Source organism: Streptomyces spiralis (assembly GCF_014654675.1).
GTDB classification, from domain to species: Bacteria; Actinomycetota; Actinomycetes; order Streptomycetales; family Streptomycetaceae; genus Streptomyces; species Streptomyces spiralis.
The window spans coordinates 1-57,537 of sequence record NZ_BNBC01000006.1; the positions used below are offsets into that span (position 1 = coordinate 1).

Annotated in this window: 46 protein-coding genes (1 of these 46 only partly in view); 20 read left to right on the forward strand and 26 right to left on the reverse strand. The window is 72.5% G+C overall.

Going from position 1 to position 57,537, the window contains the following annotated elements; translation table 11 throughout:
* On the reverse strand, window positions 1-7,977 hold a 7,977-nt coding region (locus IE318_RS08525), incomplete at its 3' end, for a type I polyketide synthase (RefSeq protein ID WP_189898244.1).
* 339 nt (window positions 7,978-8,316) lie between these two features.
* Here IE318_RS08525 and IE318_RS08530 point away from each other — a divergent pair.
* The 3 genes from IE318_RS08530 to IE318_RS08540 all read left to right on the forward strand — a co-directional run bounded on the left by IE318_RS08530 (window position 8,317) and on the right by IE318_RS08540 (window position 10,927).
* Window positions 8,317-9,876 carry an acyl-CoA carboxylase subunit beta gene (locus IE318_RS08530; protein ID WP_189898246.1) on the forward strand — a complete coding sequence of 520 codons (1,560 nt, stop codon included), beginning with the start codon at window positions 8,317-8,319 and terminating at the stop codon, window positions 9,874-9,876.
* Between the two features lie 30 nt (window positions 9,877-9,906).
* The gene (locus tag IE318_RS08535; RefSeq protein WP_189898249.1) at window positions 9,907-10,104 is read left to right on the forward strand and encodes an acyl-CoA carboxylase epsilon subunit; all 198 of its coding nucleotides are present in this window, start codon (window positions 9,907-9,909) and stop codon (window positions 10,102-10,104) included.
* A gap of 64 nt (window positions 10,105-10,168) precedes the next feature.
* The gene (locus IE318_RS08540) at window positions 10,169-10,927 is read left to right on the forward strand and encodes a thioesterase II family protein (RefSeq protein ID WP_189898251.1); all 759 of its coding nucleotides are present in this window, start codon (window positions 10,169-10,171) and stop codon (window positions 10,925-10,927) included.
* A 37-nt stretch (window positions 10,928-10,964) separates the two neighbouring features.
* Here IE318_RS08540 and IE318_RS08545 read toward each other — a convergent pair whose 3' ends face one another.
* The gene (locus IE318_RS08545) at window positions 10,965-11,543 is read right to left on the reverse strand and encodes a TetR/AcrR family transcriptional regulator (protein WP_189898253.1); all 579 of its coding nucleotides are present in this window, start codon (window positions 11,541-11,543) and stop codon (window positions 10,965-10,967) included.
* Window positions 11,544-11,635: 92 nt separating this feature from the next.
* Here IE318_RS08545 and IE318_RS08550 point away from each other — a divergent pair, with 92 nt between their 5' ends.
* Window positions 11,636-12,082, forward strand: coding sequence for an anthrone oxygenase family protein (locus IE318_RS08550; RefSeq protein WP_189898255.1), 447 nt, complete (start codon window positions 11,636-11,638; stop codon window positions 12,080-12,082).
* A 38-nt stretch (window positions 12,083-12,120) separates the two neighbouring features.
* Window positions 12,121-12,546: a DUF4267 domain-containing protein gene (locus IE318_RS08555; protein WP_189898257.1), complete on the forward strand. Its 426-nt coding sequence runs from the start codon at window positions 12,121-12,123 to the stop codon at window positions 12,544-12,546.
* 14 nt (window positions 12,547-12,560) lie between these two features.
* Here the strand turns inward: IE318_RS08555 and IE318_RS08560 are convergent, their stop codons facing one another.
* Window positions 12,561-13,010 carry an ATP-binding protein gene (locus tag IE318_RS08560; RefSeq protein WP_189898259.1) on the reverse strand — a complete coding sequence of 150 codons (450 nt, stop codon included), beginning with the start codon at window positions 13,008-13,010 and terminating at the stop codon, window positions 12,561-12,563.
* 188 nt (window positions 13,011-13,198) lie between these two features.
* On the opposite strand from IE318_RS08560, the gene IE318_RS08565 reads away from it, so the two are divergent.
* Entirely contained in the window at window positions 13,199-14,116 is a 918-nt protein-coding gene (locus tag IE318_RS08565; protein ID WP_189898625.1) for a helix-turn-helix domain-containing protein, read from the forward strand.
* Entirely contained in the window at window positions 14,076-14,210 is a 135-nt protein-coding gene (locus tag IE318_RS44785) for a DUF397 domain-containing protein (protein ID WP_229903415.1), read from the forward strand. The genes IE318_RS08565 and IE318_RS44785 overlap by 41 nt, the downstream gene beginning before the upstream one ends.
* 495 nt (window positions 14,211-14,705) lie before the next feature.
* Here IE318_RS44785 and IE318_RS08570 read toward each other — a convergent pair whose 3' ends face one another.
* The gene (locus IE318_RS08570) at window positions 14,706-15,257 is read right to left on the reverse strand and encodes a MarR family winged helix-turn-helix transcriptional regulator (protein ID WP_189898627.1); all 552 of its coding nucleotides are present in this window, start codon (window positions 15,255-15,257) and stop codon (window positions 14,706-14,708) included.
* A 13-nt stretch (window positions 15,258-15,270) separates the two neighbouring features.
* Here IE318_RS08570 and IE318_RS08575 point away from each other — a divergent pair, with 13 nt between their 5' ends.
* On the forward strand, window positions 15,271-15,780 hold the full coding sequence (locus IE318_RS08575; RefSeq protein ID WP_189898262.1) for a carboxymuconolactone decarboxylase family protein: 510 nt from the start codon (window positions 15,271-15,273) through the stop codon (window positions 15,778-15,780).
* 52 nt (window positions 15,781-15,832) lie between these two features.
* Here IE318_RS08575 and IE318_RS08580 read toward each other — a convergent pair whose 3' ends face one another.
* Window positions 15,833-16,390: a DoxX family membrane protein gene (locus tag IE318_RS08580; protein ID WP_189898265.1), complete on the reverse strand. Its 558-nt coding sequence runs from the start codon at window positions 16,388-16,390 to the stop codon at window positions 15,833-15,835.
* Between the two features lie 147 nt (window positions 16,391-16,537).
* Window positions 16,538-16,768 (reverse strand): hypothetical protein, encoded by a 231-nt coding sequence (locus tag IE318_RS08585; protein WP_030180165.1) that lies wholly within the window; start codon window positions 16,766-16,768, stop codon window positions 16,538-16,540.
* An 842-nt stretch (window positions 16,769-17,610) separates the two neighbouring features.
* Here IE318_RS08585 and IE318_RS08590 point away from each other — a divergent pair.
* On the forward strand, window positions 17,611-19,485 hold the full coding sequence (locus IE318_RS08590; protein ID WP_229903405.1) for an ABC transporter ATP-binding protein: 1,875 nt from the start codon (window positions 17,611-17,613) through the stop codon (window positions 19,483-19,485).
* Window positions 19,482-20,375 carry a serine/threonine-protein kinase gene (locus IE318_RS08595; protein ID WP_229903406.1) on the forward strand — a complete coding sequence of 298 codons (894 nt, stop codon included), beginning with the start codon at window positions 19,482-19,484 and terminating at the stop codon, window positions 20,373-20,375. Before IE318_RS08590 ends, IE318_RS08595 begins: the two co-directional genes overlap by 4 nt.
* 27 nt (window positions 20,376-20,402) lie before the next feature.
* On the opposite strand, the gene IE318_RS08600 is transcribed toward IE318_RS08595, so the two are convergent.
* The 3 genes from IE318_RS08600 to IE318_RS08610 all read right to left on the reverse strand — a co-directional run bounded on the left by IE318_RS08600 (window position 20,403) and on the right by IE318_RS08610 (window position 22,756).
* Window positions 20,403-21,185 carry a hypothetical protein gene (locus IE318_RS08600; RefSeq protein WP_189898270.1) on the reverse strand — a complete coding sequence of 261 codons (783 nt, stop codon included), beginning with the start codon at window positions 21,183-21,185 and terminating at the stop codon, window positions 20,403-20,405.
* Window positions 21,175-21,765 (reverse strand): RNA polymerase sigma factor, encoded by a 591-nt coding sequence (locus tag IE318_RS08605; protein ID WP_030180178.1) that lies wholly within the window; start codon window positions 21,763-21,765, stop codon window positions 21,175-21,177. Before IE318_RS08605 ends, IE318_RS08600 begins: the two co-directional genes overlap by 11 nt.
* A 145-nt stretch (window positions 21,766-21,910) precedes the next feature.
* Entirely contained in the window at window positions 21,911-22,756 is an 846-nt protein-coding gene (locus tag IE318_RS08610; protein ID WP_189898272.1) for an LLM class flavin-dependent oxidoreductase, read from the reverse strand.
* Between the two features lie 368 nt (window positions 22,757-23,124).
* Here IE318_RS08610 and IE318_RS08615 point away from each other — a divergent pair, with 368 nt between their 5' ends.
* Window positions 23,125-25,185: an NAD-binding protein gene (locus tag IE318_RS08615; RefSeq protein ID WP_189898631.1), complete on the forward strand. Its 2,061-nt coding sequence runs from the start codon at window positions 23,125-23,127 to the stop codon at window positions 25,183-25,185.
* A 274-nt stretch (window positions 25,186-25,459) separates the two neighbouring features.
* Here IE318_RS08615 and IE318_RS08620 read toward each other — a convergent pair whose 3' ends face one another.
* Window positions 25,460-27,319 carry a S9 family peptidase gene (locus IE318_RS08620; RefSeq protein WP_189898274.1) on the reverse strand — a complete coding sequence of 620 codons (1,860 nt, stop codon included), beginning with the start codon at window positions 27,317-27,319 and terminating at the stop codon, window positions 25,460-25,462.
* A gap of 154 nt (window positions 27,320-27,473) precedes the next feature.
* Here IE318_RS08620 and IE318_RS08625 point away from each other — a divergent pair, with 154 nt between their 5' ends.
* Window positions 27,474-28,271 (forward strand): SURF1 family protein, encoded by a 798-nt coding sequence (locus IE318_RS08625; protein ID WP_189898276.1) that lies wholly within the window; start codon window positions 27,474-27,476, stop codon window positions 28,269-28,271.
* A gap of 36 nt (window positions 28,272-28,307) precedes the next feature.
* Here IE318_RS08625 and IE318_RS08630 read toward each other — a convergent pair whose 3' ends face one another.
* The 7 genes from IE318_RS08630 to IE318_RS08660 all read right to left on the reverse strand — a co-directional run bounded on the left by IE318_RS08630 (window position 28,308) and on the right by IE318_RS08660 (window position 34,986).
* On the reverse strand, window positions 28,308-29,489 hold the full coding sequence (locus IE318_RS08630) for a hypothetical protein (protein WP_189898278.1): 1,182 nt from the start codon (window positions 29,487-29,489) through the stop codon (window positions 28,308-28,310).
* The gene (locus IE318_RS08635; protein ID WP_189898633.1) at window positions 29,486-30,061 is read right to left on the reverse strand and encodes a SigE family RNA polymerase sigma factor; all 576 of its coding nucleotides are present in this window, start codon (window positions 30,059-30,061) and stop codon (window positions 29,486-29,488) included. Before IE318_RS08635 ends, IE318_RS08630 begins: the two co-directional genes overlap by 4 nt.
* A 593-nt stretch (window positions 30,062-30,654) precedes the next feature.
* The gene (locus IE318_RS08640; RefSeq protein ID WP_030180202.1) at window positions 30,655-31,707 is read right to left on the reverse strand and encodes an aspartate-semialdehyde dehydrogenase; all 1,053 of its coding nucleotides are present in this window, start codon (window positions 31,705-31,707) and stop codon (window positions 30,655-30,657) included.
* Window positions 31,708-31,759: 52 nt separating this feature from the next.
* Complete coding sequence (locus IE318_RS08645) at window positions 31,760-33,037, reverse strand: aspartate kinase (protein WP_030180206.1); 1,278 nt, start codon at window positions 33,035-33,037, stop codon at window positions 31,760-31,762.
* Window positions 33,038-33,307: 270 nt separating this feature from the next.
* The gene (locus tag IE318_RS08650; RefSeq protein WP_030180210.1) at window positions 33,308-33,967 is read right to left on the reverse strand and encodes a DUF5063 domain-containing protein; all 660 of its coding nucleotides are present in this window, start codon (window positions 33,965-33,967) and stop codon (window positions 33,308-33,310) included.
* Window positions 33,960-34,559, reverse strand: a complete 600-nt coding sequence (recR, locus tag IE318_RS08655; RefSeq protein ID WP_030180213.1) for a recombination mediator RecR — start codon at window positions 34,557-34,559, stop codon at window positions 33,960-33,962. Before recR ends, IE318_RS08650 begins: the two co-directional genes overlap by 8 nt.
* A gap of 82 nt (window positions 34,560-34,641) precedes the next feature.
* A complete protein-coding gene (locus IE318_RS08660; RefSeq protein ID WP_037869563.1) occupies window positions 34,642-34,986 on the reverse strand; it encodes a YbaB/EbfC family nucleoid-associated protein in 345 nt (114 codons plus the stop codon).
* A gap of 253 nt (window positions 34,987-35,239) precedes the next feature.
* Here IE318_RS08660 and IE318_RS08665 point away from each other — a divergent pair, with 253 nt between their 5' ends.
* Window positions 35,240-35,989 (forward strand): SLATT domain-containing protein, encoded by a 750-nt coding sequence (locus IE318_RS08665; RefSeq protein ID WP_030180219.1) that lies wholly within the window; start codon window positions 35,240-35,242, stop codon window positions 35,987-35,989.
* Between the two features lie 22 nt (window positions 35,990-36,011).
* Here IE318_RS08665 and IE318_RS08670 read toward each other — a convergent pair whose 3' ends face one another.
* On the reverse strand, window positions 36,012-38,456 hold the full coding sequence (locus IE318_RS08670) for a serine/threonine-protein kinase (protein WP_189898281.1): 2,445 nt from the start codon (window positions 38,454-38,456) through the stop codon (window positions 36,012-36,014).
* Window positions 38,457-38,744: 288 nt separating this feature from the next.
* Between IE318_RS08670 and IE318_RS08675 the strand changes: the two genes are divergently transcribed.
* The 4 genes from IE318_RS08675 (at window position 38,745) to IE318_RS08690 (ending at window position 44,198) form a co-directional block, all read left to right on the forward strand.
* Window positions 38,745-40,100 carry an aspartate aminotransferase family protein gene (locus IE318_RS08675; protein ID WP_189898635.1) on the forward strand — a complete coding sequence of 452 codons (1,356 nt, stop codon included), beginning with the start codon at window positions 38,745-38,747 and terminating at the stop codon, window positions 40,098-40,100.
* Window positions 40,101-40,264: 164 nt separating this feature from the next.
* Window positions 40,265-40,966 carry a GntR family transcriptional regulator gene (locus tag IE318_RS08680; RefSeq protein ID WP_189898283.1) on the forward strand — a complete coding sequence of 234 codons (702 nt, stop codon included), beginning with the start codon at window positions 40,265-40,267 and terminating at the stop codon, window positions 40,964-40,966.
* Window positions 40,963-43,467 (forward strand): dolichyl-phosphate beta-glucosyltransferase, encoded by a 2,505-nt coding sequence (locus tag IE318_RS08685; RefSeq protein WP_189898285.1) that lies wholly within the window; start codon window positions 40,963-40,965, stop codon window positions 43,465-43,467. Before IE318_RS08680 ends, IE318_RS08685 begins: the two co-directional genes overlap by 4 nt.
* Window positions 43,468-43,547: 80 nt before the next feature.
* Window positions 43,548-44,198, forward strand: a complete 651-nt coding sequence (locus IE318_RS08690; protein WP_189898287.1) for a putative DNA-mimic protein — start codon at window positions 43,548-43,550, stop codon at window positions 44,196-44,198.
* A 45-nt stretch (window positions 44,199-44,243) separates the two neighbouring features.
* On the opposite strand, the gene IE318_RS08695 is transcribed toward IE318_RS08690, so the two are convergent.
* The 3 genes from IE318_RS08695 to IE318_RS08705 form a co-directional block, all read right to left on the reverse strand.
* Complete coding sequence (locus tag IE318_RS08695; RefSeq protein WP_189898290.1) at window positions 44,244-46,079, reverse strand: bifunctional metallophosphatase/5'-nucleotidase; 1,836 nt, start codon at window positions 46,077-46,079, stop codon at window positions 44,244-44,246.
* A gap of 155 nt (window positions 46,080-46,234) precedes the next feature.
* Entirely contained in the window at window positions 46,235-47,341 is a 1,107-nt protein-coding gene (locus IE318_RS08700) for a hypothetical protein (RefSeq protein WP_189898292.1), read from the reverse strand.
* Between the two features lie 219 nt (window positions 47,342-47,560).
* Entirely contained in the window at window positions 47,561-48,844 is a 1,284-nt protein-coding gene (locus IE318_RS08705; protein ID WP_030182566.1) for an adenylosuccinate synthase, read from the reverse strand.
* Window positions 48,845-49,040: 196 nt separating this feature from the next.
* Here IE318_RS08705 and IE318_RS08710 point away from each other — a divergent pair, with 196 nt between their 5' ends.
* Window positions 49,041-49,913, forward strand: a complete 873-nt coding sequence (locus tag IE318_RS08710) for a diacylglycerol kinase family protein (RefSeq protein WP_189898294.1) — start codon at window positions 49,041-49,043, stop codon at window positions 49,911-49,913.
* A gap of 432 nt (window positions 49,914-50,345) precedes the next feature.
* Here the strand turns inward: IE318_RS08710 and IE318_RS08715 are convergent, their stop codons facing one another.
* Window positions 50,346-50,843: a GbsR/MarR family transcriptional regulator gene (locus IE318_RS08715; RefSeq protein ID WP_030182561.1), complete on the reverse strand. Its 498-nt coding sequence runs from the start codon at window positions 50,841-50,843 to the stop codon at window positions 50,346-50,348.
* A gap of 92 nt (window positions 50,844-50,935) precedes the next feature.
* Here IE318_RS08715 and IE318_RS08720 point away from each other — a divergent pair, with 92 nt between their 5' ends.
* Window positions 50,936-51,838, forward strand: a complete 903-nt coding sequence (locus IE318_RS08720; RefSeq protein WP_189898296.1) for an ABC transporter ATP-binding protein — start codon at window positions 50,936-50,938, stop codon at window positions 51,836-51,838.
* On the forward strand, window positions 51,835-53,436 hold the full coding sequence (locus tag IE318_RS08725; protein ID WP_189898298.1) for an ABC transporter permease: 1,602 nt from the start codon (window positions 51,835-51,837) through the stop codon (window positions 53,434-53,436). Before IE318_RS08720 ends, IE318_RS08725 begins: the two co-directional genes overlap by 4 nt.
* Before the next feature lie 22 nt (window positions 53,437-53,458).
* On the opposite strand, the gene IE318_RS08730 is transcribed toward IE318_RS08725, so the two are convergent.
* The 4 genes from IE318_RS08730 to IE318_RS08745 all read right to left on the reverse strand — a co-directional run.
* A complete protein-coding gene (locus IE318_RS08730; RefSeq protein ID WP_189898300.1) occupies window positions 53,459-54,697 on the reverse strand; it encodes a cytochrome P450 in 1,239 nt (412 codons plus the stop codon).
* 104 nt (window positions 54,698-54,801) lie between these two features.
* The gene (locus IE318_RS08735) at window positions 54,802-55,467 is read right to left on the reverse strand and encodes a response regulator (RefSeq protein ID WP_030182556.1); all 666 of its coding nucleotides are present in this window, start codon (window positions 55,465-55,467) and stop codon (window positions 54,802-54,804) included.
* Window positions 55,464-56,810: a sensor histidine kinase gene (locus tag IE318_RS08740; RefSeq protein WP_189898302.1), complete on the reverse strand. Its 1,347-nt coding sequence runs from the start codon at window positions 56,808-56,810 to the stop codon at window positions 55,464-55,466. The genes IE318_RS08735 and IE318_RS08740 overlap by 4 nt, the downstream gene beginning before the upstream one ends.
* A 141-nt stretch (window positions 56,811-56,951) precedes the next feature.
* Window positions 56,952-57,537, reverse strand: the 3' portion of a protein-coding gene (locus IE318_RS08745; protein WP_189898304.1) for a response regulator. 89 nt of this gene lie beyond the right edge of the window; the window shows 586 of its 675 coding nt (coding positions 90-675); its start codon lies off the right edge, out of view — the gene reads right to left on this strand; it ends in the stop codon at window positions 56,952-56,954.

The window sequence follows — 57,537 nt, forward strand, 5'->3', positions numbered from 1 at the left end:
GAAGTCGTCCAGCATCGGCTCCATCAACAGGCTGTGGAAAGCGTGCGACACCGACAGACGGCTCGTCTTACGACCCATCGCCGTGAAGTGCTCGCCGATCGCCAGCACCTCGCCCTCAACGCCCGAAACCACCACGGACGTCGGTCCGTTGATCGCGGCGATAGAGACCGTCTCGGTGAGCAGCGGCAGGACCTCGTCCTCCGACGCCTGCACCGCGACCATCGCGCCACCCCCAGGCAACGCCTGCATCAACCGCCCACGCGCCACCACCAACCGAGCCGCGTCCGCCAAGGACAGCACCCCGGCCACGTGAGCCGCAGCCAGCTCGCCGATGGAGTGACCGACCAGCACATCCGGCCGTATCCCCCACGCCTCGACGAGCCGGAACAGGGCCACCTCGACCGCGAACAACGCAGGCTGCGCATAACCCGTGGCGTTCAACGCACCCGGATCCTCACCCCACATCACCTCACGCAACGGCCGACCCAGATACCGGTCCAGCTCAGAGGCCACCTCATCGAGAGCGGTGGCGAACACGGGAAAGGTGTCGTACAACCCACGCCCCATCCCCAACCGCTGCGCCCCCTGCCCCGTGAACAGGAAGCCGAGCTTGCCCTCCCGCACGCTGTCGGTGCCGCCGAGTGTCTCCAGAGCACGGGCCAGTTCCGCGCGGTCCGCGCCGACGGCGACCGCGCGGTGTTCGAGGGCCGCACGGGTGGTGGCGAGGGCGCGTGCCGTGGCGGCGAGGCGGTCGTCGGGCAGGGTGTCGAGGAAGGCGAGGAGCTTGTCCGCCTGGCCGCGCAGGGCCTCCGGGGTGTGACCGGACACCACGAGCGGCAGCACCGCCGGAGCGCCGGAGCCACCCTCGGTGCCGGCCGTCCCCGGCTCCTCGGGCGCCACCGTCTCCTGGGGCGCCTCCTCCACGATGACGTGCGCGTTCGTACCGCTGATGCCGAAGGACGACACGCCCGCCCGGCGCGGGCGCCCGACGGCCCGCGGCCATTCGCGCGCCTGCGTCAGCAGCTCCACCCGGCCGGCTTCCCAGTCGACCTGGTCGGAGGCGGTCTCCGCGTGCAGGGTGCGCGGCAGCAGGCCGTGCCGCATCGCCAGGACCATCTTGATGATGCCCGCGACACCGGCGGCGGCCTGCGTGTGGCCCATGTTCGACTTGATCGAGCCCAGCCACAGCGGCTCACCGGTCTCCGGACGCTCCTGTCCGTACGTCTCGAGCAGCGCCTGGGCCTCGATCGGGTCGCCCAGCCGGGTCCCCGTGCCGTGGCCCTCGACCGCGTCCACGTCGGCCGCCGACAGCCCGGCATCCGCCAGCGCGGCCCGGATCACCCGCTGCTGCGAGGGGCCGTTGGGTGCCGTGAGGCCGTTGCTGGCACCGTCCTGGTTGACGGCCGAACCGCGCACCACCGCCAGCACCTGGTGCCCGTTGGCCCGCGCGTCCGAGAGCCGCTCCAGCAGGAGCAGGCCGGCGCCCTCGCCCCAGCCGGTGCCGTCGGCGCCGACGCCGAAGGACTTGCAGCGGCCGTCGGAGGCCAGGCCGCGCTGGCGGGCCATGTCGGTGAAGGTGTCCGGGGTGGACATCACGGTGACACCGCCGGCCAGCGCCAGGGTGCACTCGCCCCGGCGCAGCGCCTGGGCGGCCCAGTGCAGGGCGACCAGGGAGGAGGAGCAGGCGGTGTCGACGCTGACGGCGGGGCCCTCCAGTCCCAGGGTGTAGGCGACACGGCCGGAGACGACGCTGGCGAGGCTGCCGTTGCCGTGGTAGGCGGCGACGTCCTCGGGGAGCGGTCCGAGCCGGAGGCCCCAGTCGTGGTACATCACCCCGGCGAACACGCCGGTGCGGCTGCCCTTGGCCGAGTGCGGGTCGATGCCGGCGCGTTCGAAGGTCTCCCAGGCGACTTCGAGGAGGAGCCGCTGCTGGGGGTCCATGGCGTGGGCCTCGCGCGGGCTGATCCCGAAGAAGGCGGGGTCGAACCGGGGGGCGTCGTAGAGGAACGCGCCGTCGGTGGAGTAGGTCTTGCCGGGCTTGCCGATCTCCGGGTCGTACAGGTCGGTGGGCCAGCCCCGGTCGGTGGGGAAGGGGCCGACGGCGTCGGTGCCGTCGGCGACGAGCCGCCACAGGTCCTCGGGGAGCGTGACACCGCCGGGGTAGCGGCAGGCCATGCCGATGATGACGATCGGGTCGTCGTCATCGTCCGCTGCGGCGTGCCGTGCGGGGATCGCGGAGGTCGCGGGGGTCGCGGAGGTCGCGGCCGAGGTGGTCTGCGCGGCCTGGCCGAGGAGCCGGGTGAGGAGGTTCTCGGCGAGGGCGGTGGCGTTGGGGTGGTCGAAGGTCAGGGTGGGGCTGAGGCGCAGGCCGGTGGCGGTGGAGAGCCGGTTGCGCAGCTCCACGGCCGCCAGTGAGTCGAAGCCGGCTTCGGCGAAGGCGCGGGTGGCGGTGAAGTCGTCGGCGCTGTCGTAGCCGAGGGCGGCGGCGGCCTCGGTGCGGACGATGCGCAGGACGGTCTCCAGGCGGGCCCGCTCGTCGAGTGCGCGCAGGGTGTCGGCGAGGGTCGCACCCGCGACGGCGGCCGGTTCGGAGGCGGTCGCGGCGGCCCGGCGGACGGGCCGGCGCACCAGGGCGCGCAGCAGGGTGGGGATGTCGTCGGTGCGCTCGCGTACGGCGCGGTGGTTGACGCGGACCGGCACGACGGCCGGGGTGTCGTGGGTGAGGGCGAGGTCGAGGCGTTCGAAGTTCTCGGCGAAGCTCAGGGAGTCCAGGCCGAGGCGTTCGATGCGGGCCAGGGCCGCGTCGTCGAGGGTGGCGCCCATGCCGCCGCCGCCCGCCCACAGGCCCCAGGCGAGGGAGGTGACGACCTGCCCGGCGGCGGCGCGCCGGGCGGCCAGGGTGTCGAGGAAGAGGTTGGCGGCGGCGTAGTTGGCCTGGCCGGCGCCGTCGAGGACGGTGGAGGCGGAGGAGAACAGCACGAAGGCGCGCAGGTTCATGTCCCGCGTCAGCTCGTGCAGATGCCAGGCACCGTCGACCTTGGGCCGCATGACGGCGTCGAGTCGTTCGGGGGTGAGGGCGGCGGCGAGTCCGTCGTCGATGATGCCGGCGGCGTGCACGACGGCGGTCAGCGGATGGCCGTCGGGTATCTCCGCCAGGATGCGGGCCAGTGCGTCCCGGTCGGCGACGTCGACGGCGGCGACACGGACCTCGGCACCCGACTCCGCGAGATCCGCGCACAGTCGGGCGGCGCCCGGGGCGTCCACGCCGCGCCGGCTGGTCAGCACCAGGTGCCGTACGCCGTGCACGCCGACCAGGTGGCGGGCGAGGTCGGCGCCGACGCCGCCGGTGCCGCCGGTGATCAGGACGGTGCCGCTGGCGTCCCAGGGCTGTTCGCGGGGTGTCTCGGGCTCGGGCACGGCGGCCAGGCGCGGGATGTACGCCTGCCCGTCGCGCAGGGCGAGTTCGGGTTCGCCGGTGGCCAGTGCGGCGGTCAGGACGGCCTCGGACGCCTCGGTGCCGTCGGTGTCGACGAGGACGAAACGGCCGGGGTTCTCCACCTCGGCGGAGCGGACCAGACCCCACACGGGTGCCTGGCCGAGGTCCACGTCGGTGCCGGGCACGGCGGCGCCGCACCGGGTGACGACGACGAGCCGGCTCTGGGCGTACGGCTCCTCGGTGATCCAGGTGCGGACGACCTCCAGCACCTGGCCGGCGACGGCGCGGACGGCGGCCGGGACGCCACCGTCGAGCAGGGCGGGGGTGGCGGGGACGCGGTAGAGGACGCTGCCGGTGACGGCGGGGGCGGTGGCGCCGACGAGTCCGGCCATCGTGGTGAGGTCGATCGCGTCGGCGAGGTCGACCGGTTCGGCGTCCCGGTCCGGTGTGCCGCTGCCCGGTGCGGTGCCGGGCAGCGGCAGCGTCAGTGGCAGCGGCTGCCACTGCACGCTCAGCAGCGGGTCGCGGCGGGCGTTCTTCAGCTGGTCGCCGGAGACGGCGCGCAGCAGCAGCGAGTCGATCGCGGCCACCGGCCGGCCGGCGGGGTCCGTGAGGGCGACGGCGAGTTCGTCGCGGCCCCGGGCGGTGATGTGGACGCGGACGGTGGCGGCGCCGGTGGCGTGCAAGGTGACGCCGCCGAAGCAGAACGGGATCCAGGTGCCCTGGAGGTCCTCGCCGGCGAGGGCGTGGTCGGCGGGGTGCAGGGCCGCGTCGAGCAGCGCCGGGTGCAGTCCGAAGGCGGCGGCGTCGGCGCGCGCCGAATCCGGCAGGGCGACCTCGGCGAACACCTCGCCGGCACGCCGCCATACGGCGCGTACGCCGTGGAAGGCGGGCCCGTAGCCGTAGCCCTGTTCGGCCATGTCGGGGTAGAGGGTGCTGACATCGACGGCCTCGGCGCCGGCCGGGGGCCACTGGCCGGCGAGGGAGCCAGGGGCGTCCGCCCCCGAGGGGGCGAGCGTGCCTGCGGCGTGCCGTACCCAGGCGGTGTCGTCGGCGCTGTCCTCGGGACGCGCGTAGCAGTCGACGGTACGCCGCCCGGCCGCGTCGGCCGCTCCGGCGACGACCTGCACCGCGACCCCGCCGGCCTGCGGCAGCACGAGCGGCGCGTGCAGGGTGAGCTCCTCCAGCACCGGGCAGCCGGTCTCGGTGCCGGCGCGCAGGGCGAGTTCGACGAAGGCGGTGCCGGGCAGCACGGTGACGCCGGAGATCGTGTGGTCGGCGAGCCACGGGTGGGTACGCAGCGACAGCCGGCCGGTGAGGACCGTGCCGTCCGCGCCGGCGAGACCGACCACCGAACCGAGCAGCGGGTGTTCGGCGGCGAGCTGGCCGAGGCCGGACGGGTCGCCGCCGTCCCGCTCGGGCGTCAGCCAGTAGCGGCGGGTACGGAAGGCGTACGTGGGCAGGGCGACGCGGCGCGCGCCCGGGTACAGCGCGGACCAGTCGACGGCCGCGCCCCGGGCGTGCGCGAGGGCGACGGCGTGCAGGGTCTCGTGGACGTCGTCCTTGCCGGCGCGCAGCAGCGCGGCGAACGCGGTGGTGCCGGCGGCCGGCTCCGGCAGGCAGTCCTGGGCGATGGCCGCGAGGACGGCGTCGGGGCCGAGTTCGAGGAAGGTGCGTACGCCGCCCTCGCGGCTGAGCCAGTCGATGCCGTCGTGGAAGCGGACGGCCTCGCGCACGTGCCGGACCCAGTGGTCGGGGGAGCAGAGCTCCTCGGCGGCGGCGAGACGGCCGGTGAGCGTGGACACCACGGGGATGCGCGGCACACGGTAGGTGAGGATCGCGGCGACGCGGCGGAACTCGTCGAGCATGGGCGCCATGAGCGGCGAGTGGAAGGCGTGGCTGACGCGCAGCCGCTTGGTCTTGCGGCCGCGCGCGGCGAAGGTCTCGGCGAGTGCCAGTACGGGTGTCTCGGCGCCCGAGATCACCACGGCCTGCGGGCCGTTGACGGCGGCGATGCCGACCTCGGCGGCGAGCAGCGGCCGCACCTCGTCCTCGGTGGCCTGGAGGGCGACCATCGCGCCGCCGGTGGGCAGTTCCTGCATGAGACGCCCGCGGGCGGCGACGAGGGCGGCGGCGTCCTCCAGGTCGAGGACGCCGGCGGCGTGCGCGGCGGCGATCTCGCCGATGGAGTGCCCGGCGAGGTAGTCGGGCCGTACCCCGAGGGACTCCAGCAGCCGGAACAGGGCCACCTCGACGGCGAACAGCGCGGGCTGGGCGTACCGGGTCTCGTCGAGCAGCGCGGCGTTCCCGGAGCCCTCCGGTGCGAACAGCACGTCCCACAGGGACACGTCGAGTTGCAGGTCGAGGTAGCCGATGGCGTCGGCGAGCGCGTCGGCGAACACGGGGAACGCGCCGTACAGGGCGCGGCCCATGGCGAGCCGCTGGCTGCCCTGCCCGGTGAAGAGGAACGCGAGGCGTCCGGCGGGGGCGGTCCCGGTCCGTACGTCGCCGCCGTCCGCACCGTCCGCGACGGCCCGCAGCGCCGTAAGCAGCCCCTCCCGGCCGTCGGCGACCACGACGGCCCGGTGCTCGAGTGCGGTGCGGGTGGTCCCGAGCGAGAACCCGAGGTCGGCGAGCGAGATCTCGCTCGCCCCTTCGACGAACGCGGTCAGCCGCTCGGCCTGCGCCCGCAGCCCGGCCTCGGACCGCCCGGAGACGGCGAGCAGCGCGGGCATCCCGTCCGGCCCCGCAGCCGACTCCTCGGCCGGCTCCACGGCCGACTTCTCGGCCGGGGAGCCGGTCTCCTCCGCGGGCGGCTCCTCCAGGATCAGGTGCGCGTTGGTGCCGCTGACTCCGAAGCCCGAGATGCCCGCGCGGCGCGGGCGGTCGGTGTCGGCGGGCCACGCCACCGGCTCGGTGAGCAGGCGTACCGTGCCCGCCGACCAGTCGACGTTGGGCGTGGGCTCGTCGACGTGCAGGGTGCGCGGCAGGACGCCGTGCCGCATCGCCATGATCAGCTTGGCGATGCCGGCGACCCCGGCCGCGGCCTGGGTGTGGCCGATGTTGGACTTCACCGAGCCCAACCACAGCGGCTGTCCGTCCGCGCGATCGCGGCCGTAGGTGGCGATCAGGGCGCGTGCCTCGATCGGGTCGCCGAGCGTCGTACCGGTGCCGTGGGCCTCGACGGCGTCGACCTCGTCCGGGGTGAGGCCCGCGTCGGCGAGGGCCTGGAGGATGACGCGCTGCTGGGCGGTGCCGCTGGGCGCGGTCAGACCGTTGCTGGCGCCGTCCTGGTTGATCGCGGAGCCCCGGACGAGCGCGAGCACGGGGTGTCCGTGGCGGTGGGCGTCGGACAGCCGCTCCACGACGAGCAGGCCGGCGCCCTCGGCGAAGCCGGTGCCGTCGGCGCCCGCCGCGAACGCCTTGATCAGGCCGTCGGGGGCGAGCCCGCGCTGCCTGCTGAACTCGGTGAACAGCCCGGGGGTGCTCAGCACCGTGATGCCGCCGGCCAGCGCCAGGTCGCACTCGCCGCGCCGCAGCGACTGCACGGCCAGGTGCAGGGCGACCAGCGAGGAGGAGCAGGCGGTGTCGACGGTGAGCGCGGGCCCTTCCAGGCCGAGGGTGTAGGCGACCCGGCCGGAGGCGACGCTGAGGGCGCCGCCGGTGACGAGGTAGCCGGTGAGGTTCTCGGGCGCGTCCTGCACCCGGGTGCCGTACTCGGTGGGCCCGGCGCCGACGAAGACGCCGGTGCTGCTGCCGCGCAGCGAGGCCGGGTCGATGCCGCCGCGCTCCAGGGCCTCCCAGGCGGTCTCCAGGAGCAGCCGCTGCTGGGGGTCCATGGCGAGCGCCTCGCGCGGGCCGATCCCGAAGAACTCGGCGTCGAACTCGGGTGCGTCGTAGAGGAATCCGCCGACCCGGCTGTAGCAGGTGCCGGGCTTGTCGGGGTCGTCGTCGAAGAGGGTGTCGAGGTTCCAGCCGCGGTCGTCGGGGAAGGGACCGACGGCGGTACGGCCCTCGGTGAGCAGCTCCCACAGCTCGTCGGGGGTGCGCAGGCCGCCCGGGAGACGCATGCCGAGGCCGACGACGGCGATGGGATCGTCGTCGTCACCGGCGGCCCGCGGGCTGACCACGCCGACGGGACCGGTGCCGAGTCCGGTGCCGGATCCGAAACGGGATCCAGCACCGGTCCCGAGGAGTTCGGCGCGCAGATGGTCGGCGAGCAGTTCGGGGCTGGGGTGGTCGAACGCGGCGGTCACGGGCAGATGCAGTCCGGTGGCGGCGTTGAGCCGGGCGTGCAGTTCGACCAGGCCGATGGAGTCCAGGCCGAGTTCCTTGAAGGAGCGGCCGGTGTCGGTCACGGACTCGGTGTCGGGCCGGGTCGTGGCGCGCAGCACCTCGGCGGCCCGAGCGCACACCAGGTCCAGGAGGATGCGCCCTTGCTCGGTCTCCGGCAGGCCGGCCAGCCGGTGGGCGAGTCCGGCCCCCGGCCGGGCCTCCGCACCGGACAGGGGTTCAGCGTCAGGAACGAAGCCCGCGGACATCTGCACGCTCCAAGCTCGGTGTCGTTTGCTGTGGGCTGACTCAGCCACGAGGTCCTCGCACGCTAGGTCGGGTCCGATTCGTGACGACACCCCTAACGACCCCGGCTGTTTGCCCCGCGGGGCACACCACGCGCTCCCGTCACCCGCCCCCGCGGCCGGGCCCGGATCTGCGCTTTTCCCAGCGTGCGTACGGGTTTCCGGCCCTCGGGGGCGGGATCAGGGGGGTGGGCCGGGTTCTCGCTCACGGCGTGCCCGCCTTCAATGGCCCCCGGCACTGCCCTCGGCACTGCCCCTGGCCTGCCGAGGGGCGGGCCTGCCGGACGACGAGACGGGTGAGGCATGACTGTGTCCGACGTTCAGGTGAGAGTCGCCGAACTGCTCGCGATCAAGGAGGCCGCCGGGTTCGGCCCGTCCCGGCGCGCCTCGGAGGCGCAGCACTCGCGGGGCAAGCTGACGGTCCGCGAGCGCCTCGACCTGCTGTTCGACCGGGGGACGTTCCACGAGATCGAGCAGCTGCGCCGGCACCGGGCGACCGGCTTCGGCCTGGAGGACCGGCGCCCGCACACCGACGGCGTGGTCACCGGCTGGGGCAAGGTCGACGGCCGCACGGTGTTCGTCTACGCCCATGACTTCCGAATCTTCGGCGGCTCGCTCGGCGAGGCCCACGCCGAGAAGATCCACAAGGTGATGGACCTGGCGCTGTCCGCCGGCGCCCCGCTGGTGGCCCTCAGCGACGGCGCCGGGGCGCGCATCCAGGAGGGCGTCACCGCGCTCGCCGGGTACGGCGGCATCTTCCGCCGCAATGTGGCCGCCTCCGGTGTGATCCCGCAGATCAGCGTGATGCTGGGCCCGTGCGCGGGCGGCGCCACCTACTCCCCCGCGCTCACCGACTACGTGTTCATGGTGCGGGACATCGCGCAGATGTACATCACCGGCCCCGACGTGGTGCAGGCGGTCACCGGCGAGAAGATCTCCCACAACGAGCTGGGCGGCGCGGAGGTGCACTCCTCGGTCTCCGGGGCGAGCACGTTCCTCTACGACACCGAGGAGGACTGCCTGGCGGACGTACGGCATCTGCTGTCGCTGCTGCCGTCGAACAACCGTCAACTGCCGCCTTCGGTACGGTGCGACGACCCGGCCGACCGCCGCAACGACGCACTCCTGGACCTGGTGCCGGCCGACCCGAACCGCTCGTACGACATGCGTGCGGTGATCGAGGAGATCGTCGACGACGGCGACCTGTTCGAGGTGCACGGCACCTGGGCGACGAACATCATCTGCGGCCTGGCCCGGCTGGACGGGCACGTCGTGGGCATCGTCGCCAACCAGCCCGCCTCCCAGGCGGGGGTGCTCGACATCCACGCCTCGGAGAAGGCCGCGCGATTCGTGCAGACCTGCGACTCGTTCAGCATCCCGCTGGTGACCCTGGTGGACGTCCCCGGCTTCCTGCCGGGCGGCGCGCAGGAGCACAACGGCATCATCCGGCACGGCGCGAAGCTGCTGTACGCGTACTGCGCGGCGACCGTGCCACGGGTGCAGATGATCCTGCGCAAGGCGTACGGCGGGGCGTACATCGTGATGGACTCCCGCTCGATCGGCGCGGACCTGTCCTTCGCCTGGCCCACCAACGAGATCGCGGTGATGGGCGCCGAGGGCGCGGCGAACGTGGTGTTCCGCCGGGAGATCGCCGCCGCGGACGACCCGGAGGCGGCGCGGGCGCAGCGCGTCAAGCAGTACCGCGAGGAGCTGATGCACCCGTACTACGCGGCCGAGCGCGGCCTGGTCGACGACGTGATCGACCCGGCCCGCACCCGCTCGGTGCTCATCGAGGCGCTGGCCGTGCTGCGCGCCAAGCACGCCCCGCTGCCGGAGCGCAAGCACGGCAACCCGCCGTTCTGACGGACGACGCTCCGACGAAGGTGAGGCGAGATGACCCCGGCCACCGAGCCACTGGTACGGATCGTGCGCGGCGCCCCCGACCCCGAGTCGGTCGCCGCGCTCACCCTGGCACTGCTGCTCGCCACCGCCGCCCGGACGGACGGCGACGGCGAGAGCGAGGGGCCGCCGACAGCGGCCTGGGGCCCGGCGCGCGGCTGGCGCCCGCCGGGCAGCTGGACCTCGGCGTGAACGACGCGCCGAGGCACGGCACAGACACGTACGAACGTTCCGCAGAGAGGACTCGGGTCCGACGATGACCGAAGCGACGACGGCGGCCGGGGCATGGGTGCGCCGGTTCCACCCGGCCGAGGACGCCGCGGCCCGGCTGGTGTGCTTCCCGCACGCGGGCGGCTCGGCCAGCTACTACTTTCCTGTGTCACGGGCGCTCTCCCCGCGCCTGGACGTGGTGGCCGTGCAGTACCCCGGACGCCAGGACCGGCGCCACGAGCCGTGCGTGGACGACGTACGGCGCCTGGCGGACCTGGCGGCCGCCGAGCTGCGGCCCTGGTGCGACCGGCCGCTGGCCCTGTTCGGCCACAGCCTGGGCGCGACGCTGGCGTTCGAGGTGGCGCTGCGGCTGGAGGCGGACGGCACGAAACCACTGGTGCTGTTCGCGTCGGGCCGCCGGGCCCCGTCCCGGCACCGGGAGAACGAACGGGTCCACCTTGCCGACGACGAACGGCTCATCTCCACGATCAAACGCATGAGCGGCACGGACGCGGCGGTCCTCGCCGACGACGAACTCCTCCGCACGGTCCTGCCCGCCATCCGCGCCGACTACAAGGCGGCCGAAACCTACCGCCACCACCCGGGCCCACCCCTGGCCTGCCCGCTGGTGGTCCTGAACGGCGACCGGGACCCCGAGGTCACCGCCGAGGAGGCCGAAGCCTGGACCGACCACACCTCGGCCGACTGCACCTTCCACTGGTTCCCCGGCGGCCACTTCTACCTCAACGACCACGCCCCCGAGGTGATCGCCCTGATCCGTGACGAGGTCCTGAACCGCCTGTGACCGAGGACCCCGGCCGCGTGCCCTCCGGGACGGTGTGTCAGAGGATGGCGAGCCGGTCCACCAGCAGCTCCACCCTCGGATCGGCGTCCTCGGGCAGCAGGCGGCCCGCGCGGCTCAGGGTCGCAAGGCCGTGCAGGGCCGCCCAGAACACCTCGGTGAACAGCCCCGGGTGGACGCCGTCGCCCGCGACCTCGTCGAGAGTCTCCAGCAGGGCGGCGAAGGCGTCCTTCAAAGGCTCGGGGGTGTCCTCCTGCGCGTACGCCAGGCCGCCGTCGAGCTGGAACAAGGCGTCGTAGACCGCCGGGTTGCGTGCGGCGAAGTCGAGATAGGCACGGGCCAGGGCGGCGACCCGGGCGCGCGGGCCGTCCGCGGCGGAGGTCGCGGCCCGCACCGCCGTGGCCAGTTCGGTGGCCCCCTGGAGGGCGACGGCGCCGATGATCTCGCGCTTGCCGCGGAAGTGGCTGTAGAGGACGGGCTGACTGTATTCGATGCGCTCGGCGAGCCGGCGCGTGGTGACTGCGTCCCAGCCCTGCTGCTCGGCGAGTTCGCGGGCTGTCGCCACGATGAGGCGCTCGCGCTCCGCCCGTTCACGCTGCTTGCGTTCCTGTACCGACATGAATCGATCCTAGCACCGCTAGACAATCGAGCGGCAGCAGTACTAGCGTTGCCTCATCGGCTAGCAACGCTAGTTCAACGGGAGGGATCGTCATGCTCAACGCACTCGAGGTCGTCACCACCGTCGTCGTAGGCCTGATGGTGGGGGTGGAGTTCTCCGTCGCCTTCATCATGAACCGGATCCTGGACGCGCTTCCCGAGGACAGCGGCCAGCTCGGCCACGCCCACGGCGGCCGGATGCTCGGCGCCCTGATGCCGTTCTGGTACATCGGCTCGCTCGTCCTCAGCGCGATCTGGGCCGTCGCCGGATGGCACCACCACGGTGCCGGACTCGTCGTCACCGCCGCCGGACTGCTGATCGTCAGCGTGGTCATGTCGATGCTGCTGCTGGTCCCGATCAACAACCGGAACAAGACCTGGACCCCCGAGAACCGGCCCGCCGACTGGAAGGAGCAGCTGCACCGCTGGGGCCGCTACCACTACGTCCGCGTCGCCGTCATCATCGCCGCCTTCGCCCTGCTCGCCGCCGCCCTCGTCTGACACCACGGCTGCCCCGAAGCTGCGCAAGGAGAAGAACAATGTCGCTGAAGAAGATCAACACCGTCCTGGTCGCCGCCTTCATCGTCTTCATCCTCTGGTTCGGGACGGAGTTCATCCTGAGCCCGGAGACGACGGCGCCGGGCTTCGGCCTGCCGAGTTGGCCGTCCGGCGACGGCGGCGGCTTCCTGATCATCAAGGGTATCCGTGACGTCGTCCTGGCCCTGGTCCTGGGCATCCTGCTGGTGACCGGCCACCGCCGGGCGCTGGGCTGGGTGCTGCTGGTGGAGGCCCTCGCCGCGTACGGCGACATGGCCACCGTGCTGGCCCACCACGGCTCCGTGGCCACCGCGCTCGGCGTCCACTGCCTGACCGCGACACTGATGGTGGTCAACGGCCTGCTGATAATGCGCGAGACCCGCAGGGTCGCGGCCGCTCCGGCAACACCCGCCCCGCAGCCCGCCTAGGGCGCGGATCGCCTTCAAAGGCGGGCCGACGCCTCGAGGGGCACCTCCGCCCATACCGTCTTGCCCACGGGGTGGCGAGGCGCCCACCCCCAGCGCACTGCCAGCACGTCCACGAGGAGCAGTCCTCGTCCGGACTCTCCCTCGGGGCACGACGTGGGCGGGACCGTGGGCGGCCGCTTCGCGGAGGCGGCGTCCGCGACCTCGACACGGACCAGGCCCGCGGTGGCGTCGAGGGAGAGCCGGAGGCCGAAGTCGCGTCCGGGCACCCGGCCGTGCTGGACGGCGTTCGCCGCCAGTTCGCCGACGACGAGAGCGACCGTGCACGAGACGTCCGACGCCGGCGGGTGACCCCACTCCTCCATGCACCGGACGGCGAGACGCCGGGCGAGCTGCGCCCCTCTCGGCGAGGAGGCGAACTGCCCGCACGACGAGGCCAGTTCGCCTTCGTCCCCCGGGGTGGTCATTCCTGTCAGCACGGCTCGTCCGCCCTTCTCTGTCGCACTTGAGGCATCCGCGACGTGCACACGTCGTCACGTTCCGTGCCCAAGGGTCGCCGTTTCGCCCTACGCTCAACAGGTGGCGCAGCCTTACTGCTCAGGCCATAAGGAACGGAAGTGACGCTTTGGCCAACGGGATTGACCCCAGCGCTTCGATGGCGGCGCTGTTCGGCGCGCGGGTACGCAGGCTCCGTACGGCGGCCGGACTCACCCAGGCCCAGCTCGGCGCCCGGACACATGTCGTGAGCACACGGATCACCCAGATCGAGCGGGCGTCCGGAGCGAAGCCCACGCTGGAGCTGGCCCGTGCGCTGGACGCGGCCCTCGGTGCGGACGATCTCCTGGTCGAGTTGTGGCCTTACGTGTACCGGGAGGCGTTTCCGGACTGGTCGCGGAAGTTCATGGAGTACTCGGAGCGGGCGGTGGCCCTCCGTGAGTACGCAGCTCATGTGGTGCCAGGCTTGTTGCAGACGGAGGACTACGCGCGATCGGTCCTGAGAGTCGGTCGACCGCTCGGCAGCAAGGAGCAGTTGGAGGAGCGGGTCGCTCTTCGCATGGGACGACAAGAGCGCCTGCGTGCTCCCGATCGCCCCGAGTTGTGGGTGGTCCTCGACGAGGCGGTGCTCAGGCGTCCGGTCGGTGGCCGGGCAGTGATGCGCGAGCAGTTGGCGCGGCTGCTCGGGACGGCGGCGGAACATCGCGTCACCGTGCAGGTACTGCCGTTCGCCCAGGGCGAGCACGATGCCATGGGCGGTTCGCTCACCGTGCTCACCATGCCGGACGGCTCGGAGACGGCCTACACGGAAGGCGCGCACTACGGCCAACTCATCGAGGATCCGGACGAGGTCAGGAGGTTCGCGCTGACCTACGATCGGCTGCGGGCGGCAGCTCTGCCCCCGCTCATGTCACTGGACATGATCCGATCCGTGATGGAGGACAACCACCGTGGAGCGAAGGTCCCGTCCCGATCTGACCGGCGCCGCCTGGCGCAAGAGCAGCTACAGCAATCAGGAGGGCGGCAACTGCGTGGAGGTGGCCGCCGGGTCCCAGGGGGCCGTCGTCCCCGTCCGTGACAGCAAGGTTCCGCACGGTCCGGCCCTGTGCTTCGAGGCCGCTTCCTGGGCCGCCTTCATAGGCGAGTTGAAGGCCGGGCACCGCCGTCCCTGAGGTGGCCGGGACCCGGCCACCGTCCGTCCTCCGGGCTCACCGGGCCCTTGCCCGCCAGGGGCCGGTGGGCCACTGACCTCCTCAAAAACCGAGGGAAAGAACTACCCGCCCACCCACCCTCCCCGCCGGAAAGCCCTCATCACCCGTCCGGGTGACCGGCTTGCAGCGGCGGGATACGGACGGTTACGTTCGCCGCGACAACCGCAAACAGATACGGCCCCCGGCCGGGACTGGCATCCCGATCGAGGGCCTGACCGATCAGGAAGAGACAGAGACTTCCCGATGGCTGACCGGCAGTCTAACGCGCCCCTGCGCGCCGACGACGGAGCTCCGAAAGCTCCGACCTCCGGCGTGATTCACGTTCGTGACGGCTGCGAACGGGCATTCCGCGCTCCGGAACCCGGACACTGCCGGGAATGCCGATCCGGAAACCATCTCCGTGCGGCCGGGTGACGGCTTCCCCTCCAGCCCGCGGCTGAGGCAGTACCCGGAGCTTCAGGCCGTTCCCCCCATCCAGCCCGCCGCGTCCAGCCGGAACGCCCCGGGCGCCACCACGGTGCTCAGGTCGTCCTCGATGGCGCTCAGGCGGTCCTCGCCCAGTCGGGCGGCCCACTCGGTGCGCAGCCGGTCGAAGATCGCGGCCGAGCGGGCCAGGACGTCGAAACCGCGTGCGGTCAGGCGCACCACCTTGCGGCGGGCGTCGGCGGGGTCGTCGGCGCGCTGGGCGTAGCCGAGGGCGACCAGGCGATCGACGGTCTTGCCCGCCGCCTGCTTGGAGATGCCCAGGCGGCGGGCGATGTCGCTGGCGGCGCTGCCCTCCGGACCGATCGCCTGGAGGGCGAACCCGTATGCCGGGCGCACCTGCGGGTGTCCCTGCTCGGCGAGTTCGGTGTGCAGCGCGTCGATGAGCGTCCTGAAGCCCGCGAACAGAAGCAGCGGCAGCTCGTAGCCGGCTCTCGGCCGGTCGGCGTCGCCGCCCTGCGCTTCCGCGCCCTTCCCCGGAAAGGCAACCTGGTTTACCATCTCATCGTCAACCATGTTGACCATCTTAGGAGGTGCCATGTTCGCCGCACACACCATGGAGAGCGCCCCCGAGGCGTCGCGACCGGCGATGCGGTCCGTCGCCGACGGCTTCGGCGGGGCGCTGCCGGACGCCGTGGCCCGGCTGGCCGCGTCACCCGAGCTGCTCAACGGATTCCTGTCGCTGAGCGCGAGTTTCGAGCGCTGCACCCTGGACCCTCTCTCCAGGGAGACCGTCATCATGACGGTCGCCGTCCGCAACCAGTGCCACGTCTGCATCGCCCTGCACACCGGCAAGCTCCGCAAGCTCGGCGCGGACCCCGAGCTCGTCGCCGCCCTGCGCGAGGAACGCGCCCCGGCCGACGTACGGCTCGCCGCGATCCGTGCGTTCACCCTCGACGTCCTGACCACCGCCGGCGCCGTGGACGACGACGCGGTCAAAACCCTCCTGGCTCACGGGTACACCGAGCGCAACGCCCTGGAAGTCGTCCTCGGCATCGGCACGTACACGATGTCGACCTTCGCCAACCGCCTCGTCCGGGCGGCATGACGGCGGAGCCGTACAGGGGGCCGGTTCAGAGGGCCGGTTCAGAGGGCCGGTTTCAGAGAGTCAGGCTGATCGCCGCGCCTATGCCGCCCAGGAGGAGGGCGACGGCCGCCTCGGGCCAGCCGCCCGAGCCCCAGCGGAAGAACCGGTCCACGGCCAGCCGGCCCGGGCCGAGGGCGGCGACGGCCAGGGCGACCACGGCGATGCAGACGTTGTACTCGACCCCCTGCTCCGTGACCCACAGGCCCTTCGCGCCGGTCACCGTCACCATGGCGTTGATCATCACGCCGATGAGAGCGGCGGCGGCCAGCGGGGTGAGCAGCCCCAGGGCCAGGCCGAGGCCGCCGAGGAACTCGGAGGCACCACCGATCACCGCGAAGACGTTTCCCGGACGGTAGCCGAGGCTCTCGAAGAACCGGCCGGTCGCGGTCAGGCCCTGACCGCCGAAGAGACCGAACAGTTTCTGGGCGCCGTGCCCGGCCATCAGCAGCCCGAAGGTCAGTCTGAGGAGCAGAAGTCCGCAGTCGGCCGCGGACGCGAGGGGGGCGGCGGTGCCGTGCGCGGCCGTTTCCGTCGGGCGCGCGGGACGGACCAGGATGCGCTTGGTAACCATTGAATACTCCGGATGGTCCGGAATGCCCCGGATGTTTCCGATCCTTTCGCAGTCGTCACCGTCGTGCATCTGGGACGCGACACGAAGGGCCGGCTCGGGGAGCCCTCCTCTCCGAGCCGGCCCTTCGGGCATCGAAAAGCGCGCGAATCAGAACGTGACGGTCGCGCCGACCTGGTGGTACTGACCGAGGGTGCCCAGCGCGGTGCCGAGGGCACCGGCCGTGGCGGCCTGGGCCTGGCCCAGGACGTCCGAGTCGCTGATCGCCGTCGGGCCGGCGACGACACCGGCGTGCGGGCTCAGGCCGCCCAGGCCGCCGGAGACGCCGTCGAGCTCGGCGTCGGAGATCTCGGTGGTCCGGATCTGGGGAGCGGAGTTCATGTGGGAACTTCCCTTCGCATGGGTGTGGCACAAGGGGCGGTCCCGCTGGGGACTGCGAGCCGCCGCGACCGCCGGCGTGCGGCATCCGATTCCGGACGCCTTCGCTCCACCGGCGGCGCAACGGATCAAACCACGGAGCACGCCGCGCATCTATTCAACGAACGCTCCCGCCAGGTCCGTTGGACGCTCCGGTTACGCATCTGTGTGCACGCCGCCACGAAGAGGGAGCAGCTTCTCTACATGCTCCACGACATGGTCGACGAATCCTGAAGTGACAGGTGTTGCCAGAGTGGTTGCGAACGGGACACTCCGCACCAATACGGCGCGGCGCGGCAGGCTTTCCCGCCCCCTCACCGTCTCCCGTGCCGCCGTTGCGCAATCGCCGTGAAGATTCGCGGCAGCCGGGCCCGGCAGGCCGCCACCCAGCGAACACCACCGGGCACAGAAACAGGAAGTTTCATGATTTTACGGACAAAAGCCATCCCATTCGCGTCCTGCACCGTATCCAGTACAAGACCCGCTCAAGGAGGAGCGGACAGGAGAGGAAGCACGCAATGGCGATCTTCAAGGATCTCTTCCCGGCCAAGAGCCACGGTCACGGGGGCAGTGGCCACGGAGGTCACGGCCACGGCGACCACGGCCACGGCGACCACGACCACGGACACGGATCCGGACACGACGACTCCTCGAGGAGGGGACGTCGGCACGGTTCGCGTCACGGCGACTACTGATACATGAGGAACACCACAACCACTGACAAAGGGCCCAAACGGCCGAGCGGACCGGCGCACGAGGGAGCCGGTCCGCTCCGTCGGCATGCCCGCCCGCAGGCTCTCCGGCAATTGCTGCGCGGTCTGCTGTCGGTCGGCACGGACACGGACGCCGTGGTCGCGGCCGCCCCGCCGCTGTCCGTCCGCGAGGTGTTCCGCCGGTTCTGGCCGTACACGCGCGGCCGGCGGGGGCGCCTGCTGCCGCTCGCGCTGTTCAGCGTGCTCGGGCCGCTCGTCGACGGCGGGGAGCTGTGGCTGTTCAAGGTGGTGGTGGACGAGGTCCTCGTCCCGAGGGATCTGTCGCCGTTCCTGTGGATCGCCCCCGCCTATCTGGGGCTCATCGTCGTCTCCGGGATCCTGGGGTTCGCCGACGACGTGCTGTCGGCGTACGTCAGCGAGAGCTTCCTGCTGGCACTGCGCTCCGATGTCTTCCGGCACGTCCAGGGTCTGTCGCTGGGGTTCTTCGAACGGCGGCGGCTCGGGGACCTGCTGTCCCGGGTCACCGGTGACGTGGACGCCGTGGAGACGTTCCTGCTGTCCGGTGTGGCGGACGTGCTGTACTACGTCATCCAGTTGGGCGTCTTCCTCGGTCTGCTCTTCTATCTGAGCTGGGACCTCACCCTCCTCGCCCTCGTCATCGTGCCGCTGTTCTGGGGCGCCGCCCGGCACTTCTCCCGGCTGGTCAAGGAGGCGTCCCGGGAGCGCAGGCGCCGCAGCGGCTCGCTCACCGCGGTCGCCGAGGAGTCGCTGGGCAACGTCGCCCTGGTCCAGGCGTACAACCGGCAGGCCTGGGAGGGCCACCGCTTCGAGCGCGAGAACATCGGCAAGTTCCACGCCGCGATGGCCTCGGCGCGGATCCGCGCCGTCTACCGGCCGCTCGTCGAGCTCATCGAGGTCTGCGGCGCCCTCGCCGTCATCGGCCTGGGCACCTGGAAGCTGGCCCAGGGGCAGCTCACGCTGGGCGGCCTGCTGGTCTTCCTGGCGCTGATCAGCAAGCTCTACGGTCCGGTCCGCGACCTCTCCCGGCTCGGCACCACCTTCTACTCCGCCTCCGCCTCCGCCGAACGGATCGCCGAACTGCTCGACCAGCGGCCCCAGGTCACCCAGGCCCCCGACGCCCGGCGGATCCGGCGGGCGCGCGGCGAGATCGAGTTCGACGCGGTCTCCTTCCGCTACCCCGGCACCACCCGCCCGGCGCTGTCCGGCGTCTCCTTCCACGTCTCCCCCGGCGAGACCCTGGCACTGGTCGGCGCCAGCGGGGCCGGCAAGTCCACCGTCGCCAAGCTGCAACTGCGCTTCTACGACCCCGACCTGGGCGCCGTGCGCCTCGACGGGGCCGATCTGCGCCGCCTCGACCTGACCGACGTACGAGAGAGCGTCGCGGTCGTCCTCCAGGAGACGCTCGTCCTGCACGGCACGGTCCGGGAGAACATCGCCTACGGCCGGCCCGACGCCACCGAGGCCGAGATCGTGGCGGCGGCGCGCGCCGCCGACGCCGACGGCTTCATCCGGCTGCTGCCGGACGGGTACGACACGGTGGTCGGCCAGCGCGGCCGGACGCTGTCCGGCGGGCAGCGCCAGCGCCTCGCCATCGCCCGCGCGATGATCAGGGACGCGCCCGTGCTGCTTCTGGACGAGCCCACCACCGGACTCGACGCCCAGTCCGGCCACCGGATCATGGACCCGCTGCGCCGCCTCATGGCCGGCCGTACGACCGTCGTCATCTCGCACAACCTGCTCACCGTCCGCGACGCCACCCGCGTGGTGGTCCTCGACCACGGTCGGGTCGTCGAGTCCGGCACCCACGACGAGCTGTTCCTGCGCGACGGCGCCTACGCCCGCCTCCACCGGCTGCACGCCACGACCGGCCCGGCGGGCACCGTGCCCGGTCCGGCGGGCACGATGACCGGGCCTGAGGGCAACGGATCGGGGAGGGTGCGGCCGTGACCGAGACCCAGGTGCGTGCTTCGCCCGGCCCCGCCCCGCCGCCACCGCTGCCGCCGGGCACCCGGCCGGTCCCCGGATACGTGTTCCTCGGGCACCTCACGCGCACCGGATGGCTGGACCTGTACGACTCCTGGAGCGAGGAACGCGACTGCCGGTGCGTCATCAAGGTGGTGCGCCCGGACCGCCACGGCGAGGCGGACCTGACCGAACGACTGCTGCGCGAGGGGCAGTGGCTGCGCGACTTCACCCACCCGCACCTGGTCCGCGCCTACGAGGTCTTCGTGTCGCCCGAGCCCCTCGTCGTCCTGGAGACACTGAGCGGGGAGACCCTGTCCCATCTCGTCCACCGGCTGAAGCGGCGGCCGGCCGCCACCGACCTGGCCGTGCTCGGGGCGCAGCTGTGCTCCGCGGCCCACTATCTGCACGGCCGGGGCCTGCTGCACCTGGACCTCAAGCCGTCCAACGTCGTGGTGGAACGCGGCCACGCCAAGGTGCTCGACCTCAGCCTGGCCCGCCCGCCGGGCCTGGCCCCGCCCGGGATCGGCACCTTCGCCTATCTCGCTCCGGAGCAGGCACGCGGCGAGCCGCTCACGGCCGCGGCCGACGTGTGGGGCATCGGCGTCACGCTGTACGAGGTGGCCTGCGGCAGCCTCCCCTTCACCGCGCCCGGCGACCACTGCGCGAGCTCGTACGGCCACGACTCCGAGGACGAGCGATACCCGCAGCTGGAGGAGACGGCCCCGCCGATCGCGGCACGGCGGCGACTGCCGTGCGAGCTCGCCGCGCTCGTCGACGGCTGTCTGCGGGCGGACCCGCGGGCACGGCCCACGGTCCCGGACCTGGCGACGTCCCTGCGCGCACTGCTCCCCTCCCCCGAGACGCACGAGTGACAAGACCCCGGCGCGGGTGAGAGGAACTCAGGTCTCCGCGCCCGTGGCGAAGTGGGTGGTGGCCAGCACCGTGCCGTCGGGTTCCGTCAGCCGGGCGCCGGAGAGCCCCGCGCGGCCGACACCGGCCGGGGTGGGGGCTCCCCACGAGCCCTGGCCCTTGTGGAGGCTGAAGCTGCCGACCCGGACGCTGCTGCCGTCCTTGTGCACCAGCAGGCAGGAGACCCGGCCGCTGTAGGGGGTGCCCGCCCCGGCGAGGTCGACGGTCATGAAGATCCAGCCGGGGGTGCCCGCGTGGGCGTAGACCTCGCCGGCCGGCCTTCCCGCCTGGGCCTGGGCGGACATCAGGCCGCCCCACAGCATGTCGGTGTCCCGGTTCGCGGTGGGCGGAGCGGGGCGGGACATGGTGTCCTCGATGGCCGTGCCGACCGACCAGCCGCCGAACCCCACGGCCAGGACGCACACGGTGGCGACGGCGGCGACCCCGGGCCGTATGCGCCGGGCGAACCGGCCCCGACGGGGCCGGCCGGGCACCCGGGCGAGCCTACGGCCCTCGTGTGCCGCCGCGCTCGCCGCCGCGTCCTGCGTCAGCACCTGCGCCACCCGGGTCTCGAACCCGACCGGCGGCTCGCTGCCCGGCAGCAGCCCGATCAGCCGGTCGCCGACCTGGGTCAGCTGCCGGATGTGCTCACGGCAGTCCGCGCACCGCTCAAGATGCGCGACGGCGCCGGCCCGCTCGCGGCCGGGCAGCACCCCGAGAGCGAGTTCGGCGCCGATCTCGCGCAGCTTGTCGCACATCACGTCATTGGGCATGGTCGTCGCCTCGGCACTCGGACGCGAGCGTGGTCCGCAGCTTGCCCATGGCCGCCCGGACCCGGGTCTTGGCCGTGCCCAGCGGGATGTGTTCCCGGTCGGCGATCTGCTGGGCGGTCATGCCGTAGATGCCCGCCATCACCAGTGCCCGGCCCTGCTCGCGTGGCAGTTCCGCCACGGCCGCCCGGAGCCGGGTCGACGCCTCGTCGGCCAGGGCGTGCTGCTCTGGGGTCTCGCTGACGACGCCCAGGATGGCGTCCAGGTCCTCGGGCGGCACCGGCTCCGATCTGCGTGACCGGACGGCGTCGATGGCGAGGTTGTGGGCGATGGTGGTCAGCCAGGTCGTCACCGATCCGCGCCGCGAGTCGTAGATCTGCGCATGACGCCACGCCCGCTCGAACGTCTGCTGGGCGATGTCCTCGGCGAGTTGCGGGTCTCCGGTGACGGCGATCGCGACACCGAAGACGCGATGCTGGAACCTCCTCACGAAACTGACCGCGAGCTCCGGGTCACCGAGGGCCAGCCCGGACAGCAGAGCCTCGTCCGGGAGACGGCCCACAGTGAACCGAAATCTCGACATATCCCTATATACGGGTCGGAAGCGCCTCGGGATTTCCCGGCTGATACGGAATCCCATATTCCAATTCTCCTCCGGGCCCGCTCCCCCGCATGTTCTTCCGCGGGCCCGGCCGCGCGGATGCCGTGCCGGCCGGCGACCCGCTCGGTCAGAGCGCGTCGGCGATGCGGTCGACCTGGTCGGGGTCGAGGCCGTAGCAGTAGAGCATGACCTCGTCGGCGCCCAGGTCTCCGTAGGCCGTGATGGCCTCGCGGACGGCCCGCGGGGTGGTGAGCATGCCGGAGACCATGCGGTCGGGCATGCCGGTGAAGGCGTAGTACGCGTGCATGGCGGCCCGAGCGTCCTCGACGACCTTTTCCGGGCCCAGCGCGACGTTCATCTGGGCGACGAGGCGCGGGGCGCCCTCGCGGCCGTACTCCTTCCACTGGCCGCGCACCGTGTCGAACAGGCCGTCCGCCCAGGACGGCGGCGCGGCGGCGAGGAAGCCGTCGCCCCAGCGGGCCACGCGCTCCAGAGCGACGGGCTTGAAGCCGCCGAAGAGCACCTCGGGACCGCCGGGACGGAACGCGGCCGGACCGATGGGGCCCACACCGTCGCCGTACGGTTCACCGGACCACAGACGGCGCAGCACCGGCATCTGTTCGTCCAGGCGGCGGCCCCGGGTGCGGATGTCGACGCCCGCGGCCCGGTGGTCGTCCTCGCGGCCGCCGATGCCGAGGCCGAGGACCAGGCGGCCGCCGGTCATCCGGTCCAGGGTGGCCGTCTGCTTGGCGAGCAGGGCGGTGTCCCGCAGCGGGGCCAGCAGCACCTCGGTCTGGACACGGATCCGGGACGTGGCCCCGGCGAGGACGGCGAGGGCGACCAGCGGTTCGGGGTTGTCGTACACGAGCCGGTCGAGCAGGCCGAGGGTGGTGAAGGGGCCGGCCTCGGCGCGCCGGGCCCAGGTGAGCAGGGTGGCCGGGTCGCCGATGGGAAGACCGATTCCGACGTTCATGAAGAGCCTCCGTGGAGAGGAAACGTGCGACAGGGAGAAGGACGGGTCGACAAGGACAGTTGCCGCCCTCTCCTGCGCCTCGGCACGACGACTCGGCGAGGCGGGACGCTCCCGCTCTGCGGCGTACTTCCGGGGAGGTCTCTTCGAAGTGCCGCCAGTCTAGGCCGCGTCCGGCCACGGGAACCAACGGTTTTCCCGCCGGTGCCACGTCTCGTCGTACGGGTGGTGCGGATCGTACGGATGGTGCGGGTCGTGCGGGTCGTGCGGTGTCCGTCGGTGGAACCACCCGTCCCGGTGAGGCAGTCTGTCCCCTCGTGGGGAGCGTTCCGAATCAGGGTGGTGCGCCGGGTGACGCGGCCGGCGCGCACATGGTGGTGTGCGGTGACGACGGCCTGGCGCACCGGCTGGCCGCCGAGCTGCGCGGTGTGTACGGCGAGCAGGTGACGCTGGTCGTGCCGCCCTCCGGGCGCTCGGTACGGCCACCGGTGGTGGGCCGCGTCCGCGCGGCGTCGGCGCTGCTGGACCGGGTGGTGAGCGCGGCCGTGAGCCGGGCCGGTGGCAACGGGGGCGGCGGCAACGGCAACCGTGACAGTGAGGGCGGCCAGAGCGGTCAGGGAGGTCAGGGAGGTCAGGGAGGTCAGGGCGCTCCGGGCGGTCAAGCACCTGTCGCCGACCGGGTGTTGGAGGCCGCCGAGCTGACCGAGGCCGTGCTCGCGGAGGCGGGCGTGGACCGGGCGACCGCGATGGCGCTGGTGTACGACGACGACGAGACCAACATCCGTGCCGCGCTGACCGCGCGTCGGCTCAACCCGCGGCTGCGGCTCGTGCTGCGCCTGTACAACCGGCGGTTGGGGCAGCACATCGAGGAACTCCTCGACCAGGCCGCCGCGTTGGCGACCGGGGACGACGACACCTGGCTGGGCGCCGACGCCTCCACTACCGTGCTGTCCGACGCCGACACGGCCGCGCCCGCGCTCGCCGCCAGTGCCGCACTCGGAACCACCAAGGTGGTGCAGACGGACGGGTTGCTGCTGCGCGCGGTGGAGCGGCAGCCGCCCGCACCGGGACAGGTCGCCGACCCCGGGCTGTGCACGCTCGCGCTGCTGTCGGCGACCAGCGGTGATCCGGCCGGCGCGGACGGGTCCGAGGGCAGCGGCGACCAGCGCCCCCACCTGCTGCCGGACGAGACGGCGGTACGCGAGGCCACCGGCCGCGGGACCGTGGTGCTGGAGCAGGTGTCGTACGCCGCCGGCCGGGGTGCCGCGGGGCGCGGGGTGGGGGTCGGGGCCGTTCCCCCGCTGACGTCGCTGTTCTCACGGCGGCTGCGCTGGTCGCTGGCGGGGCTGGTGGGGTGCGTCTTCGCGCTCGCGGTGGCGCTGTGGCTGGTGACCGGGGTCCATCCGCTCGGTGCCCTCTATCTGACGCTGCTGGACCTGTTCGCGATCGACGATCCGGCGATCGGGGCGCCGACCGGACGTCAGGTGCTGCAACTGCTGTCCGGGCTGGTCGGGTTGTTGTTGCTGCCGGTACTGCTGGCGGCGGTGCTGGAGGCGCTGGGTACGTTCCGGTCGGCGTCCGCGCTGCGCAAGCCGCCGCGCGGGCTCGGCGGGCATGTGGTGCTGCTGGGGCTGGGCAAGATCGGCACGCGGGTGCTGACGCGACTGCGGGAACTGGGCATTCCGGTGGTGTGCGTGGAGTCGGACCCCGAGGCGCGGGGGCTTGCCACGGCGCGGCGGCTGCGGGTGCCGGTGGTGCTCGGGGACGTCACGCAGGAGGGCGTGCTGGAGTCCGCGAAGATCCACCGCGCCACCGCGCTGCTCGCGGTGACCAGCGCGGACACCACGAACCTGGAGGCCGTGCTGTACGCCCGGTCGGTGCGGCCCGATCTGCGGGTGGTGCTGCGGCTGTACGACGACGACTTCGCGACCGCGGTGTACCGCACCCTGCGGGCCGCGCACCCGCACGCGCAGACGCGGAGCCGGAGCGTGTCGCACCTGGCGGCGCCCGCGTTCGCCGGGGCGATGTTCGGGCGGCAGATCCTGGGGGCGATCCCGGTGGAGCGACGGGTGCTGCTGTTCGCGTCGGTGGACGTCGACGGGCATCCGCAGCTTGAGGGCAGGACGGTCGCGGAGGCCTTCCGGGCCGGGTACTGGCGGGTGCTGGCGCTGGACACGGACGCCTCGGCGAGTGCGAGTGCGGGTGCGAGCGCTGGTGCTGGTGCGGACGCGGGGCAGGGAGCGGCGGCGCAGGGCCGTCGCGAGCCGGCCGCCCAGCAGGCGGCCGAGGAGGGGGGACGCGCCTCGGGCCTGCTCTGGAACCTGCCCGCCACGTACGTCCTCCGCAAGGAGGACCGCGTGGTGCTCGCCGCGACGCGGCGCGGACTCGCGGAGCTCCTCGGCCGCCGGTCCCGGCAGCGGACGGTGACGTAGGCGGCGGATGCGGGCCTCCGGGTCCCGCCCCCGCCGCCCCCACCCGTCCCTTCCAAGGGGCTCCGCCCCTTCGACCCCGTCAGGGGCTTCGCCCCTGACCCCACCGGGGCTTCGCCCCGGACCCCGTTTCCCACCTGCCCACCCGTCTCGGTGAGATGAGAGGGCACCCCCTGGGGCTCCGCCCCAGACCCCCGCGGGGGCTCCGCCCCTGCACCCCAGGGCTCGTGCCCCGACCCGGACTCCGCCGTGCCGCCCTCCACGGCGGCCGACCGCCCTACCTCGGCAAGTGGCGCTCGGCGAAGTCGAGTTCCAGGCGGAGTTGTTTGATGCGTTCGTCCACGACGAGGGAGCCGTGGCCGGCGTCGTAGCGGTAGACCTCGTGGACGGCGCCGCGGGCCTGGAGGCGTTTGACGTAGTTCTCGATCTGGCGGATGGGGCAGCGGGGGTCGTTGACGCCGGCGGAGATGTAGACCGGGGCCTTGACCTGGTCCACGTAGGTGATCGGGGAGGACGCCTCGAAGCGCTCGGGGACGTCCTCGGGGGTGCCGCCCAGCAGGGTGCGGTCCATGGCCTTCAGGGCTTCCATCTCGTCGTGGTACGCCGTGACGTAGTCGGCGACCGGGACCGCCGCGATGCCCAGCGTCCACGCCTCCGGCTGCGTGCCCAGGCCCAGCAGCGTGAGGTAGCCGCCCCAGGAGCCGCCGGTGAGGATCAGGCGCTCGGGGTCGGCCAGGCCCGAGTCGATCGCCCACTGCCGGACCGCCGCGATGTCCTCCAGCTCGATCAGGCCGACGCGGTGCTTCAGGGCGTCCGTCCAGGCGCGGCCGTAGCCCGTGGAGCCGCGGTAGTTGACGCGGACCACCGCGTAGCCGTGGTCCACCCAGGCGGCCGGGCCCGCGGCGAAGGAGTCGCTGTCGTGCCAGGTGGGGCCGCCGTGGATGTCGAAGACCGTGGGCAGGGGACCCGCCACGCCCGCCGGCCGTTGGACCAGGGCGTGGATGCGGCCGCCGGGGCCGTCCACCCAGACGTCCTCCACCGGGACCGAGCCCGGGGACTTCATGCCGGGCGGGTCCAGGACCACCCCGCCGTTCGTGGAGCGGACGGCGGACGGCTCGGCCGCCGACGACCACAGGTACTCCACGCTGCCGTCCGGACGGGCCGTCGCCCCGGAGACCGTGCCGGGCAGGGTGGGAATCCGCGTCAGTTCGCGGCCGACCAGGTCGTAGCGGAACAGCTCGCTGCGGGCCTCGAAGCTGTGCGCGACGAGCAGGCCGCTGCCGTCCGGGTACCACTCGGCGCTCACGTCGCCGGGCAGGTCCAGCTCCAGGTCCGTCTCCTCGCCCGTCGCCACGTCCCACACCAGCGGCTCCCAGCGGCCCCGCCGCTGGTGGCCGACGAGCAGCCGGGTGTCGCCGTCGACCGGGGCGAAGCCCAGCACCTCCAGGCCGAGCTCCAGCGTCCCGCCCTTGGTGTCGTCCAGCTCGGCCACCGGCGTGCCGTCCGGGCGCAGCACGCGCAGCGCCGAGTGCATGGCGTCGCCGTGCTCGGTGTGCTCGATCGCGATCAGCGAGCCGTCGTGGGAGAGGTCGCCGACGCCCGCGGACTCCCGGTGCCGGTAGATCTCCACCGGGTCCTCGTCCGAGCCCACGCGCGCGAGGTGGATCGTCGTGCCGTCCTCGTCCGTGGAGCGGCCCACGACCGCCGTACGCCCGTCCCGGCCGAGCGCGAGGCCCGCGGGGTAGGAGGGCTCCAGGCCGGGTACGGCCGCCGCGTCGGGGCCGCCGGTGAACGGCTGGCGACGCCAGACGCCGAACTCGTCGCCGTCCTTGTCGTCGAACCACCAGATCCACTCGCCGTCCGGGGACAGCACGCCCTCCGTCGTGCCGTTCGGCCGGTCCGTCGCCTGGCGCTGCTCGCCGCTCGCACGGTCCCAGGCGTACAGCTCGTACGTCCCCGTCGCGTTCGACACGAACAGGGAACGGTCGGGTGCGTCCTCCGCCCAGTCGGGCAGCGAGACCCGGGGCGCCCGGAAGCGCTTCTCCCAGTCCGGCATCGGCTCCTGCCGGTCCCGCCCGGCCGTCCGGCCCTGCCCGTCCCGCTGGTCCTGCGCCGCGGACCCGTTGCTCTCAGTCATGGCCCCATAGTGCCTGGCCGCACCGACAACGCGCCGCCCCGCTCCCCAGCCTGTGGACAACCGACCCGTCCGGCCCCGGGCAACCTGTGGAAAACTCCGCCCCACCCCGACCCCGCGACCGGACCGCCCGGCCGGGGGCCGTACCGTTGAGGGCGTGTACCGGTTTCTGCTGACGCCCCGCTGGTGGGGGATCAACGTCTTCGTGCTGCTGGCCATCCCGTTCTGCATCTTCATGGGGTCCTGGCAGCTGAGCCGGTTCGACGCGCGGGTGCAGGAGCACCGGACCGCGAACGCCCAGGCCGCCTCGGACCGCACTCAGGCCCCCCGCCCGCTGGCTCGGCTGCTGCCCGTCGACAAGCGGACCTCCGGCATGCGGGCCACCGCGACCGGCCGGTACGGCAAGCAGCTGCTGGTCCCCGGCCGTGAGCTGGACGGCAAGCGCGGCTTCTACGTGCTGACGCTGCTGCGCACCGACTCCGGCAAGGCGCTCCCGGTCGTCCGGGGCTGGCTGCCGGGCGACGCGAACGCCGCGAAGGCCCCGGCGCCCCCCACGGGCGAGGTCTCGGTCACCGGTGCGCTCCAGGCGTCCGAGACGCCCGGTGACAACGGGGTCAGCGCACAGGGCGGCCTGCCGGCCGGGCAGACCTCGGCGATCAGCGCCGCCTCGCTGGTCAACCTCGTGCCGTACGACGTGTACGACGCGTGGGTGACGCTCGACAAGGCCGACTCCGGCATGAAGCCGGTGCCGGCCAAGGCCCCGGACAACACCGGGCTGGATCTGAAGGCCTTCCAGAACCTCGGCTACACCGGCGAGTGGTTCGTCTTCGCCGGGTTCGTGGTCTTCATGTGGTTCCGGCTCGTACGGCGCGAGGTGGAGGCCGTACGGGACGCGGAGCTGGGACTGGTGCCGGAGCCGGAGGAGCAGAAGGGCGAGCAGGCCGCCGCGGTGTGACCGCTCGCGGTCACGCGCCCCACGGGCTCGCCGCCCCTACGACGCGGCCAGCACCCCCGTGCGGTACACCGTGCCCGCGCACGCGTTCGGCACCGTCGCCGAGACCGCCGGTGAGCCCGCCTCCGGCGTGTGGGAGACCACGACGCTGCCCTCGGCCGTGCCGCCGTCCTCCGTCATCAGCTGGGTCGTGGTGCCGGCGTCGGTGCCCGTGCCCGCGGACGTGCCACCCGTCGTGCCGGAGTCCTGGCTGGAGGACGGATCGGGTGAGGGCGCGCCGGTCTCGGTGCCGCCGTTGCCGGTGCCGCCGCTGGTGGGACAGGTCTCGGAGGGCACCCAGGCGAACTTCACCTCGTACGCCGAGCCCGGCGTGAGGACCAGCCCGGAGACCTCGGTGGAGGGGTCGGGCAGGGCGGTGGCCGGGTCGCCGGCGGTGTGCTGCGCCATGCTGATCTTGCTGGTGTCGGCGGCGCCCTGCGCCAGCGTGGTCACCGTGCCGGGCCCGCCGACGGTACAGCTGCCCTTGGAGATGTTGGTGACGCGGAAGGTGCCGTAGACGGCGCCGGAGGTGTCGGGCGCGCCGATCGTCGCGGTGGCTGAGCCCAGCTGGGGCGCCGTGCACACGGGCGCGCCGGTGTCGGCGGAGGCCGAGGGACCGCCCGTGCCGGCGCCGGCGGACCCGCTGCCCGGGGTGGCGCTCTTGCCGTCGCCCCTGCGATCGTCCGGCTTTCCGCTGCTGCCCTTGCCGGGTGTCCGGCCGGAGGCGCCGCTCGCGGTGCCCTCCCCGCCGTCCGGGCCCTTGCCCTGGCCGGTGCCGCCCTGGGCCTGCGAGGCCTGGCCGGCGATGGCCGGGTCGACGCCGGAGCCGCCGGCGTCGGAGACGTGCACGAGCGCGGGGATGGCGGTGCCGATGAACAGGGCGGCGGCGGCCATGCCGACGGCGGCCTGCCGCTTGCGGGCGCGCCGCGCCGGAACGGCGCGCCGGAGGTGCTCCAGCGTGCCCTCACGCGGCTCGAACTCCTGGACGGCCTGGTGCAGCAGCCTGCGCAGTGCCAGCTCGTCCGGGTCGAGCCCCTCGGGGTCCCTTTCGTCGGGGCTGTGCTTCACGTGTCCGTTCCCAGCGTGCGATTGCGTGTCGTCCTGCTCCGGCCGCGTCGGCTCGTGCCACGCGTACGGCTCGTGGCGCTCGTGCGAGTCGCGTCCCTCGGCGTTCTCGCTCATGCCCGCGCCTCCATGGCGACCCTGAGCGCCGCGATGCCGCGTGAGCCGTACGCCTTGACCGATCCGAGCGAGATCCCGAGGGTCTCGGCGACCTGCGCCTCGGTCATGTCCGCGAAGTAGCGCAGCACCAGCACCTCACGCTGGCGGCGCTGCAGGCCCTTCATCGCCTTGATCAGGGAGTCGCGCTCCAGCTGGTCGTAGGCGCCCTCCTCGGCGCTCGCCATGTCCGGCATCGGCTTGGAGAGCAGCTTCAGGCCGAGGATGCGGCGGCGCAAGGCCGAACGCGAAAGATTGACGACGGTCTGACGCAGGTAGGCGAGCGTCTTCTCGGGGTCACGGACCCGCTTGCGGGCGGAGTGGACGCGGATGAATGCCTCCTGGACGACGTCCTCGCAGGAGGCGGTGTCGTCGAGGAGGAGCGCGGCCAGGCCCAGCAGCGAGCGGTAGTGGGCGCGGTAGGTCTCGGTGAGATGGTCGACGGTGGTGCCGGCCGCCACGGTCTCCTCGGCGCCGTCACGCTGGTTCGGTATGCGGGCGGGCCGCGCGGCGGGCATGGGGGCGATCACCGGCAGGCCACCGGACGAGCCGGGCGAGCCGGACATTCCAGGTGCGAGCGGTCGGAGCGCCGCACGGCGCGGCCGCAGGCCGCCGCGGGTCGCCGCTTGGAAGTCGAGTACCTCTGCCACGCCAGTTGGACACGCCGCCCCCCTCGGGGGTTGTACGTGCCGGGCGTCCTTTTCGCGCCGAGTGTGCCGAGCGACGCGGCCGACCACGTTCTCGCGTCAGGCAGCACCCCGTCCGGTGCCCCACATGCCCTCATGCGTCCCGCTCTTCCCCTATGTGTGAAATGACGAGGGCGCCCCACGCCCTCGCGGCGTCCCCACGCCCCCGAAGGGCGACCGCAAAGACGCTCCCCGCCCTCCGCGCGGTTGCGGAGGGCGGGGAGGAGAATCTTCGGACGCCGAGGCAGCACGGTCCAAGTGGTGACGAACCATTGATCCGACCATATTTACACAGATCCTACAAAGGAGCAGAGCCGTGGCCAGGGCTTTCCCCCCGGTAACAGGCCTCGGTGCGGCCCCAGTCGGCCTCGGAGCAGCCTCAATCGGCCTCGGAGCGGCCCCAATCGGCCTCGGAGCGGCCCCAATCGGCCTCGGAGCGGCCCTCAGTCCGCCTCGGCCGCCACCAACTCCGCGATCTGCGCCGTGTTGAGCGCGGCGCCCTTGCGCAGGTTGTCACCGCAGACGAAGAGCTCCAGCGCCGTCGGATCGTCGAGCGCCCGCCGCACCCGGCCCACCCATGTCGGATCGGTGCCCACCACGTCGGCGGGCGTGGGGAACTCGCCCGCGGCCGGGTCGTCGCACAGCACCACACCGGGTGCCGTGGCCATGATCTCCCGCGCCTTGCCGACGGTGACCTCGCCCTCGAAACGGGCGTGCACGGTCAGGGAGTGGGTGGTGACCACCGGGACGCGTACGCAGGTCACGGCGACCGGCAGCTGCGGCAGCCCGAGGATCTTGCGGGACTCGTCCCGCACCTTCATCTCCTCCGACGACCAGCCGTCGTCGCACAGCGACCCGGCCCACGGCACCACGTTCAGCGCCACCGGCTCCGGGAAGGGGCCGGTGTCGTCGCCCACGGCGCGCCGTACGTCACCGGGGCTGGTCCCCAGCTCCGTGCCCGCGACCAGGGACAGCTGGCGGCGCAGCGTCTCCACGCCCGCGCGCCCGGCCCCGCTCACCGCCTGGTACGAGGAGACGACCAGCTCACGCAGCCCGAACTCGGCGTGCAGCGCGCCCAGCGCCACGATCATGGTCAGGGTGGTGCAGTTGGGGCTGGAGATGATGCCGCGCGGGCGCCGGCGCGCCGCGTGCGGATTCACCTCGGGCACCACCAGCGGCACGTCCGGGTCCGCACGGAAGGCCCCGGAGTTGTCCACCACGACCGCGCCCTTGGCGGCCGCGACCGGTGCCCACCGGGCGGCGACCTCGTCGGGCACGTCGAACAGGGCGATGTCCACCCCGTCGAAGGCCTCCTCGGCAAGCGCGGCCACCTCGACCTCCTCGCCTCGCACGGCCAGCTTGCGGCCGGCCGAGCGCGGCGAGGCGATCAGGCGGATGTCGCCCCAGATGTCCGCGCGCTGGGACAGGATCCGGAGCAGGACCGTGCCGACGGCTCCGGTCGCTCCCACGACCGCGAGCGTCGGTCGACCGGTCATCGTCGTACGCCTCCGTCACGTCCGTACGACGGAACGGCGGCAGCGGGGACGGTCATCGCCCGGTGCCTCCGTAGACGACGGCCTCGTCGCTGTCGGAGTCGAGCCCGAAGGCGGTGTGCACGGCGCGCACGGCCTCCGGCACGTCGTCCTTGCGGGTGACGACCGAGATGCGGATCTCGGAGGTCGAGATCAGCTCGATGTTCACGCCCGCGTCGGACAGCGCGGTGAAGAAGTCCGCGGTTACCCCGGGGTTGGTCTTCATACCCGCGCCGACCAGGGAGATCTTGCCGATCTGGTCGTCGTAGCGAAGGGAGTCGAAGCCGATGCCGGCGCGGTTCTTCTCCAGCGCGTCGATGGCCTTGCGGCCCTCGGTCTTCGGCAGCGTGAAGGAGATGTCCGTCAGACCGGTGGAGGCGGCGGACACGTTCTGCACGACCATGTCGATGTTGATCTCGGCATCGGCGATCGTACGGAAGATGGAGGCGGCCTCGCCCGGCTTGTCGGGCACGCCGACCACCGTGATCTTGGCCTCGGAGGTGTCGTGCGCGACACCGGAGATGATGGCCTGCTCCACCTTCTTGTCCCCTTGCTCGATCGGCTCGCTGCTGACCCACGTGCCCTGCAATCCGCTGAAGGAGGAGCGGACGTGGATCGGGATGTTGTAGCGCCGGGCGTACTCCACACACCGGTGGAGCAGCACCTTCGACCCGGACGAGGCCAGCTCCAGCATGTCCTCGAAGGAGATCCAGTCGATCTTCCGGGCCTTCTTCACCACACGCGGGTCGGCCGTGAACACGCCGTCGACGTCGGTGTAGATCTCGCACACCTCGGCGTCGAGGGCGGCGGCCAGAGCGACCGCGGTGGTGTCGGAGCCGCCACGCCCCAGCGTGGTGATGTCCTTCTTGTCCTGGCTGACGCCCTGGAAACCGGCGACGATGGCGATGTTGCCCTCGTCCAGCGCGGTCCGGATACGGCCCGGCGTGACGTCGATGATCCGGGCTTTGTTGTGGACCGAGTCGGTGATGACACCTGCCTGGCTGCCGGTGAACGACTGGGCCTTGTGACCCAGGTTTTTGATCGCCATGGCCAGCAGGGCCATGGAGATCCGCTCTCCGGCGGTCAGCAGCATGTCGAGCTCGCGCCCGGCAGGCATCGGGGAAACCTGCTCGGCGAGATCGATCAGCTCGTCCGTCGTGTCGCCCATCGCGGAAACGACCACGACAACGTCGTTGCCGTTCTTCTTCGCTTCCACGATTCGCTTGGCGACGCGCTTGATGCCCTCGGCATCGGCTACGGAGGAGCCTCCGTACTTCTGCACGACAAGGCCCACGTGCGCTCCTCGCTCAGTCCATGTGTATCGCACTTGCGCAGATGCAGTGCGGTCGGCTCAGTCTATCGAGCGTCCGAATTTTCCCCCTGCGATATCGCATGGTGAGATCTTCGGCGCCCGCCGTTCAGGACGGCTCATGCCCAGGGGACGGGACGGCACTCGGAACGTGGCCGGGGTCACAGCACGGGGAGAAACCACGGAGAGCAGGGGGAGAACGGAGCCAAACGCCTTCCGCGCGGGGCGGGATCACCGTCCGCCGCCGGCGTCAGGTCACTGCGGCCCGTGCAGGCCCAGCGGGGCCGCGATCTCCTCCGCCATGACCTTGCCCGCCTCGAACTCCAGGGTCTCGTCGCCCATGCCCTGGTCGGTGTCCAGGCCGTCCAGTTCCTCCAGGGGCTGGTTGAGGCGGACGTGGTTGACGATGGACTGCAGGGCCCGCAGCACGGCGGAGGCCGTCGAGCCCCAGTTGGAGAAGTAGGAGAACTGCCACCACCACAGGGCCTCGGTGGTGCGGCCCGCGCGGTAGTGGGCCATGCCGTGGCGCAGGTCGGTGACGACGTCGGCGAGGTCGTCGGAGAGACGGGCCGGGACCGGGGCCCGGCGCGGCTCGTAGGGGTCGAAGACCTCGGAGTACACGTCGATCGGCTCCAGGAGGCGGGCGAGGTTCTCGCGCAGGATGTCCACGTCCTGCTCCGGGCCGGAGTCGGGCTCGTAACGCTCGTCGGGGACGAAGTCCTCGTGCGCGCCGAGCCGGCCGCCGGCCAGCAGCAGTTGGGAGACCTCCAGCAGGAGGAACGGCACCGCCGAGTCGGGCTCGTCGCCCCTGGCGACCTCGGCGACCGCGACCAGGAAGCTCTCGACCTGGTCGGCGATCTGGACCGCGAAGTCGTCCGGATTCTGGCTGGTCGCGTGCAGCGTGGCGTCAGACATCTAGGAGTCGTCTCCCCTCGAAGGCGCGGCCGAGGGTCACCTCGTCCGCGTATTCCAGGTCGCCACCCACCGGGAGGCCGCTGGCCAGGCGGGTGACCTTCAGGCCCATGGGCTTGATCATGCGGGCGAGGTACGTCGCCGTCGCCTCGCCTTCCAGATTCGGGTCCGTGGCCAGGATGAGCTCCGTGACCGTGCCGTCCGCGAGACGGGCAAGGAGTTCCCGTATCCGCAGGTCGTCCGGGCCCACGCCCTCGATCGGGCTGATCGCGCCGCCCAGGACGTGGTACCGCCCGCGGAACTCGCGCGTGCGCTCGATGGCGACGACGTCCTTCGGCTCCTCGACCACGCAGATGACGGACGGGTCGCGGCGGCTGTCGCGGCAGATCCCGCACAGCTCCTCCTGCGCCACGTTGCCGCACGTCGCGCAGAAGCGGACCTTCGCCTTCACCTCCATCAGGGCCTGGGCGAGCCGCCGTACGTCCGTCGGTTCCGCCTGGAGGATGTGGAAGGCGATCCGCTGGGCGCTCTTGGGACCGACGCCGGGCAGCCGCCCCAGCTCGTCGATGAGGTCCTGGACCACGCCTTCGTACACCGGACTGCCGTCCCTTCCCGCGTGTTGCTTCGCTTGGTAACCGTAGTGGCCGGGCGGCCCCTCAGAAAGGCACCCCGAGGGGTCAGAAAGGCAGCCCGGGGATGCCGCTGCCGCCGCCCAGGCCCTGGGCCAGCGGGCCGAGCTTCTGCTGCTGCAGCGTCTGGGCGTTCTCATTGGCCGCCTGGACGGCCGCGACGATCAGGTCGGCGAGGGTCTCGGTGTCCTCCGGGTCCACCGCCTTGGGGTCGATCTTCAGCGCGCGCAGCTCGCCGGCGCCGGTGACGGTGGCCCGCACCAGGCCGCCGCCCGCCTGCCCGTCGACCTCGGTCTGCGCCAGTTCCTCCTGGGCCCGCTGCAGGTCCTGCTGCATCTTCTGGGCCTGCTGGAGCAGCTGCTGCATGTTGGGCTGGCCACCACCGGGAATCACGATCAGCTCCTGCTTTCGTACGGCATGTCCGGATGTCCGGGCGGAGTATCCCCGCTGGCATGAGCCTACGTGGTCCAGGGAGGTGGCGCCCTGCCACTCTTTCGAGTGAGTCGCGGGTGGGCCCTATACCTGATCAAGGCCCCCTTCCGGGCGGAAAAGCGAGGCTTCCCTCCTCTTCGCCACCCATTGGGGGGTAGGAAGGGGGCCGGCGCGTCAGCCAGCGTCACAGACCGTGATCAGTAGGGAGTGCCGGGTGGGTCAGCCGGAGATGCAGCCCGAGGGTTCGCGACAGGACGGGCGCGGCGACGGGGCGGCCAGGCTGCGGCCGGGCGACCTGACCGGGCGGCCGTTCCCGCTCGGCGACTGGGGCGAGCCGGCCGAGCGGCTGGACGAGCTGTACCGGTGGGTGGAGCGGGGCGCGCTCGAGACCGCGTCCTGGTACCTCGCCGAGCGGGTGTGGAAGCGGCGCGGGGCGCGGGTGCTGCGGTGCGGAGCCACGGTGGGGGCGGTGGCCGGGGCGGCGCTGCCGCTGCTGGACCTGACGCGGGCCGTCGGTGGAGCGGCGCCCTGGGGATATCTGGCACTGCTGCTGTCCGTGGCGTGCGTCGGCATCGACCGGTACTTCGGGGTGACCTCCGGCTGGATAAGGGACGTGGCGACCGCGCAGGCCGTGCAGCGGCGGCTGCAGGTGCTCCAGTTCGACTGGGCGTCCGAGAACGTACGGGAAGTGCTGGGGCCGGCCGAGGGGACGGCGAGCGAGGCCGCCGAGCGGTGCCTGACGGTCCTGCGGCGGTTCTCGGAGGACGTGACCGAGCTGGTCCGGACCGAGACGGCCGACTGGATGGTGGAGTTCCGGATCGGCTCCGCGCCGATGGGCCTCCAGTCGGCGGTGTCCGGCGCCGGCCGGTCGGAGGTGGGGGCCGCCGGAGGCGGGCGCCTTCCGCTGCCGCCGGGGGGTGCCCGGCCCAACATGCCCCGGCAACGCCCCCCGGAGCCGCGCTGACCGCCCGCCGCCGTCGCCTCCGTCACTCCTTGGTGTAGGTCAGCTGCTCCCCGGTGGTGGTGTTCACGCGCCGCAGGCTGCCGTCCGACAGGAGGCTGACCTGCGTGGCCGCGCCGGGAGAGCAGCCCTGGGTGCCCTGGCCGACCGTGAGCGAGGACGGGCCGATCTCCAGTGGACCGCCGTCGACCGGCTTCCTGGTCAGGTCGGCCCGGAACACACAGTGGTAGGTGCCGCCACCCTGCAGCGGGCCGTCGGCGACGAGCGTGAGGACCGTGTCGCCCACGTCGCCCTGGCTGATGGTCAGGCGGCGGGGGTTGGCGCCGTAGGCGTTGTCGATCGTCGTCGTCCAGGTGCCGAGGTACGCGGCCGGGACGACGCCGTCCGACGGGGAGGGCGAGTCGGGCGGCGACGTGGTGGGCGACTGGCCGGGGTCCGTCGCGTCGGCGGGGGTGGTGGGTGCCGTGACGGCCGGCGAGGGGCCGGGACCGCCCTTGTCGTCGTGGTCGCCGCCGCCGCTGCGCATCAGGGCGTACACCGATCCGCCCGCGACGAGCGCGACGACCAGCGCCATCGCGACCAGCGCGGCGGTGGAGCGGCCGCCCCGGCGCGGTTCGTGCTGCGCGGGCAGCGGGCTCGGTCCGTACGGCGGCGTGGACCCCACCGGCGGCGGCCCGTACGGCGGGGTCGCGCCGAGGCCGCTGTACGGGTTGTGCGCCCCGGCCGGCGCCCAGCCGCCGGGCTGCTGCGGATAGCCGTAGGGGCCGGGGGCGGGCTGCTGCGGGTAGCCGTAGCCAGGGTGCACGGGCGCCGGCCCGGGCGGCGGCGTCTGGCCCGCGACCATGGTGGGCAGGTGATTGACGGGCGGCTGCGCCCCGCCTCCGCCCGGCTGCCCGGGAACGGGCGGGGTGGCCCCGGGGGCCGCGGGGGCGTGCCCGGCGGACGGCCGGGGAGCCTCGGCCGGAGGCTGAGCGACGGACGGCTCTGTAGGAGCCGGGCGGACTGCGGCGGGATCCTGCGGGGTGGGAGCAGGGGGAGTCGCGGCAACGGCACCGGGGGCGGCCGGGGTCCCGGCGGCGGCGCCGGGAACGACCGGAGTGCCGTCGGCGGCAGGAGCCGCCGGGGTTCCGGCAGCGGCGGCAGGAACAGCCGGAGCAGCCGGAGAACCAGGGACGGCGGGGCCCGGCACGGGCGGATCCCCGGCAGCGGCGGCGTAGGCCGTCCCTGCGGCTCCCGCATCGGCTCCCGCGCCGGCACTCGGAACGGCTTCAGCACCGGCACCATCATCATCGGCCTCGGCAACAGCTCCGGCATCGGCCGCAGCACCAGCACCAGGGCTCCCCGACTCACCGGAGTCGGCGGCAGCCCCCGCCGGACCCGCCTGCACCCCCTTGGTCAGCTCGGGCCTACCCCCCTCCCCTGCCACCGGGCCCGCGGAGCCCGCCACCGGACCCGCCGCACCCGCCAGGTCCGCCGGACCCGCCGCTCCCGGCCCCGCCGGAGTCACCGCATCCGCCGTACCCCCCGGCGCCCCCTGCGGCTCTCGTTCCTCCGGGTTCTCCGCGTCCAGGAGTTGCACCGCGTGGCGGCCGAGCTGGGCCACCAGGGCGCTCGGCAGCCAGGGGTCTCGGAAGCGGCCGTCGGCCAGGGTGTCCTCGGCGCCGGTGCGGTCGAGGATCCAGTCGAGCGTGGGCCGCACCGCCGGGTCCTTCTTCAGGCAGGCGCGGACGAGGTCGGCGATGCCCTCGGGCAGCGCCTGGAGGTCGGGTTCCTGCTCGGCGATGCGGTACATCAGCGCGTGCACCCCGCTGTCGGCGGTGCCGAACGGCAGCGCGCCGGTCGCCGCGTAGGCGAGCACGGAGCCGAGGCAGAAGACGTCCGCCGCGGTCGTGACCCGGTCGCCGCGCACCTGCTCGGGCGCCATGAAGCCGGGCGAGCCGACCAGCGCCCCGGTCCGGGTGAGGCCGCCGTCCGTGACGGTCTCCAGGGCCCGCGCGATGCCGAAGTCGATGACGCGCGGGCCGTCGATGGTGACCAGCACGTTGGAGGGCTTGAGGTCGCGGTGGATGAGCCCGGCCGCGTGGATGTCCTTCAGCGCACCCGCGAGACCGGCCGCGAGGATCCGTACCGAACGCTCGGGCAGCGCGCCGTGGTCGTGCCCGACCACCTGTTGCAGGCTGGGCCCGGCGACGTACCCGGTGGCGACCCACGGCACGGCGGCCTCGGTGTCCGCGTCCAGCACGGGTGCCGTCCAGTGGCCGCCGACCCGCCGGGCGGCCCGCACCTCCTGCCGGAAGCGCGCCCGGAACTCCTCCTGCTGCGCCAGCTCCTGCCGGACCAGTTTCACGGCGACCGTCCGCCCCCGGTCCGACCGGGCCAGATACACCTGCCCCATGCCGCCGGCCCCGAGCCGCGCCAGCAACCGGTAGACACCAATCCGCTGCGGATCCCCGGGCCCCAGCTTCTCCATGGCTCAGCGCCTCCCCCCGATGCCCGACCGATGTCCGACATCCCCCGATACACCCCTGCCCAACAGCCCGAGGATAGTGCCGCCACCGGGAGTGACGGAGCGGCCCGGTGTCTACGGTTCCGTAACAGCGGCCCGCCCGTACCGGCACCAGGCCTCGTCCGTACCCGCATCCCTCTCCCCGACAACCTGTCGCTAAATCCCTCCGAGCGCAGACAGGACGCCCATGCCGGGTCCGCATCCCGGACATCTACGCTCGCGGCCATGACCCCTCAGTCCCCTCAGCCCCCGCTGAGCCCCCAGCCGAACCCCGAGGTCGGTGCCGCCGTGAAGGCCGCCGACCGGGCGCACGTGTTCCACTCCTGGTCCGCGCAGGAGCTCATCGACCCGCTGGCCGTGGCCGGCGCCGAAGGGTCGTACTTCTGGGACTACGACGGCAGGCGCTACCTGGACTTCGCCAGCGGGCTCGTCTACACGAACATCGGCTACCAGCACCCGAAGGTCGTCGCCGCGATCCAGGAGCAGGCCGCACGGCTGGCCACGTTCGCGCCGGCGTTCGCTCTGGAGGCGCGCTCGGAGGCGGCCCGGCTGATCGCCGAGCGGACCCCGGGCGACCTGGACAAGATCTTCTTCACCAACGGCGGCGCCGACGCCGTCGAGCACGCGGTGCGCATGGCCCGGCTGCACACCGGGCGGCCGAAGGTGCTCTCGGCTTACCGCTCGTACCACGGCGGCACGCAGCAGGCCGTGAACATCACCGGCGACCCGCGCCGCTGGCCCTCCGACAACGGCACCTCGGGAGTCGTGCACTTCTGGGCTCCCTTCCTCTACCGCTCCCGCTTCTACGCCGAGACCGAGGAGCAGGAGTGCGCGCGGGCCCTGGAGCACCTGGAGACGACGATCGCCTTCGAGGGGCCGTCGAGCATCGCCGCGATCATCCTGGAGACGATCCCCGGGACCGCGGGGATCATGGTGCCGCCGCCCGGCTATCTCGCCGGGGTGCGCGAGCTGTGCGACAAGTACGGGATCGTGTTCGTCCTGGACGAGGTGATGGCCGGGTTCGGGCGCACCGGTGAGTGGTTCGCGGCGCAGCTCTTCGACGTCGTGCCCGACCTGATGACCTTCGCCAAGGGTGTGAACTCCGGGTACGTGCCGCTGGGCGGTGTGGCGATCTCCGGGAAGATCGCCGAGACCTTCGGCAAGCGGGCCTACCCCGGTGGTCTGACGTACTCCGGGCACCCGCTGGCGTGTGCGGCGGCCGTCGCGACGATCAACGTGATGGCCGAGGAAGGCGTCGTGGAGAACGCGCGGCGGCTCGGCGCCGAGGTGGTGGAGCCGGCGCTGCGCGAGCTGGCCGAGCGGCACAGCAGCGTCGGCGACGTGCGCGGTGTCGGCATGTTCTGGGCGCTGGAGCTGGTGAAGGACCGCGAGACCCGCGAGCCGCTGGTGCCGTACAACGCGGCCGGGGAGGCGAACGCGCCGATGGCGGCCTTCGCCGCCGCCGCGAAGGCGAACGGCCTGTGGCCCTTCGTCAACATGAACCGCACCCACGTGGTGCCGCCGTGCAACGTGACGGAGGCCGAGCTGAAGGAGGGCCTGGCCGCCCTGGACGCCGCCCTCTCGGTGGCGGACGAGTACACGAAGTAGCCCGCCGGATCCGGGAAACCCCCGTTCCCGCCTCACTGGGCGGTTGGGGGAACCCGAACGCGTAAGGTGGCGTGCTCGTAGACATACGTACGTACGCGACCTCGTGGACGTATGTTCGAGGACGACGAGCATGCCACCGCACGCGTAAGGGAGAGGGCCCGACCATGCCCGGCATCAGCGGCACCCCGGCCGTGACGCGCAGCACCCTGCGGCAGCAGATCGCGGAGGCGCTTCGGGACGAGGTGCTGGCCGGGCGGCTGCAGCCTGGGCAGGAGTTCACGGTCAAGGAGATCGCCGAGCAGTACGGGGTGTCCGCGACCCCGGTGCGTGAGGCGCTCGTCGATCTGTCCGCACAGGGCCTGCTGGAGTCGGACCAGCACCGCGGGTTCCATGTGCGCGAGTACTCGCCGGCCGACTTCCGCGAGATGATCGAGGCCCGCAGCCTGGTCACGGACGGCATGTTCCAGGCCATGGCCGCCGGGAGGGCGGCCCTGCGCGACCCGCTGGACCCACGGACGGCGGCCACCCTCGCGGGAGTGCGCCGGCGCGGCGAGGAGGCCCAACGCGCGGCCCGCGCCGGTGACCTGACCGTGCTGATCGGCTACGACCTGCGCTTCTGGCGCGAGCTCGGCCTGCTGTTCGGCAACTCCCATCTCGCCGACTTCCTGCAGCGGCTGCGCGTGCAGTCCTGGGTGTGCGCGGTGCAGCACCTGCGCCGGCTCGACGATCTGCGCGGGGTGCTGTGGTCCGGCCATACCGAACTCGTCGACGCACTGGCGAAACGTGACGCCCCGGCGGCCCGGGCGATCCTCGCCGCGTACAACGCGCACTCCCTCGCCCTGGCCGACCGGATGGCAAGAGCATGAGCGGATCCGCCCCCGGAGCCGAGGAGCCGTCCGCCACCGACGCGTCCGCCGCCGACCCGTACGGCGCCCGGGAGCAGTCCGCCGACGCGCCGCCGGTCGAGTTGTCGGTCGTCATCCCCGCCTACAACGAGCACGAGCGCCTCGGCCCCACCCTGGACGCCGTCACCACGTATCTCGGCGACAACGAGAGCCGCTTCGGCACCTGGGAGGTCGTCGTCGCCGACGACGGCTCCACCGACGGCACCGGCGACCTCGTCACCGTCCGCCGGGACCCGCGGGTCCGGCTCGTCGGCGGCGGGCGCAACCGCGGCAAGGGGCACGCCCTGCGCCTGGGCGTCGCGGCCACCCGCGGCCGGCGGGTGCTGGTCACCGACGCCGACCTGGCCGCCCCCGTCGAGGAGCTGGAGCGGCTGGACAAGGCGATGGGCGAGGGCGGCGCCGCCGCGATCGGGTCCCGCTCGGTGCCCGGCGCGACGATAGGCAGCCGCCAGCACCGGGTGCGCGAGCTGATGGGCCGCGCCGGGAACGTCCTCATACGCCGTATCGCGGTGCCCGGCATCCGCGACACCCAGTGCGGCTTCAAACTCTTCGACGGCGAGCGGGCCCGCACGGCCTTCGCCGCGTCCCGGCTCAACGGCTGGGGCATCGACGTGGAGGTGCTCCAGCACTTCCGGCGCGCCGACTGGCCCGTCACCGAGGTCCCGGTCCGCTGGTCCCACCAGTCCGGTTCCAAGGTCGGCCCGCTCGACTACGGCCGGGTCCTCGCCGAACTCGCCCGTCTCAAGGCGCGCACCACCCGGCGCGCCGACGTCCTCGCGGTCCTCGCCTTCCTGGTGATGGCGGTGGTGCTGTACTCAGGCCGGCTGACCGACCCCGGTCACCGCTACCTCCCCGACTCGCTCCAGGACCAGAACCAGTGGGAGTGGTTCTTCGCGGTCACCGCGGACAGCGTGGCCCACTTGCGCAACCCCCTCTTCACCGACCTCCAGGGCTTTCCCGACGGCGTGAACCTCATGGCCAACACGGTCATGCTGGGCCTGTCCGTCCCCTTCGCCCCCATCACGCTCGCCTTCGGCCCGGCGGTCTCGCTCAGCGTGTGCATGGCCCTGGGTCTGGCCGCGACCGCCGCCGCCTGGTACTGGCTGATCGTCAAACGGGTCGTACAGAACCGGGGAGCGGCCTTCGTCGGCGCCTCGCTTGCCGCGTTCGCCCCGCCGATGGTCAGCCACGCCAACGCGCACCCGAACTTCGTGATCCTGTTCATGATCCCACTGATCGTCGACCGCGCGCTGCGGCTGTGCGAGGGCACCCGGGTCCGCCGGGACGGGATCGTGCTGGGGCTGCTCACGGCGTACCAGATCTTCCTGGGCGAGGAGCCGCTGCTGCTCGCGGCGATCGGCATGACGCTGTTCGCCGCCGCCTACGGCATGGCGAACAGGGAGGCGGCGAAGGCGGCCTGGCGGCCACTGCTGAAGGGCCTGCTCATCGCCGGGGCGGTCTGTCTGCCGATCGTCGCCTTCCCGCTGTACTGGCAGTTCGCGGGCCCGCAGAGCTACAAGAGCGTGCTCCACGGCGACAACGCGGGCAACAGCCCCCTGGCCCTGCTCTCCTTCGCCGAACGCTCCCTGTTCGCGGGCGACGCCACACGGGCCGACGCCCTGTCCCTCAACACCACCGAGCAGAACGCCTTCTACGGCTGGCCACTGGTCCTGCTCGCCTTCGGGATCGTCGTACGGCTGTGGGAGCAGGCGCTGGTGAAGGCGCTGGCGGTGACGGCGGTCGGCGCGGCGTTCCTCTCCCTGGGACCGAAGTTCCGCCTGCCGATGACCGACACGGTCTACCCCGGCCCGTGGGCCCTGCTCGCCCACAAGCCGCTGTTCGAGTCGGTCATCGAGGGCCGGGTCGCGATGATCTGCGCCCCCGCGCTCGGCATGCTGCTCGCGCTCGCCCTGGCCCGGCTGTCGGCGACCCGCAAGGTCAGCACGCTCTACGCCGGTCTGATGGCCGTCGCCCTCGCGCTGCTGCCGCTGGTGCCCGCCCCGCTGAAGGCGGTGGACCGCGAGCCGGTGCCGGCGTTCATCGCGGACGGCATGTGGAAGCCGTACGTCCGCGACGGCGAGTCACTCGTCCCGGTGCCGCTGCCCGACCCGGGCGCGGCCGAGGCCCTGCACTGGCAGACCGCGGCCCACCTGGGCTTCAAGCTCCCCGGCGGCTACTACAACGGCCCCTGGGGCCCCGACCGCATCGGCATCTACGGCGCCTCCCCGCGCTACACCTCCAACCTGCTGCGGGACGTGCGCTACACCGGCGTGGTGCCCACCATCGGCGAGAACTGGCGGGCCCAGGCCCGGCAGGACTTCGCCTACTGGCACGCGGGCGCCCTGGTCCTCGCGCCGCAGCCCAACGACGGCCCGCTGCGCAAGGCGATCACCGCGCTGGTGGGCCGTCCGGGGAAGTGGACGGGCGGGGTGTGGGTATGGGACCTGCACGAGGGGAGCTGACGGCACCCGCACCGACTACCCTTCCCTGACCGCGTTTTCCCGACCGTGTCGTGTGCTTCACACTGGATGAGGAGCCCTCTTTGGCCTGTGACCTGTGGCTGGTACCGCTCGTCGACGTGTTGTGCCACACCCCCGACAACCCGTTCGCCGAGGAACTCGCGCAGTACAACAAGGTGCTGGCCGAGAACGGGCTCCCGCCCGTGCCGGTGTACCAGTACATGCCGGGCCTGTCCGGTGAGGTCGCGCCGGTGGCCGGCTTCGACTACGACGCACTGCACTTCCTGCGCCGCTCCTACCTCCTTCAGGTGTGCGGCCTGCCGCTGACCCCGGTCGACGAACTGGGCGGCGACTACGAGCAGCTGCTGGAGATGTTCGAGTCCACGGCCCAGCAGTCCCACCTGGTCTGGCACTACGACCACGCGGGCGCGTACGTCCCCCTGGACTTCCCCCAGCCGCTGTCCAACGACGAACTCCTGGCGAGCGGCGGCCCACTGGGTTCCTCCCAGGCCCTGCTGCGCGAGCTGGAACACGTCGCCCCGGCCATCGGCATCGACCCGGCCAACCCCCCGGCGGCCCCGGCACCCCCACCCGCCCCCACGGAACTGGAACAACCGGCCGCCCCCGCCCCCTACGACCCCAGCCCCTTCGCCCGCGAACGCCATGTCTGGCTCGGCCTCCATGCTGCGGCGACCCGAAGCCTGGCCCAGGGCTCGATGATCGTCTTCAGCTGAGAGCGGCCGGCCGGATCACCGTGCCGGCCGCCCCGCGCTCGTCGGTCAGAACACCGGTGTTCCGGCCTGGGTCAGCTTCCAGTTGGGCGACGCGAAGTCCGCCGGGTCGAGGGTGCCCTTCGAGGTCACGTAGTCGATCATCAGCTGGCGGATCTCGTCGGTGGAGCTGTAGGCGATGGGGGCGGACGCGATGTGCGGGTAGCCGGAGCCGCCGTTGGCGCGGTAGTTGTTCACCGCGACGACGAAGAGCTGGTCGTCGGCCACCGGTGCGCCCTGGTACGTCAGGTTCTTGATCCGGGAGCCCTCCGGCTGGGCGATGTCGATCTCGTAGTCGACGCCGGCGGCGGTGTCGTACATGTAGTCCCAGAAGTTGTCGGCGTTGGTCAGGGTCGCGGTGTCGACCTTCGTGCCGGCCGGGACCTGGTGGTAGTACTTGGCCGCGTACTCCAGGTACTCCTTCAGCTGGGCGCCCGTGAGCTTCTTGCCGTAAAGGGTGTTGTCGTAGATGTAGAGCCCGGCGATGTCGCGGATGGTGACGTCGCCGGCCGGGATGTCGGCGGTCCGGCTGAAGGGCGCCGCGACGGAGATGAGCGGGAGCGCCGCGTCCGACGCCGACAGACCCGTCGCCACCTGCTTCATCTGGACCTCGTGGATGAAGTCCATGATCGGCACGTCCTTCCAGCACGACTCGGCCGCCGAGAGGTCCTGCGTACAGGTGCCGACCGGGGTGTTGACGTACTTCACCACCAGCTCGTGGTCCGCCCGGAGCAGCCGTGTGATCTCCGGGTCCTCCTCCACCGTGTCGGGGTTGAGGGTCTGCGCCGTCTTGCCCGTCACCTTCCACTGGCCGTGGTGGAGTTCGAGCTCGAAGTCGAAGACGCTGAGACGGTAGCCCCAGCAGTACGGCTCCGACAGGAGCACGTCCTCGCCGGTCTCCGCGTTCTTCACCGTGTAGGACGGGACCTCCACGTGTGTGTGGCCCACCAGGATCGCGTCGATGCCGGGGACTTGTTCGGCCACGAGGTTCGACGCGTTCTCCACGTAGGGGAGTTCGTCGCCGTAGGAGGACGAGCCGTCCAGACCCGAGTGGTCCGTCAGGAAGACGACGTCGCAGCCCAGCGCCCTGAGTCTGGGCACGTACTTCTTCGCCTGCTCCACCAGCCCGGTGAACGCCATCCTGCCGCTGACGTTGTCCTTGTCCCACAGCGCGATGCCGGGGTTGGTGAGGCCGAGGATGCCGACCTTGATGTCGGGCGCTCCGGGGACCCGGATCCGCTTCACCGTGTACGGCCGGAAGGCGGGCCGCAGCGTCTTCGCGTCCAGCGCGTTGGCGCCGAGCAGCGGGAAGTCGCACTGGCTCTCGAACTTCCGCAGCACGTCGATGCCGTAGTTGAACTCGTGGTTGCCGAGCGCGGCGGCGTCGTAGCGCATCTGGTTCATGGCCACGGCCATGGGGTGGACGGGGCCCTTGCGGCCGTCCTTTCCGGTGATCGGGTCCACGCGCGCGTAGTAGTACGCCAGTGACGTGCCCTGGATGATGTCGCCCGCGTCGACGAGCAGCACCCGGTCCTCGCCCTTCGCCTCCCGCTGCTGCCTGACGAGCGTGGCGACGCGTGCGACGCCCACGGAGTTGCCCTTGGCGTCCTTGTAGGCGGCGTCGGTGTAGTAGTCCCAGTCGAAGACATGGCTGTGCAGGTCGGTGGTGCCCAGGATGGAGAACGACCAGGTCTTCGGCGCCTTTTCGGGCTTGCGGCCGGCGGCCTGCGAGGCCTCCGCGGCCTGCGCGGCAGGCGCGCCGGCCGTCCCCGCGACGGCCACGGCCGCTGATGTGACGGCGGACTTCTTCACGAACTCCCGGCGGTTCATGGGACTGACGGGCATACAGGGCTCCTGAAAGGCTGACGTGACGCGTGTAGATATCGATGCCGTACGGAACTACTCGCGTAGAGCGTGACCTCTGCCCGGGTCCGCCGGAAACCAGGAAGTGGCCATGCCCGGGTCAAGCCTGGGTCATCAGGTGCTCGACGAGCGGAGGTTCAGGTACCGGAGTCGTACAGGCTCCAGCGGCCGGTGGTCTCGATGCGCAGCAGGCAGCGGTCCGGCACCGGTACGGTCAGCCGCGCCTCGCCGCGTCCGTCGGCCAGCACCGGACCCGTGTGGAGCGAACGGGTGACCGTGAGAAGGCGGTACGGGCCGTCGCCGTGGTGCTCGAACCGCACGGCCCGGAGCCCGGCGGCCTTGACCACGCTCTCGACGCCCCGGCCCGTCAGCCGGGTGCCCCGGCGCAACTGCCGTGCCTCGCCGGCCGGGCGCAGCGCCAGCCGCCACGGACCCGGGGCCGACACCTCCAGCAGCATCACCGCGCCTCGCTGCGGCGGCACCAGCACCCGAGCGCGCGTGACGTCCGGGCCGCACGCGCCCTTCACCAGCTCGGTCGCACGGCCGAACCCCGTGCCGGACACCGAGTAGGCGCCGTGCTCCCGGCCTTCGGCCTCGAAGACCAGGAGGACCCGGCCGCCCGTCCCGGGCCTGTGCACCCGGACCCGGGTCGTCCCGGAACCGTGGATCCAGGTGAGGCCGTGTCCCACGGCTCGGGCGGCGACGTCCAGCCGTTCCAGGGCCGCCCGCCCCCGCTCCAGGATCTCCGGAACCCGGTCGGGGGTGCTCGCCTTGGCGTCCTCGTACGCCTGCAGGGCCGTGGCGTAGTCCGCCAGGTCGTCCGGGTCGTTGGCGGGGCGGGGCGTGTAGGGGTGACCCGTCAGCAGCTCGCCGTACTCGGTGACGGCCTGTTCGGCGGCGTGGACGGCGTCCGCTCCCCGCTCCGGGGCGGGTGGTGCCCCGGGCTTCGATCGTGGCCCGGGCTTGGGGCGGGAGACGCGCTCGGTCCGTGGCTCGGGCTTCCGAGCGTGCGCCGACGCCGACCTGAGTGCCCGTCCGTTCCTGGGTCTCGCCGTCGGCTTGGACCCGAACCGGCGCGCCACCAGCGCCGGCGGGACGACGAGAGCCGCGTACATGAGAAGGGCGACGCCGCCGTCGTCGACCGGCAGCAGCCCCACGGCGAGCATCAGTACGACGAAGGCGGCCGTCCCACTGATCAACCCGTACGCCAGGCACCTGCCCCAGGACGCCCTGACCGGCTTCATCGAGCCACCCCCCGTCGGTCCCGACGGCTCACCGCACTGTCCGTGGACCATCGTGCGGCGGGCAGTCGCGGGCGAACAGGGGTGGACGCGGGCAAGCGGTACCGGATCCCGTTGCCGGACACCGGCAATCCGGGAGATGCGGGCGGCACCGGGCGCACGGCGGCCGACGCGCGAGGCGGCGGCCGCCGTTCTCGACAAGGGCTTACGGCACGGGCCGGCTTACAGGAACGAGTTGATCTCGATCGTCTCGTCGCGGCCCGGACCGACGCCGATCGCGGAGATCGGGGCGCCGGACATCTCCTCCAGGGCCTTGACGTAGGCCTGGGCGTTCTTCGGCAGGTCGGAGAACGCCTTGGCCTTCGAGATGTTCTCCTGCCAGCCGGGCAGGTACTCGTAGACCGGCTTCGCGTGGTGGAAGTCGGTCTGGGAGTACGGAAGCTCCTCGACCCGCTTGCCGTCGATCTCGTAGGCCACGCAGACCGGGATCTGCTCCCAGCCGGTGAGGACGTCGAGCTTGGTGAGGAAGAAGTCCGTGAGGCCGTTCACCCGGGTGGCGTAGCGGGCGATCACCGCGTCGAACCAGCCGCAGCGGCGGTCACGGCCGGTGGTCACACCGCGCTCGCCGCCGATCCGGCGCAGCGCCTCGCCGTCCTCGTCGAACAGCTCGGTCGGGAACGGGCCCGAGCCGACTCGGGTCGTGTAGGCCTTCAGGATGCCGATGACCCGGCTGATCTTCGTCGGGCCGACGCCGGCGCCGGTGCAGGCACCGCCCGCCGTCGGGTTGGAGGAGGTCACGAAGGGGTACGTGCCGTGGTCGATGTCCAGGAGGGTGCCCTGGCCGCCCTCGAACAGGACGACCTTGTTCTCCTCCAGGGCCTGGTTGAGGATCAGGACCGTGTCGGCGACGTACGGCCTGATCTGCTCGGCGTAGCCCAGCAGCTCCTCGACGACCTGACCCACGGCGATCGCGCGCCGGTTGTACAGCTTGGTCAGGATCTGGTTCTTGATGTCGAGCGCCGCCTCGACCTTCTGGGTGAGGATCGACTCGTCGTACAGGTCCTGCACGCGGATGCCGACGCGGTTGATCTTGTCCGCGTAGGTCGGGCCGATGCCGCGTCCGGTGGTGCCGATCTTGCGCTTGCCGAGGAAGCGTTCCGTCACCTTGTCGACGGTGACGTTGTACGGCGTGATGACGTGAGCGTTTCCGCTGATCAGGAGCTTCGACGTGTCAACGCCGCGCTCGTTCAGACCGCTCAGCTCGGAGAGCAGGACCGACGGGTCGACGACGACGCCGTTGCCGATGACAGGCGTACAACCGGGCGACAGGATTCCGGAAGGGAGGAGGTGCAGTGCATACTTCTGGTCGCCGACGACGACCGTGTGGCCGGCGTTGTTGCCGCCCTGGTAACGCACCACATAGTCCACGGAGCCGCCGAGCAGGTCGGTGGCCTTTCCCTTGCCCTCGTCACCCCACTGAGCACCGAGCAGCACAAGTGCGGGCACGCGCGTACACCCCTTCCGGGCGGGGCATGTCCAAGGTCAGGGGCGTACGCGGGTTCACCGCCGCGTACACCGCGCGACCGTCGTTGGCCGCACAAACCGTCGGACCGGATGCCCCGGAATAGACGAAGCCCCTGGCGCAATAGCGCAAGGGGCTCTTGCACAAAGATGCTACCCGAGGAAGCGAGGCAGGACCGAGGTGGCAACCTTCGCGACGTCCGATCAGCTGCTGGTGGTCATCGACCCGGTCGCCCGGCGGACGGACGGGGAGTCCGTGCGGATCGCGAAAGACGTGCTCAGCGCGGGTGCGGCCACGAAGGTGTGTCTGCCGGACGGGCCGGAGGAGTTCGCCCGGGCACTGGCGCGGCGCGGCTCGCGGCGGCCGGTGGTGGTCGGTGACGACCGGGCGCTGCTGCGGGCGGTGTCCCTGCTGCACCGGCAGCGGGAGCTGGCCGCGTGCGAGCTGTCGGTCGTACCGGTCGGAGATGTCATGTCCCTGGCCCGTTCGCTGGGTGTGCCCGCGGGGCCGGTGGCGGCGGCGCGGGCCGTGCTCGACGGGGTCGTACGGCGCCTGGACCTGCTCGTCGACGACAGCGACGGGGTGGTGCTGGGGGCGCTGCGCATCCCGCCGCTGGCCCCGCACGAGGTGCCTGCGGGCTCGACGGCACTGACCGCCGAGGTGCCCTCCGCGCCGGGCCACCCCTGGCTGCGGACCTGCCAGTCGCTCGTACGCACCCTGGTGACCCGCCCGCCCCGGACGGCGTTCGACGCCGGCCCCGAACCCTCCCGGCTCCGGGTGGAGGTCGACGGGGAACTGGTGGTGGACCTCGACCAGCCCGTGGAGGCGGTGTCGGTGGTGCCGGGGGCCGCCGGAGTGGCCGAGGTGGAGGTACTGCCGCTCTCCGTGGGCGCCGCAGGATCCCCGGTACGGGCCGAGGGACGCACGGTGACCGTCTCGGGGGCCCACTTCCGGTACCGGGCGGACGCGGTGGTGTCCGGGCCGGTGCGAACCCGGACGTGGGCGGTACGGGAGGGGGCCTGGGGGCTGGTGGTACCAGTACCGCCGGCCTGAACCGGAACCCTTCAGGGCGGGGGCTGCCACGCTACCGGGACGGTCGGCCGCGCCGTCGGGACGGGGCGGCCTCGCCGTCGGGGTGGGTCGGCCGCGCCGCCGGCACGGGTCCGCCGCGCCGCCAGGACGGGTCGGCCACGCTGCGGAGGCAGGTCAACCGCGCTGCCGGGGCGGTCGGCCACGTTGCCGGCCGGGTCGGCCGCGCCACCAGGACGGATCGGCCGCGCCGCCAGGCAGGCCCACCGCGCCGCCAGGCAGGCCCACCGCACTGCCAGGGCAGGCCCACCGCACTGCCAGGCCGGGGTCGCGCCGCCAGGGCAGGCCCACCGCACTGCCAGGCCGGGTCGGCCGCGCTGCGCAGTCAGGTCGGCCGCACTGCGCGGGCAGGTCGGCCGCACTGCCAGGGCGGTCGTCCGCGCTGCCAGAGCGCGATCATGAAGCCCCGAAGAGCTCCTCCCGGCGCACCCGCCAGCGCTCCATCATCGCGATGACCTCACCGTCGATGAACTCGAAGAAGGCCAGCGTCTCGGCCAGCCGCCGCCCGGCGGGGGTGTCGGCGCCGAGGCTGTCGACGCCCTCGCGCAGGGCGTGCTCCCAGCGCTTGATGACCGCCTCGCGGTTGGTGAGCGCCTCGTACCACTGGCCGGCGTGGACCCGGTAGCGCTCGCGGCGTGAGCCGGGCTCCCGCTCGCGCGAGACCATGTGGACCTGCGCCAGGTACCGCACCGCGCCGGAGACCGCGGCCGGGCTGATCTTCAACTGCTCGCTCAGTTCGCTCGAGGTGAGCGTGCCCGTGTCGGAGGAGAGCAGTGCGGCGAAGACGCGGGCCGGCATCCGCTGCAGCCCGGCCTCGACCAGTTGGGCCGCGAAGCTCTCCACGAACTTCGACACCGCCTCCGGGTCACGCTCCGGCGCCTTCTCGTCCGTCATGCCCGCATCCTCTCCCCTCGTCCCGACGCGCTCCCGAGTTTATACGCTTCCTTAACTTCACAAATTTCTGAAAGTAGCGTAGCTTCCGAAGCATGACGAAGGCAATCACCGTCTCCGGCCTCCACAAGGCGTTCGGCGCCACCCACGCGCTGGACGGACTCGACCTGGACGTGGAGCGGGGCGAGGTCCACGGCTTCCTCGGCCCCAACGGCGCCGGGAAGTCCACCACCATCCGGGTCCTGCTCGGACTGCTGCGCGCCGACTCGGGCGCCGCCCAGGTGCTGGGCCGGGACCCCTGGAGCGACGCGGTCGAGGTGCACCGCCGGATCGCGTACGTCCCCGGCGACGTCACCCTGTGGCGCAACCTCTCCGGCGGCGAGGTCATCGACCTGTACGGCCGGCTGCGCGGAGGCCTCGACCAGCGGCGCCGCGCCGAGCTGATCGAACGGTTCGAACTGGACCCGACGAAGAAGGGCCGGACCTACTCCAAGGGCAACCGGCAGAAGGTGGCCCTGGTCGCCGCCTTCGCCTCCGACGTCGACCTGCTCATCCTGGACGAGCCCACCTCGGGCCTCGACCCGCTGATGGAGGAGGTCTTCCAGCGCTGCGTGACCGAGGAACGCGACCGCGGCCGCACCGTCCTGCTCTCCTCCCACATCCTCAGCGAGGTGGAGGAGCTGTGCGACCGGGTGAGCATCATCCGCAAGGGCCGCACCGTCGAGAGCGGTTCGCTGGCCGACCTGCGCCACCTCACCCGCACCAGCGTCACCGCCGAACTCGCGGGCCCGCCGAACGGCCTGGCCCACCTGCCCGGCGTGCACGACCTCGACGTGCAGGGCCGCCGCGTCCGCCTCCAGGTGGACACCGACAAACTGGACGCCGTGCTGCGGCAGTTGAGCGAGTCGGGCGTCCGCTCGCTGACATCGACACCCCCGACGCTCGAGGAGTTGTTCCTGCGGCACTACCAGGACGAGCTCGACGAGGTGTCCCGATGACTGCTCTCGCGACCGCCGCACCGCGCGGCTCCCGTCAACTCGCGGGCACCGGCACCCTGTTGCGCTTCGCCCTGCGCCGCGACCGGGTGATGATCCCGGTCTGGATCGCAGTGAACGCACTCATGGTGCTCTCCATGCCGAACACCCTGAAGGGCCTGTACGGCACCGCGGCCGAACGCGCCGACCTGGTGCGCCAGATGGAGACCAACGCCTCCTTCCGCGCCCTGATCGGCCCGGTCTTCGACACCTCGATCGGCGCGCTGACCGCCTGGCGGGTGGGCGTGTTCGCCGCCGCGCTCGCCGCGGTGACGAGCCTGCTGGTCGTCGTGCGGCATACCCGGGACGAGGAGGAGAGCGGCCGCCAGGAACTGGTGGCCTCGGGCATGGTCGGCCGCCGCGCCTCCCTCACGGCGGCGCTGCTGGCGGCGGCCGTGGCGAACACCGTGCTGGCCCTGCTGGTCACCGCGGGCCTGGCCGGTCAGGGGGGATCGGGCGCCCTGTCCTTCGGGCTCGGCCTCGCCGGGGCCGGCATGGTCTTCGCCACGATGGCGGCGATCGTCGCCCAGCTGACCGAGAGCGCGCGTCTGGCCCGCGGCCTGACGGCGGCGGTGCTGGGAGCGGCCTTCGTGCTGCGCGCGGCGGGCGACTCGGCCACCGACGACGGCTCCTCGGTGCTGACCTGGCTGTCGCCGCTGGGCTGGGTGGAGAACCAGCGGTCCTTCGCCGGCGAACGGTGGTGGGTGCTGCTGCTGTTCGCGGCGGCGACGGCGGTGCAGGGCGTGCTGGCGTACGCGCTGGCGGGCCGCAGGGACGTGGGCATGAGCTTCCTGCCCACCCGGCCCGGACCGGCCGCCGGCCGTCTCGGCACCGCCGCCGCGCTGGCCTGGCGGCTCCAGCGCGGCGGCGTCCTCGGCTGGAGCATCGGCTTCTTCGTGGCGGGGATCGTCTACGGCGGGTTGACGGACGGGGCGGCCGACCTGGTTCGCGACAACGACAGCGCCCGTGAGATCTTCCAGCGGATGGGCGGCCGGTCGGGGCTGACGGACGCCTTCCTCGCCTCGATGGTGGGGATGCTCGGGCTGATCGCCGCGCTGTACGTCGTGGCCTCGGTGCTGCGGCTGTACGGCGAGGAGTCCTCCGGCCGGGCCGAACCCCTCCTCGCGAACGCGGTCGGCCGTCTTCGCTGGGCCGCCGGCCATCTCGCCATCGCCTTCGGCGGCTCGGTGTGGATCATGTTCCTCGCCGGCCTCGGCTTCGCCGTCGGCTACGGCAGGCAGATCGGCCCGATCCTCGGTGCCTGCCTGGTCCAGGTCCCCGCGATCTGGGTGATCGGAGGCATCGCCGTCCTGCTGTACGGCGTCCTCCCGCGGGGCGCGACGGCGGCGTGGGGAGTGGCCGGCGCCGTGCTGCTGCTGGGCTGGGTCGGCCCGGCCCTGAACGTGCCGCAGCCGGTCCTGGACATCTCTCCCTTCGGCCACCTCCCGAAGCTGCCCGGCGCGGAGATGGCTTGGGGACCGGTGGCGGTACTGACCGTGATCGCGGTCGCCCTGGTGACGGCGGGACTGGCGGGGCTGCGACGGCGGGACATGACGACCTGACCTCCCTGAGCCGGCCCTGCTGTCAGCCCACCGCCACGCTCAGCCCCTTCAGCCCCCGGATCACGAAGTTCGGCTTCCGCTCCGGCTCGGCCGCCAGGGTGAGGGCCGGGGCCCGCTCCAGCAGGGCCGCCATGGAGGCCGCCAGCTCGATCCGCGCCAGCGGGGCGCCGATGCAGTAGTGGATGCCCGCACTGAAGGAGATGTGCGGGTTGTCCCGCCGCGTCAGGTCCAGCCGCCCGGGATCGGTGAAGACCTCGGGGTCGTGGTTGGCCGAACCGAACAGCATGGCGATCTCCGCGCCCCGCGGGATCGTGGTGTCGTCGATCTCGATCTCGTCCAGCACCCACCGCTCGAAGAGCTGGAGCGGAGTGTCGTAGCGCATCAGCTCCTCGACGGCGGACGGGATCAGGGAGTGGTCCGCGCGCAGGGCGGCCAGCTGGTCCGGGTTGCGGAACAGCGCCCACCAGCCGTTGACCGTCGCGTTCACCGTGGCCTCGTGACCGGCGTTGAGGAGCAGCACTGCCGTGGAGATCATCTCCTGCTCCGTGAGCCGATCGCCCTCGTCATGGGCGGCGATCAGCCCGGAGATCAGGTCATCGCCCGGCTCCCGGCGGCGGGCCGCGATCAGCTCCCGGAGGTAGTCCGAGAACTCCACCGAGGCCCGCACCGCCCTTCTCGCCGTCTCCTCGGACGGGTTGAGCTCGTACATCCCGCAGATGTCCGCCGACCAGGGCCGCAACTGCGAGCGGTCCGACTCGGGGATGCCCAGCATCTCCGCGATCACGGCGACGGGCAGCGGTTCGGCGACGTCCGTCAGCAGATCACCGCCGCCCGCCTCCACCAGCGCGGTGACCAGATCCTTCGCCAGCCGGTGGACGTAGGGCTTCAGACGCTCCACCGTCCGCGGGGTGAACGCCTTCGACACCAGGCGCCGGATACGAGTGTGGTCCGGCGGCTCCAGGTCGAGCATCCCGTGGTCGTTGAGGACATGGAACGGCTCGTGCTCCGGCGGGGGCGGCGTACGGCCGAAGTCCTCGTGCGTGAACCGGTGCTGGTAGGTCCGGCCCAGCCGGCGGTCCCGCAGCAGCGCCGACACGTCCGCGTGGTGCGGCACGAGCCACTGGTCGCTCGGCTCGTAGTAGAGCACGCGGCCCCGGGCGCGCAGTTCGGCGTAGGCGGGGTAGGGGTCGGCGACGAACGCCGGGTCCCAGGGGTGGAACGGGAGACCGGAAGGAGCGGAGGAAGCGGAGGGAGCGGCCATGCACGGACGCTAGCCCGGCATCCCCCGGCCTGACCAGGGGTCCCGTGACCAGGGGATTCCGACCAGGGGCGCCTCTGACCAGGTGTGTCCCTCTCCCCCGGGCCCTATCCCGGCGTCACCAGTCTCGCCTCGTAGGCGAACACCGCCGCCTGTGTCCGGTCCCTCAGGCCCAGCTTCACCAGGACCCGGCTGACGTGGGTCTTGATCGTCGACTCGGCCACCACCAGGCGCTCGGCTATCTCCGCGTTGGACAGGCCCTGCGCGATGAGCACCAGCACCTCCGTCTCCCGCTCGGTCAGATCGCCGTACGCCGCCCGCGCGGACGGCATGATCCGTGGGGCCTCGGACAGCTTCGAGAACTCCGTGATCAGCCGCTTGGTCACCGAGGGCGCGAGAAGCGCCTCGCCGGACGCCACCACCCGTACGCCCTCGGCCAGTTGGCGCGCCGAGGCGTCCTTCAGCAGGAAGCCGGAGGCACCCGCGCGCAGGGCCTGGTAGACGTACTCGTCCAGGTCGAAGGTGGTGAGCACCAGCACCTTCGCCGCCCCGTCGGCGGCCACGATCTCCCTCGTCGCCTCGATGCCGTTCAGCTCGGGCATGCGGATGTCCATCAGGACGACGTCCGGGGCGAGTTCGCGGACCCGGTCCACCGCCTGGCGCCCGTTGACCGCCTCGCCGACGACCTCGATGTCCGGCATCGCGTTCAGCAGGACCGAGAAGCCCTCGCGCACCATCATCTGGTCGTCCGCGATCAGGACGCGGATGGTCATGCCTCGCCCTCGATCGCCGTCTGGACCGGCAGGAACACCGACACCTCGTACCCCCCGTCGTCCGCCGGGCCGGCCGTCATCTCGCCGTTCAGCATGGAGACCCGCTCCCGCATGCCGGTGATGCCGTGCCCCGCCCCGGGCGAGGGCTGGATCCGGGACGGCTCGGGCGGCGGACCGTTGACTATGCGCAGGCCCAGACCGCCGAGCACATAGCCGATCTCGACCCGGGCGCTCGCGCCGGGTGCGTGTCTCAGGCTGTTGCTCAGGGCCTCCTGGACGATCCGGTACGCCGACAGCTCCACGCCCTGCGGGAGCTCCCGCACCGCACCGGTCACCACCTTCTCCACCCCCAGGCCGGCCTCCCGGACGTTGGCCAGCAGCGCGTCGAGGTCGGCGAGGGTGGGCTGCGGGGCCTCCGGGGCCTCGTAGTCCTCCGCTCGGACGACTCCGAGGACGCGGCGCAGCTCGGTGAGGGCCGCCACCGCGTTCTCCCGGATCGTGGCGAAGGCCTTCTCCAGCTCCGGCGGAGGGTCCTGGACCCGGTAGGGCGCCGCCTCGGCCTGGATGGCGACCACGGACATGTGGTGCGCCACGACGTCATGCAGCTCGCGGGCGATCGTGGTGCGCTCCTCCAGCAGAGTGCGGCGCGAACGCTCGTGAGCGGTCACGGTCTGCTGGGCGGTCACCGTCTGCTCGGCCTCCCGGCGTATGTGCCAGACGGTGACGGCCAGCAGGGCCAGGGCGGACACGACCAGCATGGGCGCCGAGTTGTTGCTGAAGTGGTAGCCGAACACGGACTCGACGACGAAGGCGTACAGGGCGGTGAGCACCCACATCCATCCCGCCGTGCGCGGCCGGGTGCGTATCGCCACGACCGTGAGCACCGTCAGGTGCGAGAGGAAGCTGCCGGGCTGCCACGGCCAGTCGCCGAAGGTGCCGGCGGCCATCGACGTGACGGCGCTCGCCGCCAGGGACAGCCAGAACGCCCCGACCGGGCGGACCAGGGTGAGGAGCACCGGCGCCAGGGCCAGCAGGGCGGTCACCGGTGCCCACACGTCGTCGTAGGAGCTGGTCCAGGCGGCGAACATGGCCAGCACGCCGGCCACCGCGACCAGCAGGTGCGGTGCCCAGGCCGCGTACTCCCGGGTGCGGCCGGGCAGCCGCCCGGCCAGGGGGCCGTCGACACCCCTGCGGTGCAGAGGGCGGTAGGCGAAGGCGTCGTGGAACAGGTCCTGCCGCAGCCCGCGCAGCGCGTTCACGGCCAGCCGGTACTCGGGGCTGCGCCCCTCGTACGGGGGGACCGCGCCGTCCGGCGTCGTCTGCGTGTGGGTCGTCTCGGTCACGGTGAAAACGGTAGGCGCCGGAGGGTGTCTCGGTCGTCCCCAGTGAGAGGGGTCCTTCGGTCTCCCTCTCAGGTACTACGAGTACGCCCGGGCCGGCCCGCCTCTGTCCGCGTCCGCCCGCGGCCCGCATCCGCCTCTCGCTCAGTACCCGGAGGGACGCACCAGTCCCGACTCGTAGGCGAACACCGCCGCCTGGGTGCGGTCTCTCAGGCCCAGCTTCACCAGGATGCGGCCCACGTGCGTCTTCACGGTCTGCTCGGCGACGACGAGGTGCTCGGCGATCTCCGCGTTCGACAGGCCGTGCGCGATCAGCGTCAGCACCTCCGTCTCGCGCTCGGTGAGGTCGCCGACCCGCTCCTTCAGCGGGGCGCGGGGTCTGTCGTTCATCCGGGAGAACTCTGCGATCAGCTTGCGGGTGATCGCCGGCGCCAGCAGGGCGTCGCCGGCCGCGACCACCCGCACGGCCTCCGCCAGCTGGTCGGCGGAGGCGTCCTTCAGCAGAAAGCCGGAGGCTCCGGCGCACAGCGCGTCGTACACGTACTCGTCGAGGTCGAAGGTGGTGAGCACCAGGACCCTGGTGCCGGGCGTCTCGGTGGTGACGCGGCGGGTGGCCTCGATGCCGCTGAGCTCGGGCATGCGGATGTCCATCAGGACGACGTCCGGGGTGAGTTCGGCGACCTTGGCGACGGCGTCCAGACCGTGCACGGCCTGGCCGACCACCTCGATG

Bases quoted from the DNA above. Each gene is read 5' to 3' on its own strand.
- IE318_RS08530 (WP_189898246.1), top strand. From the start codon at position 8,317: ATGACTGTGTCCGACGTTCAGGTGAGAGTCGCCGAACTGCTCGCGATC.
- IE318_RS08535 (WP_189898249.1), top strand. From the start codon at position 9,907: ATGACCCCGGCCACCGAGCCACTGGTACGGATCGTGCGCGGCGCCCCC.
- IE318_RS08540 (WP_189898251.1), top strand. From the start codon at position 10,169: ATGACCGAAGCGACGACGGCGGCCGGGGCATGGGTGCGCCGGTTCCAC.
- IE318_RS08545 (WP_189898253.1), bottom strand. From the start codon at position 11,543: ATGTCGGTACAGGAACGCAAGCAGCGTGAACGGGCGGAGCGCGAGCGC.
- IE318_RS08550 (WP_189898255.1), top strand. From the start codon at position 11,636: ATGCTCAACGCACTCGAGGTCGTCACCACCGTCGTCGTAGGCCTGATG.
- IE318_RS08555 (WP_189898257.1), top strand. From the start codon at position 12,121: ATGTCGCTGAAGAAGATCAACACCGTCCTGGTCGCCGCCTTCATCGTC.
- IE318_RS08560 (WP_189898259.1), bottom strand. From the start codon at position 13,010: ATGACCACCCCGGGGGACGAAGGCGAACTGGCCTCGTCGTGCGGGCAG.
- IE318_RS08565 (WP_189898625.1), top strand. From the start codon at position 13,199: ATGGCGGCGCTGTTCGGCGCGCGGGTACGCAGGCTCCGTACGGCGGCC.
- IE318_RS08570 (WP_189898627.1), bottom strand. From the start codon at position 15,257: ATGGTCAACATGGTTGACGATGAGATGGTAAACCAGGTTGCCTTTCCG.
- IE318_RS08575 (WP_189898262.1), top strand. From the start codon at position 15,271: ATGTTCGCCGCACACACCATGGAGAGCGCCCCCGAGGCGTCGCGACCG.
- IE318_RS08580 (WP_189898265.1), bottom strand. From the start codon at position 16,390: ATGGTTACCAAGCGCATCCTGGTCCGTCCCGCGCGCCCGACGGAAACG.
- IE318_RS08585 (WP_030180165.1), bottom strand. From the start codon at position 16,768: ATGAACTCCGCTCCCCAGATCCGGACCACCGAGATCTCCGACGCCGAG.
- IE318_RS08600 (WP_189898270.1), bottom strand. From the start codon at position 21,185: ATGCCCAATGACGTGATGTGCGACAAGCTGCGCGAGATCGGCGCCGAA.
- IE318_RS08605 (WP_030180178.1), bottom strand. From the start codon at position 21,765: ATGTCGAGATTTCGGTTCACTGTGGGCCGTCTCCCGGACGAGGCTCTG.
- IE318_RS08610 (WP_189898272.1), bottom strand. From the start codon at position 22,756: ATGAACGTCGGAATCGGTCTTCCCATCGGCGACCCGGCCACCCTGCTC.
- IE318_RS08615 (WP_189898631.1), top strand. From the start codon at position 23,125: ATGGTGGTGTGCGGTGACGACGGCCTGGCGCACCGGCTGGCCGCCGAG.
- IE318_RS08620 (WP_189898274.1), bottom strand. From the start codon at position 27,319: ATGACTGAGAGCAACGGGTCCGCGGCGCAGGACCAGCGGGACGGGCAG.
- IE318_RS08630 (WP_189898278.1), bottom strand. From the start codon at position 29,489: ATGAGCGAGAACGCCGAGGGACGCGACTCGCACGAGCGCCACGAGCCG.
- IE318_RS08640 (WP_030180202.1), bottom strand. From the start codon at position 31,707: ATGACCGGTCGACCGACGCTCGCGGTCGTGGGAGCGACCGGAGCCGTC.
- IE318_RS08650 (WP_030180210.1), bottom strand. From the start codon at position 33,967: ATGTCTGACGCCACGCTGCACGCGACCAGCCAGAATCCGGACGACTTC.
- IE318_RS08670 (WP_189898281.1), bottom strand. From the start codon at position 38,456: ATGGAGAAGCTGGGGCCCGGGGATCCGCAGCGGATTGGTGTCTACCGG.
- IE318_RS08680 (WP_189898283.1), top strand. From the start codon at position 40,265: ATGCCCGGCATCAGCGGCACCCCGGCCGTGACGCGCAGCACCCTGCGG.
- IE318_RS08685 (WP_189898285.1), top strand. From the start codon at position 40,963: ATGAGCGGATCCGCCCCCGGAGCCGAGGAGCCGTCCGCCACCGACGCG.
- IE318_RS08695 (WP_189898290.1), bottom strand. From the start codon at position 46,079: ATGCCCGTCAGTCCCATGAACCGCCGGGAGTTCGTGAAGAAGTCCGCC.
- IE318_RS08700 (WP_189898292.1), bottom strand. From the start codon at position 47,341: ATGAAGCCGGTCAGGGCGTCCTGGGGCAGGTGCCTGGCGTACGGGTTG.
- IE318_RS08715 (WP_030182561.1), bottom strand. From the start codon at position 50,843: ATGACGGACGAGAAGGCGCCGGAGCGTGACCCGGAGGCGGTGTCGAAG.
- IE318_RS08720 (WP_189898296.1), top strand. From the start codon at position 50,936: ATGACGAAGGCAATCACCGTCTCCGGCCTCCACAAGGCGTTCGGCGCC.
- IE318_RS08725 (WP_189898298.1), top strand. From the start codon at position 51,835: ATGACTGCTCTCGCGACCGCCGCACCGCGCGGCTCCCGTCAACTCGCG.
- IE318_RS08730 (WP_189898300.1), bottom strand. From the start codon at position 54,697: ATGGCCGCTCCCTCCGCTTCCTCCGCTCCTTCCGGTCTCCCGTTCCAC.
- IE318_RS08735 (WP_030182556.1), bottom strand. From the start codon at position 55,467: ATGACCATCCGCGTCCTGATCGCGGACGACCAGATGATGGTGCGCGAG.